The 57671-nt window shown below is 55.0% G+C and carries 44 protein-coding genes and 1 tRNA gene (2 of these 45 cut by a window edge); 24 read left to right on the top strand and 21 right to left on the bottom strand.

Annotated features, from left to right (window positions below):
• The 8 genes from BM373_RS01600 to yejF form a co-directional block, all read left to right on the top strand.
• Positions 1-671: the end of a mannitol dehydrogenase family protein gene (locus BM373_RS01600; RefSeq protein ID WP_090458685.1), read on the top strand. Its footprint begins 796 nt before the window's first position; the window shows 671 of its 1467 coding nt (coding positions 797-1467); the start codon falls outside the window, past its left edge; it ends in the stop codon at positions 669-671.
• A gap of 130 nt (positions 672-801) precedes the next feature.
• Complete coding sequence (locus tag BM373_RS01595; RefSeq protein ID WP_090458683.1) at positions 802-1788, top strand: CobW family GTP-binding protein; 987 nt, start codon at positions 802-804, stop codon at positions 1786-1788.
• A 34-nt stretch (positions 1789-1822) separates the two neighbouring features.
• Positions 1823-2539 carry a phosphatase PAP2 family protein gene (locus tag BM373_RS01590; protein WP_090458681.1) on the top strand — a complete coding sequence of 239 codons (717 nt, stop codon included), beginning with the start codon at positions 1823-1825 and terminating at the stop codon, positions 2537-2539.
• Between the two features lie 415 nt (positions 2540-2954).
• A complete protein-coding gene (gene mepS, locus BM373_RS01585; RefSeq protein ID WP_090458679.1) occupies positions 2955-3521 on the top strand; it encodes a bifunctional murein DD-endopeptidase/murein LD-carboxypeptidase in 567 nt (188 codons plus the stop codon).
• A 209-nt stretch (positions 3522-3730) separates the two neighbouring features.
• On the top strand, positions 3731-5536 hold the full coding sequence (locus BM373_RS01580) for an extracellular solute-binding protein (RefSeq protein WP_090459946.1): 1806 nt from the start codon (positions 3731-3733) through the stop codon (positions 5534-5536).
• Positions 5537-5545: 9 nt separating this feature from the next.
• Entirely contained in the window at positions 5546-6640 is a 1095-nt protein-coding gene (locus BM373_RS01575; RefSeq protein WP_090458677.1) for a microcin C ABC transporter permease YejB, read from the top strand.
• On the top strand, positions 6640-7665 hold the full coding sequence (locus BM373_RS01570) for a microcin C ABC transporter permease (protein WP_090458674.1): 1026 nt from the start codon (positions 6640-6642) through the stop codon (positions 7663-7665). The genes BM373_RS01575 and BM373_RS01570 overlap by 1 nt, the downstream gene beginning before the upstream one ends.
• A gap of 1 nt (position 7666) precedes the next feature.
• Positions 7667-9256: a microcin C ABC transporter ATP-binding protein YejF gene (gene yejF / locus BM373_RS01565; protein ID WP_090458672.1), complete on the top strand. Its 1590-nt coding sequence runs from the start codon at positions 7667-7669 to the stop codon at positions 9254-9256.
• Positions 9257-9259: 3 nt separating this feature from the next.
• Here the strand turns inward: yejF and BM373_RS01560 are convergent, their stop codons facing one another.
• From BM373_RS01560 to rsuA, 3 genes are all read right to left on the bottom strand, one after another.
• A complete protein-coding gene (locus BM373_RS01560) occupies positions 9260-9604 on the bottom strand; it encodes a YejG family protein (protein ID WP_090458669.1) in 345 nt (114 codons plus the stop codon).
• A 320-nt stretch (positions 9605-9924) separates the two neighbouring features.
• Positions 9925-11121 carry a Bcr/CflA family multidrug efflux MFS transporter gene (locus BM373_RS01555; protein WP_090458666.1) on the bottom strand — a complete coding sequence of 399 codons (1197 nt, stop codon included), beginning with the start codon at positions 11119-11121 and terminating at the stop codon, positions 9925-9927.
• Positions 11122-11136: 15 nt separating this feature from the next.
• Positions 11137-11844: a 16S rRNA pseudouridine(516) synthase RsuA gene (rsuA, locus tag BM373_RS01550; protein ID WP_090458664.1), complete on the bottom strand. Its 708-nt coding sequence runs from the start codon at positions 11842-11844 to the stop codon at positions 11137-11139.
• A 283-nt stretch (positions 11845-12127) separates the two neighbouring features.
• On the opposite strand from rsuA, the gene BM373_RS01545 reads away from it, so the two are divergent.
• Both BM373_RS01545 and rplY read left to right on the top strand, forming a co-directional pair.
• Positions 12128-13888, top strand: coding sequence for a DNA repair helicase RadD (locus BM373_RS01545; protein ID WP_090458662.1), 1761 nt, complete (start codon positions 12128-12130; stop codon positions 13886-13888).
• Between the two features lie 124 nt (positions 13889-14012).
• Positions 14013-14297: a 50S ribosomal protein L25 gene (gene rplY, locus BM373_RS01540; RefSeq protein ID WP_090458659.1), complete on the top strand. Its 285-nt coding sequence runs from the start codon at positions 14013-14015 to the stop codon at positions 14295-14297.
• Between the two features lie 44 nt (positions 14298-14341).
• Here the strand turns inward: rplY and yejK are convergent, their stop codons facing one another.
• Complete coding sequence (gene yejK / locus BM373_RS01535; protein ID WP_090458657.1) at positions 14342-15349, bottom strand: nucleoid-associated protein YejK; 1008 nt, start codon at positions 15347-15349, stop codon at positions 14342-14344.
• A 143-nt stretch (positions 15350-15492) separates the two neighbouring features.
• Here yejK and BM373_RS01530 point away from each other — a divergent pair, with 143 nt between their 5' ends.
• From BM373_RS01530 to BM373_RS01520, 3 genes are all read left to right on the top strand, one after another.
• On the top strand, positions 15493-15720 hold the full coding sequence (locus BM373_RS01530) for a YejL family protein (protein ID WP_090459944.1): 228 nt from the start codon (positions 15493-15495) through the stop codon (positions 15718-15720).
• An 18-nt stretch (positions 15721-15738) separates the two neighbouring features.
• Positions 15739-17499 (top strand): LPS biosynthesis-modulating metalloenzyme YejM, encoded by a 1761-nt coding sequence (gene yejM / locus BM373_RS01525; protein ID WP_090458654.1) that lies wholly within the window; start codon positions 15739-15741, stop codon positions 17497-17499.
• 76 nt (positions 17500-17575) lie between these two features.
• Positions 17576-17652: transfer RNA gene (locus tag BM373_RS01520), tRNA-Pro, on the top strand.
• 60 nt (positions 17653-17712) lie between these two features.
• On the opposite strand, the gene mqo is transcribed toward BM373_RS01520, so the two are convergent.
• Entirely contained in the window at positions 17713-19356 is a 1644-nt protein-coding gene (gene mqo / locus BM373_RS01515) for a malate dehydrogenase (quinone) (protein ID WP_090458651.1), read from the bottom strand.
• Between the two features lie 277 nt (positions 19357-19633).
• Between mqo and BM373_RS01510 the strand changes: the two genes are divergently transcribed.
• Positions 19634-20878 carry a SulP family inorganic anion transporter gene (locus BM373_RS01510; protein ID WP_090458648.1) on the top strand — a complete coding sequence of 415 codons (1245 nt, stop codon included), beginning with the start codon at positions 19634-19636 and terminating at the stop codon, positions 20876-20878.
• Here BM373_RS01510 and mgtE read toward each other — a convergent pair.
• The 6 genes from mgtE to BM373_RS01480 all read right to left on the bottom strand — a co-directional run bounded on the left by mgtE (position 20841) and on the right by BM373_RS01480 (position 28312).
• Positions 20841-22277 carry a magnesium transporter gene (gene mgtE, locus BM373_RS01505; RefSeq protein WP_090458646.1) on the bottom strand — a complete coding sequence of 479 codons (1437 nt, stop codon included), beginning with the start codon at positions 22275-22277 and terminating at the stop codon, positions 20841-20843. The two genes, BM373_RS01510 and mgtE, sit on opposite strands and share 38 nt — an antisense overlap.
• An 84-nt stretch (positions 22278-22361) precedes the next feature.
• Positions 22362-24005 carry a multidrug ABC transporter permease/ATP-binding protein gene (locus tag BM373_RS01500; RefSeq protein ID WP_090458643.1) on the bottom strand — a complete coding sequence of 548 codons (1644 nt, stop codon included), beginning with the start codon at positions 24003-24005 and terminating at the stop codon, positions 22362-22364.
• A gap of 242 nt (positions 24006-24247) precedes the next feature.
• Positions 24248-24889 (bottom strand): DNA oxidative demethylase AlkB, encoded by a 642-nt coding sequence (gene alkB, locus BM373_RS01495; RefSeq protein ID WP_090458641.1) that lies wholly within the window; start codon positions 24887-24889, stop codon positions 24248-24250.
• Positions 24889-25953, bottom strand: a complete 1065-nt coding sequence (gene ada / locus BM373_RS01490; RefSeq protein WP_090458639.1) for a bifunctional DNA-binding transcriptional regulator/O6-methylguanine-DNA methyltransferase Ada — start codon at positions 25951-25953, stop codon at positions 24889-24891. Before ada ends, alkB begins: the two co-directional genes overlap by 1 nt.
• Before the next feature lie 72 nt (positions 25954-26025).
• Entirely contained in the window at positions 26026-27078 is a 1053-nt protein-coding gene (apbE, locus tag BM373_RS01485; RefSeq protein ID WP_090458633.1) for an FAD:protein FMN transferase ApbE, read from the bottom strand.
• A 106-nt stretch (positions 27079-27184) separates the two neighbouring features.
• Positions 27185-28312: a porin OmpC gene (locus tag BM373_RS01480; RefSeq protein ID WP_090458631.1), complete on the bottom strand. Its 1128-nt coding sequence runs from the start codon at positions 28310-28312 to the stop codon at positions 27185-27187.
• A gap of 820 nt (positions 28313-29132) precedes the next feature.
• On the opposite strand from BM373_RS01480, the gene rcsD reads away from it, so the two are divergent.
• Both rcsD and rcsB read left to right on the top strand, forming a co-directional pair.
• Positions 29133-31799: a phosphotransferase RcsD gene (gene rcsD / locus BM373_RS01475; protein ID WP_090458629.1), complete on the top strand. Its 2667-nt coding sequence runs from the start codon at positions 29133-29135 to the stop codon at positions 31797-31799.
• Positions 31800-31816: 17 nt separating this feature from the next.
• Positions 31817-32470, top strand: a complete 654-nt coding sequence (gene rcsB, locus BM373_RS01470) for a response regulator transcription factor RcsB (RefSeq protein WP_090458626.1) — start codon at positions 31817-31819, stop codon at positions 32468-32470.
• Positions 32471-32516: 46 nt separating this feature from the next.
• On the opposite strand, the gene rcsC is transcribed toward rcsB, so the two are convergent.
• The 4 genes from rcsC to BM373_RS01450 all read right to left on the bottom strand — a co-directional run bounded on the left by rcsC (position 32517) and on the right by BM373_RS01450 (position 38764).
• Positions 32517-35363, bottom strand: a complete 2847-nt coding sequence (rcsC, locus tag BM373_RS01465) for a two-component system sensor histidine kinase RcsC (RefSeq protein WP_090458621.1) — start codon at positions 35361-35363, stop codon at positions 32517-32519.
• A 187-nt stretch (positions 35364-35550) separates the two neighbouring features.
• On the bottom strand, positions 35551-36531 hold the full coding sequence (locus tag BM373_RS01460) for an aldo/keto reductase (protein ID WP_090458618.1): 981 nt from the start codon (positions 36529-36531) through the stop codon (positions 35551-35553).
• Positions 36532-36545: 14 nt separating this feature from the next.
• Positions 36546-37880 (bottom strand): 6-phospho-alpha-glucosidase, encoded by a 1335-nt coding sequence (locus BM373_RS01455; RefSeq protein ID WP_090458615.1) that lies wholly within the window; start codon positions 37878-37880, stop codon positions 36546-36548.
• A 185-nt stretch (positions 37881-38065) separates the two neighbouring features.
• Positions 38066-38764, bottom strand: coding sequence for a GntR family transcriptional regulator (locus BM373_RS01450; RefSeq protein ID WP_090458612.1), 699 nt, complete (start codon positions 38762-38764; stop codon positions 38066-38068).
• Positions 38765-38934: 170 nt separating this feature from the next.
• Between BM373_RS01450 and BM373_RS01445 the strand changes: the two genes are divergently transcribed.
• Positions 38935-40521: a PTS transporter subunit EIIC gene (locus BM373_RS01445; protein WP_090458610.1), complete on the top strand. Its 1587-nt coding sequence runs from the start codon at positions 38935-38937 to the stop codon at positions 40519-40521.
• 71 nt (positions 40522-40592) lie between these two features.
• Here the strand turns inward: BM373_RS01445 and gyrA are convergent, their stop codons facing one another.
• Complete coding sequence (gyrA, locus tag BM373_RS01440; RefSeq protein WP_090458607.1) at positions 40593-43229, bottom strand: DNA topoisomerase (ATP-hydrolyzing) subunit A; 2637 nt, start codon at positions 43227-43229, stop codon at positions 40593-40595.
• A gap of 146 nt (positions 43230-43375) precedes the next feature.
• Here gyrA and ubiG point away from each other — a divergent pair, with 146 nt between their 5' ends.
• From ubiG to yfaE, 4 genes are all read left to right on the top strand, one after another.
• Entirely contained in the window at positions 43376-44104 is a 729-nt protein-coding gene (gene ubiG / locus BM373_RS01435) for a bifunctional 2-polyprenyl-6-hydroxyphenol methylase/3-demethylubiquinol 3-O-methyltransferase UbiG (protein ID WP_090458604.1), read from the top strand.
• Between the two features lie 335 nt (positions 44105-44439).
• Positions 44440-46725, top strand: coding sequence for a class 1a ribonucleoside-diphosphate reductase subunit alpha (nrdA, locus tag BM373_RS01425; protein WP_090458601.1), 2286 nt, complete (start codon positions 44440-44442; stop codon positions 46723-46725).
• A 115-nt stretch (positions 46726-46840) separates the two neighbouring features.
• A complete protein-coding gene (gene nrdB / locus BM373_RS01420) occupies positions 46841-47971 on the top strand; it encodes a class Ia ribonucleoside-diphosphate reductase subunit beta (RefSeq protein ID WP_090458599.1) in 1131 nt (376 codons plus the stop codon).
• The gene (gene yfaE / locus BM373_RS01415; protein WP_090458596.1) at positions 47971-48225 is read left to right on the top strand and encodes a class I ribonucleotide reductase maintenance protein YfaE; all 255 of its coding nucleotides are present in this window, start codon (positions 47971-47973) and stop codon (positions 48223-48225) included. Before nrdB ends, yfaE begins: the two co-directional genes overlap by 1 nt.
• A 192-nt stretch (positions 48226-48417) precedes the next feature.
• On the opposite strand, the gene BM373_RS01410 is transcribed toward yfaE, so the two are convergent.
• Positions 48418-48840 carry a winged helix-turn-helix domain-containing protein gene (locus BM373_RS01410; RefSeq protein ID WP_090458593.1) on the bottom strand — a complete coding sequence of 141 codons (423 nt, stop codon included), beginning with the start codon at positions 48838-48840 and terminating at the stop codon, positions 48418-48420.
• A 494-nt stretch (positions 48841-49334) separates the two neighbouring features.
• On the opposite strand from BM373_RS01410, the gene glpA reads away from it, so the two are divergent.
• The 3 genes from glpA to glpC are packed head-to-tail and all read left to right on the top strand — an operon-like array spanning position 49335 to position 53390.
• The gene (gene glpA / locus BM373_RS01405) at positions 49335-50957 is read left to right on the top strand and encodes an anaerobic glycerol-3-phosphate dehydrogenase subunit A (protein WP_090458590.1); all 1623 of its coding nucleotides are present in this window, start codon (positions 49335-49337) and stop codon (positions 50955-50957) included.
• A complete protein-coding gene (gene glpB / locus BM373_RS01400; protein WP_090458588.1) occupies positions 50947-52203 on the top strand; it encodes a glycerol-3-phosphate dehydrogenase subunit GlpB in 1257 nt (418 codons plus the stop codon). The genes glpA and glpB overlap by 11 nt, the downstream gene beginning before the upstream one ends.
• Positions 52200-53390 (top strand): anaerobic glycerol-3-phosphate dehydrogenase subunit GlpC, encoded by a 1191-nt coding sequence (gene glpC / locus BM373_RS01395; protein ID WP_090458585.1) that lies wholly within the window; start codon positions 52200-52202, stop codon positions 53388-53390. The genes glpB and glpC overlap by 4 nt, the downstream gene beginning before the upstream one ends.
• Positions 53391-53544: 154 nt before the next feature.
• Here glpC and BM373_RS01390 read toward each other — a convergent pair whose 3' ends face one another.
• From BM373_RS01390 to menC, 4 genes are all read right to left on the bottom strand, one after another.
• The gene (locus tag BM373_RS01390; RefSeq protein WP_090458583.1) at positions 53545-54744 is read right to left on the bottom strand and encodes a nicotinamide mononucleotide deamidase-related protein YfaY; all 1200 of its coding nucleotides are present in this window, start codon (positions 54742-54744) and stop codon (positions 53545-53547) included.
• 104 nt (positions 54745-54848) lie between these two features.
• Positions 54849-55382 carry a YfaZ family outer membrane protein gene (locus BM373_RS01385; RefSeq protein WP_090458581.1) on the bottom strand — a complete coding sequence of 178 codons (534 nt, stop codon included), beginning with the start codon at positions 55380-55382 and terminating at the stop codon, positions 54849-54851.
• A gap of 99 nt (positions 55383-55481) precedes the next feature.
• A complete protein-coding gene (menE, locus tag BM373_RS01380) occupies positions 55482-56849 on the bottom strand; it encodes an o-succinylbenzoate--CoA ligase (RefSeq protein WP_090458578.1) in 1368 nt (455 codons plus the stop codon).
• Positions 56849-57671, bottom strand: the 3' portion of a protein-coding gene (menC, locus tag BM373_RS01375; RefSeq protein ID WP_090458576.1) for an o-succinylbenzoate synthase. The gene runs 143 nt beyond the window's last position; 823 of the gene's 966 nt are visible here — the last part of the coding sequence; its start codon lies off the right edge, out of view; the stop codon is at positions 56849-56851. Before menC ends, menE begins: the two co-directional genes overlap by 1 nt.

Here is a 57671-nt window from a genome sequence, read left to right as displayed (position 1 = left end):
TTGTCGCGGGCCGCCCGGAGTGGGAAGTGGCGGGCGTACAAATGGTGCAGGACGTGCTGCCGTGGGAGCAGATGAAGCTGCGGATGCTGAACGGCAGCCATTCATTTTTAGCTTATCTCGGTTACCTGGCCGGGTTTGCCCACATCAGCGATTGCATGGAAGACACGCATTTTCGCACTGCCGCCCGCCGTTTAATGCTGGACGAGCAGGCCCCGACGCTGCGCATCACCGATGTGGATTTAACCGCCTATGCTGACAGCCTGATTGAACGCTTTGCTAATCCGGCGCTCAAACACCGCACCTGGCAAATCGCCATGGACGGCAGCCAGAAACTGCCCCAGCGTATGCTCGACGGGATTCGCGTGCACTTACAGCGTGGCACGCCGTGGCCGCTGCTGGCGCTTGGCGTTGCCGGATGGATGCGCTACGTGAGCGGCGTGGATGATGCCGGAGAGCCGATTGATGTACGCGATCCGCTGGCCGATAAATTCCGTGCCATTACCGATGCCAGTAACGAAAGCGAGCGCGTAGCCGCTCTGCTCGAACTGAAAGAAATCTTTGGTACCGATTTGCCACAGAACCCTGATTTTGTGAAAGCCATTACGTCTGCCTTTGCACTGATCGCCCGTAAAGGCGCGCATCAGGCGGTAATCGACTCCCTCAATAGTTAACAATTCCTGCCCTTATCGCGGACAGAAAATGCTTCTGTCCGCCCTTTCCCTTCTCTTTTCCCGTTTTTTTCGCCAGGATTATCTTTATTGTTACAGGATAACAACATCAAGAATAATTCACGGAGTAAATGTGACTAAAACCAACCTGATCACCGGTTTTCTCGGTAGCGGAAAAACGACCTCCATATTGCATTTGCTGGCGCAAAAAGATCCGGCTGAAAAGTGGGCTGTACTGGTCAATGAATTTGGCGAAGTGGGCATTGATGGTGCCCTGCTGGCCGACAGCGGCGCGCTGTTAAAAGAGATCCCCGGCGGCTGTATGTGTTGTGTGAATGGTTTGCCGATGCAGGTTGGATTAAACACGCTACTGCGCCAGGGGAAACCTGATCGTCTGCTGATTGAGCCGACCGGCCTCGGTCACCCGAAGCAAATCCTCGATATGCTGACCGCTCCCGTCTATGAACCCTGGATCGATTTGCAGGCGACACTGTGCCTGCTCGATCCCCGTCAGTTGCTGGACGAAAAAGCGGTTAACAATGAAAACTTCCGCGATCAACTGGCGGCGGCAGATATCATCATCGCTAATAAAGCCGACCGCGCGACGCCGGAAAGTGAAGCCGCGCTTACGCAATGGTGGCAGACCTTCGGCGGCGACCGTGAACTGATCCACGCCACCCAGGGCAATCTCTCCCCCGCTTTGCTGGATCAGCCGCGCCGTAATCATCGTGAGCTACCGGCCAGCGCCGCGCATCAGCATGGACATTCGCAGAACAAAGGCCTGGCGGCACTCAGTTTACCCACGAACCAGCGCTGGCGGCGCAGTCTGAACAGCGGCCAGGGGCATCAGGCCTGCGGCTGGATTTTTGATGCCGATACCTGCTTTGACACCATCGGACTGCTGGAGTGGGCACGTCTCGCGCCGGTCGATCGTGTAAAAGGCGTGATGCGCATTGCTGAAGGCCTGGTACGCATTAATCGCCAGGGGCATGATCTGCACATCGAAACGCAAAACGTGGCCCCGCCTGACAGTCGCATCGAGTTAATCACCGCTTCAGAGGCTGACTGGAACGCACTTCAGTCCGCTTTGTTGAAGCTTCGTTTAACCGACGGGAACTAACGTTACGGCTGATTTTTCTGGATTGATAAAAAATATGAAGACGCGACTTTCCCTGATTCTTTTGCTCAACGCCGCCGGACTGGCGCTCTTTTTATCCTGGTATTTACCCGTCAATCACGGAATATGGTTTGGCCTGGATGCCGCCATTTTTCACTTCTTTAACCATCAACTGGTTGAGAGCAATGCCTTTTTGTGGCTGGTGGCGATCACCAACAATCGCGCGTTTGACGGCTGTTCCCTGCTGGCGATGGGCGGTCTGATGCTGTGGTTCTGGTTAAAAGAAGACAAAACTGGTCGCCGTCGCATTCTCATCATCGGGCTGGTGATGCTGCTTACCGCTGTCATCATTAACCAGTTAGCGCAGGCGTTTTATCCGGTAAAACGCGCCAGCCCGACGTTGTTTTTTGATCATATTCACCGCGTCAGTGAATTACTGGATTTTATTCCGACTAAAGATGCGTCGAAAGACAGCTTCCCTGGCGATCACGGCATGATGCTGCTTATTTTTTCAGCAATTATGTTCCGCTATTTTGGCCGCGCGGCAGGATTTATTGCCCTCATTATATTTGTGGTTTTTGCTTTCCCACGCGTAATGATTGGCGCGCACTGGTTTACGGATATTGCCGTTGGATCGCTTTCCGCCGTGCTAATAGGATTGCCCTGGTTTCTGCTTACGCCGCTGAGTGATAAATTAATTTCACTATTTGATCATTATCTGCCTAATAAAAACAAACAACTTTTAAACAAATAAATAACAATATTTAACGCAAATCCGCAGGGGTCGCTTTCGATCCCTGCAAAAAAGTATTGCCTCTCACTGCTGCTGTCATCACGCCGTAATAAAATTCCTCTTGCAAATGAGTGATATGCCTGTTTTTTAACTCAAATTGCTTACATTTTGAGCAAAGTTAATTTGTGTCTGTCTGTATCACAATTTCTTATAAAAAATCACAGAAAAGCGCTCGCAATGCATAGGGTGATAGGGTAATCTCGGGGACGTTTCGCCTCACAGAGATAAAGTATTCAAGCGGTAAATTAATTTGTGCGTTTCGCCACAGATTTGACCAACAAGAATTGTCTCCTTGTGCGCAGGTAATTAATCTCGTCACGTTTGGCATTTATATAGCGATATTTATCGTTAAGGACTTCAAGGGAAAATAAACAACATGGTCAAATCTCAACCGTTTTTGAGATATCTCTTGCGGGCAATCCCCGCGTTAGCAGTCGCGGTACTGCTTTCAGCTTGTTCAACTAATACCGCAAAGAATATGCACCCTGAGACGCTTGATGTGGGTATTGAAGATGCCTCTTCACTGCAAGCCTCTCAGGATGAATTTGAAAGTATGGTTCGTAATCTTGATGTTAAATCACGCATTATGGATCAGTACGCGAGCTGGAAAGGCGTTCGTTATCGTCTTGGCGGCGAAACCAAAAAAGGTATCGACTGTTCTGGTTTCGTTCAGCGCACTTTCCGTGAGCAATTTGGTTTAGAATTGCCGCGTTCTACCTATGAACAACAAGAGATGGGTAAGTCCGTGTCACGCACCAGTTTGCGTACCGGCGATCTGGTATTGTTCCGCGCCGGTTCTACGGGCCGACACGTAGGTATCTACATCGGTAATAACCAGTTTGTTCACGCCTCCACCAGCAGTGGGGTAGTGATTTCGAGTATGGACGAGCCATACTGGAAAAAGCGCTATAACGAAGCGCGTCGCGTTTTAAGTCGTAGTTAAGCGATCTTTTGTCGGTTTTCCCTTGGCTGGCAAAAGATACAAAAAAGAAGCGCTGCTCCGGCAGTGCTTTTTTTTGCTTTTTTTTTAACGAATTCCTTTTATCTGCATTACTGCTCCCCTGCCTGCGCCGTGAAATATTTCCCAAGCGCCAGCGCGTCCATTATGATTCATTTGGCCCCTGCGTCTGGTAAAAGGATGATGACCTGATGATGTTAGTGCGCGTAGTGATGATGCTGTTGGCGTTATGGAGTCTGTCTTCTGCAGCGCAGACTATTAAAGAAAATTATGCTTTTGCAGTTATTGGCGAACCCAAATACGCCATTAACTTCACCCATTTTGATTATGTTAATCCGGCAGCGCCGAAAGGCGGCAATATTACTCTGGCGGTGATCGGCACCTTTGATAACTTCAACCGCTACGCCCTGCGCGGTAATGCCGCCGTTCGCACGGAAGATCTGTATGACGCGCTGTTTACCACCTCCGACGATGAGCCAGGCAGTTACTATCCGCTCATTGCTGAAATGACCCGCTACGCCGACGATTTCTCCTGGGCTGAAATCTCCCTCAATCCCAAAGCTACTTTTCATGATGGTTCCCCCATTACCGCGCGCGATGTGGCGTTTACGTTCAATAAATTTATGACCGAAGGGGTGCCGCAGTTTCGGCTGATTTATAAAGGCACCACGGTGAAAGCTATTGCGCCGCTGACCGTGCGCATTGCGCTGGCAAAGCCGGGGAAAGAGGATCTGTTAAGCCTGTTTACGCTACCGGTGATGCCGGAGAAATTCTGGAAAGATCATAAACTCAGCGATCCGCTGGGCAAGCCGCCGCTCGGCAGCGGTCCGTATCGCATCAGCCAGTGGCGCATGGGGCAATACATTACCTATACGCGAGTGAAAGATTACTGGGGCGCATCGCTGCCGGTAAACCGTGGCCGCTGGAATTTCGATAATATCCGTTACGATTACTATCTCGACGACAATGTCTCCTTTGAAGCCTTCAAAGCGGGCGCGTATGACTTCCGCCAGGAAGGAGACGCGAAAAACTGGGCCACCCGCTATCTCGGCAAGAATTTCGCCAGCCACTATATCGTTAAAGACGAACAGAAAAACGAGTCGGCGCAGAACACACGCTGGCTGGCCTTCAATAACCAGCGTCCGCTGTTTAAAGATCGCCGCGTGCGCGAAGCCTTAACGCTGGCGTTTGATTTTGAATGGATGAACAAGGCGCTGTTTTATAACGCCTACGCGCGCGCCAACAGTTATTTCCAGAATACGGAATACGCCGCGCGCAATTACCCGGATGCGGCTGAACTGATGCTGCTGGCTCCGATGAAAGCGCAACTGCCCCCCGAAGTCTTCACCGCGATTTATCAACCGCCCGTGTCGAAAGGCAACGGCTTTGATCGGGGTAATCTGCTGAAGGCCAGCCAGTTGCTGAAAGAGGCAGGCTGGGAGCTGAAAGACAAAAAGCTGGTTGACGCCAAAACCGGCAAGCCCTTCGCCTTTGAATTGCTGCTTCCGGCGGGCAGCAATAACCTGTGGGTGATGCCGTTTCAGCACAATCTGGAACGTCTCGGCATTACGCTTAACGTGCGTCAGGTGGATAACTCCCAGCTGACCAACCGCCTGCGTTCCCGCGACTTCGACATGATGCCGCGCACTGTGCAGACAACGCCCTGGCCTGGCACCGATCTGCAAATCTCCTGGGGTTCGGAATACATTGATTCCACCTATAACACCCCCGGCGTCACCAGTCCGGTTATCGATAATCTGATCGCGCAGATCATTGCCGCGCAAGGGAATAAAGAGAAGCTGGTCCCGCTGGGACGCGCGCTGGATCGGGTGCTGACCTGGAATTATTACATGTTACCGATGTGGTATATGCCCTCCGATCGCCTGGCGTACTGGGATAAATTCTCCATGCCCGCCCAGCGCCCCATCTATACCATCGGGTTTGATACCTGGTGGTACGACGTCAATAAAGCGGCAAAACTGCCCGCCGCCAGACGTTAAGGAGAGACAATGGGCGCATATTTACTCCGTCGTTTACTGTTGTTGATCCCGACGCTTTGGGCGATCATCACTATTAACTTTTTTATCGTGCAGATCGCCCCCGGCGGCCCGGTGGATCAGGCCATTGCCGCCATCGAGTTTGGTCAGCAGGGGACGTTACCGGGCGGCGGTGGCGACAATATGGGCGCTTCCCACGCACGCACCGGGGTGAGTAACGCCACCGACGGGCACTATCGCGGCGGGCGCGGGCTGGACCCGGAAGTGATCGCGGAGATCACCCAACGCTACGGCTTCGACAAGCCGATCCACGAGCGCTATTTCAAAATGCTGTGGGATTACGCCCGCTTCGATTTTGGCGACAGCCTGTTTCGCAGTGCCTCGGTGTTGCAACTGATCAAAGACAGTATGCCGGTTTCCATCACCCTCGGACTGTGGGGGACGCTGATTATCTATCTGGTGTCGATCCCGCTGGGTATTCGTAAAGCGGTGTACAACGGCAGCCGGTTCGATATCTGGAGCAGCGCCTTTATCATCATCGGCTACGCGATCCCGGCGTTTCTGTTTGCGGTGCTGCTGATTGTCTTTTTCGCAGGCGGCAGTTATTTCGATATATTCCCGCTGCGCGGACTGGTCTCAGCTAATTTCGACACCCTGCCGTGGTATCAGAAAATCACCGACTACCTCTGGCACATCACGCTGCCGGTGCTCGCTACCGTCATCGGCGGATTTGCTGCGCTGACGATGCTGACTAAAAACTCCTTCCTGGATGAGATCCGCAAACAGTACGTGGTCACCGCCCGCGCCAAAGGGGTGAGTGAGCGCAACATTCTGCACAAACATGTGTTTCGTAACGCCATGCTGCTGGTAATCGCGGGCTTTCCCGCCACCTTTATCAGCATGTTCTTTACCGGATCGCTGCTGATAGAAGTGATGTTTTCCTTAAACGGGCTGGGCCTGCTGGGGTACGAGGCCACCGTCTCGCGGGACTATCCGGTGATGTTCGGCACGCTCTATATTTTCACCCTGATCGGCCTGCTGCTGAATATTTTGAGCGATATCAGCTATACGCTGGTGGATCCCCGTATCGATTTTGAGGGCCGCTGATGCGTCAATTGAGCCATGTAAATCAGGCCCGCTGGGCACGTTTTCGTCATAACCGGCGCGGTTACTGGTCGCTGTGGATCTTCCTGGTGATTTTCGCTTTAAGCCTGTGCGCGGAGCTGGTCGCCAATGATAAACCGCTGCTGGTGCGCTACGACGGTCACTGGTATGCGCCGGTTTTAAAAGATTACAGCGAAACCACGTTTGGCGGTCAGTTCACCACCCCTGCGGATTATCAGGACCCCTGGCTGCAAAAACAGCTTGCCGACAAAGGCTGGGTTCTCTGGGCCCCCGTCCGCTTCGGTGCGCGCAGTATTAATTTCGCCACCGATACCCCCTTCCCTTCCCCGCCCTCTGCACAAAACTGGCTGGGCACGGACGCTAACGGCGGTGACGTGCTGGCGCGCATTTTGTACGGCACGCGGATTTCGGTGCTGTTTGGCCTGTTGCTCACCCTGTTTTCCAGCGTGATTGGCGTGACGGCAGGAGCCATTCAGGGCTATTACGGCGGCAAAATCGATCTCTTCGGGCAGCGCATCATTGAAGTCTGGGCAGGAATGCCGACGCTGTTTTTGATTATTCTGCTGTCCAGCGTGATCCAGCCGGGCTTCTGGTGGCTGCTGGCGGTGACCGTGGTGTTTGGCTGGATGAGTCTGGTGGGCGTGGTGCGGGCGGAGTTTTTACGCACGCGCAATTTTGACTATATCCGCGCGGCGCAGGCGCTCGGTGTGGGCGATCGCGGCATTATTTTCCGCCATATGCTGCCGAACGCCATGGTCGCCACCCTGACGTTTTTACCCTTTATTCTGTGCAGCTCGATCACCACGCTGACCTCGCTGGACTTCCTGGGCTTTGGTTTGCCGCAGGGATCGCCGTCGCTGGGCGAGTTGCTGTTACAGGGGAAAAACAATCTCCAGGCCCCGTGGCTTGGGATCGCGGCGTTTTTGTCGGTGGCAGTCCTGCTGTCGCTGCTTATTTTTATCGGCGAAGCGGTGCGCGACGCGTTTGATCCGAACAAGGCGGTTTAGCATGACCACTCCCCTGCTCAGCATTGATTCCCTGACCATTGCCTTTCGTCAGCAAAATGAACTGCGCACCGTGGTGCGCGATCTGTCGCTGCACATCCACGCCGGAGAAACGCTGGCGCTGGTCGGTGAATCCGGCTCCGGGAAAAGCGTCAGCGCCCTGTCGGTGCTGCGCCTGCTGCCCTCGCCACCCGTGGAATACCCAGGCGGCGATATTCTGTTTCATGGCGAAACCCTGCTGCATGCCAGTGAGCAGGTGCTGCGCGGCGTGCGGGGCAACAAAATTGCGATGATTTTCCAGGAACCGATGGTGTCGCTGAACCCGTTGCACACGCTGGAAAAACAGCTTTATGAAGTGCTGTCGCTGCATCGCGGAATGCGCCGTGAAGCCGCGCGCGGTGAAATGCTCGACTGTCTTGAGCGGGTCGGCATCCGCAATGCCCGCTCCCGGCTTGCTGATTTCCCCCACCAGCTTTCCGGCGGCGAACGCCAGCGCGTGATGATCGCGATGGCGCTGCTGACCCGCCCGGAGTTATTGATCGCCGACGAACCGACCACCGCGCTTGACGTCTCAGTACAGGCGCAAATTCTGCAACTGCTGCGCGAGTTACGCGACGAGCTGAACATGGGGCTGTTGTTTATCACCCATAACCTCAGCATTGTGAAAAAACTGGCCGACAACGTGGCGGTAATGCACAACGGTCAGTGCGTGGAGCAAAACCGCGCCTGTACCCTGCTTGCTCACCCGGCGCACCCTTACACTCAGCGCCTGCTCGACAGCGAGCCGTCCGGTCAGCCGGTCCCTTTACAGGCCGACGCGCCGCCGCTGCTGGAGGTGGACAATCTCGCCGTCGCCTTCCCGCTGCGTAAAGGGGTTTTCCGCCGCGTCGTGGGCAAAAAATCGGTGGTTAATAACGTCAGCTTCCGGCTGCGTCCTGGCGAAACGCTGGGGCTGGTCGGTGAATCCGGTTCGGGTAAAAGCACTACCGGCCTCGCCCTGCTGCGTCTTATCGCCTCTGAAGGGCGGATTATGTTTGACGGCAAGCCGTTGCACGCCTGGGATCGCAAAAAAATGCTGCCGGTTCGCCACCGCATTCAGGTGGTTTTTCAGGATCCCAACTCGTCCCTCAACCCGCGACTGGACGTGCAGCAAATCATTGAAGAGGGCTTGCGCGTGCATCAGCCTGCTCTTTCACCGCAGGCGCGTGAAGATCAGGTGAAAGCGGTGATGATGGAAGTGGGTCTGGATCCGGAGACGCGTCATCGCTACCCCGCAGAATTTTCCGGCGGGCAACGTCAGCGCATTGCGATTGCCCGCACGCTCATTCTGAAGCCTGAACTGATCATTCTTGATGAACTGACTTCATCGCTGGATCGCACGGTGCAGGCGCAGATCCTGGCGCTGTTAAAGTCGCTCCAGCAAAAGCACCGCCTGGCGTACATTTTCATCAGCCATGATTTGCATGTGGTGCGCGCGTTGTGCCATCAGGTCGTGGTGCTGCGGCAGGGAGAGGTGGTGGAACAGGGCGAGTGCGAACGCGTGTTTGCCGATCCGCAACAGCCCTATACGCGTCAGCTACTGGCGCTAAGCTGACGCTCAGAAAGGATTGTTATTAGAAAAAGGTTCCGCGATAGCAACGCCGAAGTTTTTCAGGCGACAGGTCGCCGCGAACTCGTCCTGACGGTTCACAAACAGGCACGGCTCGCCTTCGCATTCGAGTACCGAGCAGTGCACTTCAATGTCGCTCAGGGCCTGGCTGAGTTTATGCATCACTGGCCAGGCTTTGTCGCCGTCCGGACTCAGCAGCTTTAACGCAACCAGACAATTATCACCGCTCTGTCCATTCTGCGGAATCGGTTCAACTTTTGAACCTGCACATCCTGCCAGCCAGCGATAATTCTGCGGCAAGCGATGCACGATAGAGAGGTTTAATGAATTCACGTTCTTTCCCCGAAGCCTGGATACTTCACAATTATTTTACATCTATATTAACACATCATTGACAAGTCGTCCTGTCACGATGCAGTAACCGCTTACATCCAGTCACAATGCGGATTAGCAGCCTAATTATTAGGGTGTTAGCACTCTGCGTTACATCATATTTCGGGCTATATGTACCCGTTTATGCGATCTAACTCAACCTTTTTAACTACAAAGGTGTGACTTTTTACATAAATAGATTTTACATAAAATAAACAATTGTGCGGTTTTGGGGTTGATATACATCAACGAAAGGGGCATTTTTTGCCCCTCCGAAAGGATTACTGCGCGGATTTTTTACGGCGGCTGGCGTAGAGGTAAAACAGAATGGAACTGCTGGCGCAGAAAGCGATGGACCAGATCATCGGCCAGGCGCTGTTAAATGTCGCCAGTGACAGCAACGCGCCGACAATCGCCCCGATACCGAAACGAAACGTGCCAGCCAGCGATGACGCGGTGCCCGCCATATGCGGAAACTCATCGAGAATAACCGCCATCGCGTTTGAGGCCACCAGCGACACACAGCCGACAAATGCCGCCACACCAATCACCAGCGTCCAGAACGGCGCGCCGAACGCGGCGCAAAGCACCATCCACAACGCCATGACAAACTGGATCCACAGCCCCGTGCGGAACATATTCACCGCCCCCACCCGCCGTACAAAACGGCTGTTGATGATGGTCATGATGAACAGGAAGACAATATTCAGCGCGAAGTAGTAGCCAAAATCCTGCGGCGAGACGTGGTTGATCTCGATGTAGACAAACGGCCCGGCGCTGAGGAATGAGAACATCCCGGCGAAGCTAAAGCCGCTGGCGAGCATATAGCTCAGTACCCGCTTATGGCGAAACAGGGTGGCAAAATTCCCGATGGTGGTACGGATATGGAATTTCTGCCGCCGCTCGACCGGCAGCGTTTCATTGATGAAGAAGAAGATCATCAGCGAAGCCAGCAGCGCAGCAATGGCGAGGATCCAGAAAATCATATGCCAGCTAAACCACACCAGCACCGCCCCACCAATCATCGGCGCGAGCAGCGGCGCAATGGTAGTGACCAGCATGACGAACGACATCATGCGCGAAAACTCTTCTTTCGGGTAAATGTCGCGCATCAGGGCGTTGATCACCACGCTCGCGGCCGCTGCTGCCAGCCCGTGGAAGAAGCGCATGGTGATAAGCTGATCGATGCTTTGCGCCAGCGCACAGGCGACCGCCGCCGCCGCAAAAATCAACGTACCGCCAAGGATCACCGGTTTGCGCCCGATGCTGTCTGCCATCGGCCCGTACAGAAGCTGCCCCAGCGCAAAGCCCAGAATATAGGTACTGAGCGTCATCTGTGCGCTACCCGCCGGTACGCCAAATTGTTCAGCAATCACCGGCAGCGCGGGCAAGTACATATCAATGGAGAGCGGCATCAGCATGGCCAGCAGGCCAAGGATAAAGACGATACTGAATGAAGATTGCTGCCTGGTGGTCACGTAAAACTCCTGAGGTTAGCGAGAAGGCATCCCAACGCTGGCGATCTCTTCTTCCGTTAACGGGCGGTATTCCCCGGGGGCGAGATCGTCATCAAGCGCAATCGCGCCGATACGTTCACGATGCAGTTCCAGCACACGGTTACCGACGGCGGCAAACATGCGTTTAACCTGATGGTAGCGGCCTTCGCTGATGGTCAGACGCACCTGCGTCGGTGTGATGACCTCAAGCTGTGCCGGTTTGGTAAGATCTTTTTCGTTATGCAACTGAACGCCACGGGTAAACTGCTCTGCCGTGTCATCGCTGACCGGGGATTCAAGCGTCACCAGGTAGGTCTTTTCACAGTGATGGCGTGGAGAGGTAATGCGGTGCGACCACTGCCCGTCGTCGGTCATCAGCACCAGACCGGTGGTGTCGATATCCAGACGCCCGGCGGCGTGCAGCTTATGCGCCACAGGCTCATCAAGAAAATAGAGAACGGTCGGATGATCGGGATCGTCGGTTGAACAGACGTAGCCCTGGGGTTTATTCAGCATGAAATAGCGCGGGCCGTTCTGCTGCGCCAGGGGATTGCCATCAAACTCGACGTTGTGTTCAGGCAGGAGTTTAAACGCTGCGTTTCTTACAATTTCGCCGTCAACGGTGATACGGCTGCCACGGATTTCACGCCCGGCAATAGCCCGGCTTACGCCGAGTTGCAAAGCGATAAACTTATCAAGTCGCATGAATTCTTATTAGCCTGTAATGATGCTGGAGTCGGGCAGAGCGCCCAAAAAAGAAGTAATGTACAGTGTTACCGTTTAAGTATAACGGCGTCTGAGCATCGCTCAAGGGAAAAAGATCCGTGGCATACTATACCCTAAATAATTCGAGTTGCAGGAAGGCGGCAAGGGAGTGAATCCCCGGGAGCTTACAAAGGTAAGTGACTGGGGTGAGTGAGCGCTGCCAACGCCCATGCAACTTGAAGTATGACGGGTATATTAGCAAGCTGATGAACACTGAGATGCAATGACTTTTACACTTCGCCCCTATCAACGCGAAGCGGTGGATGCCACCCTCGCCCATTTTCGAAAACACCAACAACCTGCGGTGATTGTCCTGCCCACTGGGGCGGGCAAAAGTCTGGTGATCGCTGAACTGGCCCGCGTGGCGCGTGGGCGCGTGCTGGTCCTCGCCCACGTTAAAGAGCTGGTAGCGCAAAACCATGCAAAATATCAGGCGCTCGGTCTTGAGGCGGATATCTATGCCGCCGGACTTAAGCGCAAAGAGAGCCACGGTAAAGTGGTGTTTGGCAGCGTGCAGTCGGTGGCGCGTAACCTTGACCATTTTCAGGGGGAGTTTTCCCTGCTGATCGTCGATGAATGCCACCGCATCAGCGATGAAGACGAAAGCCAGTATCAGCAGATCCTCGCGCATCTGGCCACGGTTAATCCAAACATCCGCCTGCTTGGGCTGACCGCCACGCCCTTTCGTCTCGGTAAAGGCTGGATTTATCAGTTTCATTATCACGGCATGGTGCGCGGCAACGAAAAAGCGCTGTTCCGCGACTGCATTTATGAACTGCCGCTGCGCTATATGATCAAGCACGGCTATCTGACGCCGCCGGAACGCCTTGATATGCCCGTGGTGCAGTACGATTTCAGCCGCCTGAAGGTGCAAAACAACGGTCTGTTCAGCGAAGCGGACCTGAATGGCGAGCTGAAAAAGCAGCAGCGCATTACTCCGCATATCATCAGCCAGATTGAAGAGTTTGCCGCCACCCGCAAGGGCGTGATGATTTTCGCCGCCACGGTGGAACATGCCCGCGAGATCACCGGGTTATTACCTGCCGACGATGCCCGGCTTATTACCGGCGACACGCCGGGTAACGAGCGTGATGCGCTGATTGAGGCGTTTAAAGCCCAGCAGTTTCGCTATCTGGTGAACGTGTCGGTGCTGACCACCGGCTTTGACGCGCCGCATGTGGATTTGATTGCCATCCTGCGTCCGACCGAATCTGTCAGCCTTTATCAGCAGATTGTGGGCCGTGGGCTGCGACTGGCACCGGGCAAAACCGATTGCCTGATTCTGGATTATGCGGGCAACCCGCACGATCTCTACGCCCCGGAAGTCGGTGCGCCCAAAGGGAAAAGCGACAACGTGCCGGTGCAGGTGTTCTGCCCGGACTGCGGCTTTGCCAACACCTTCTGGGGCAAAACCACCGCTGACGGAACGCTTATCGAGCATTTTGGCCGCCGCTGTCAGGGCTGGTTTGAAGATGACGACGGCCACCGCGCCCAGTGTGACTACCGCTTTCGCTTCAAAAACTGCCCGCAGTGCAACGCGGAGAATGATATCGCCGCAAGACGTTGCCGCGAATGCGACACGGTGCTGGTCGACCCGGACGATATGCTCAAAGCGGCGCTGAAACTGAAAGACGCGCTGGTCCTGCGCTGTGGCGGCATGACGTTACAACACGGAGCAGACGAAAAAGGCGAATGGCTGAAAGTCACCTATTACGATGAAGACGGCGCGGATGTGAGCGAACGCTTTCGCCTGCAAACCCCTGCCCAGCGCACCGCGTTTGAGCAGTTGTTTATCCGCCCGCACACGCGCACGCCGGGCGTGCCGCTGCGCTGGATCGTGGCGGCAGATATCACGGCACAACAGGCGCTGCTGCGCCACCCGGATTTTGTGGTCGCCCGTAAAAAAGGGCAGTTCTGGCAGGTGCGTGAAAAGGTGTTTGATTACGAAGGACGTTACCGACGCGCCAATGAATTGCGCGGCTAGCGGCACTTTTCGTTGAAGTAGCGGGCTTTCGAGTATAGAATACCGCCCGCTTTACAACCGTAAAGCCGATCATCTGCCTGTTGCTGGGTCGCCTGTAACAGGAACTCATTGAAGAGAGATTCAAATGTTTACTATTGAAGCACAAGCACGTAAAGAGCAGGGTAAGGGTGCGAGCCGCCGCCTGCGTACCGCTAACAAGTTCCCGGCAATCGTTTATGGTGGCACTGAAGCCCCAATCGCGATTGAACTGGATCACGACAAAGTGATGAACATGCAAGCCAAAGAAGGTTTTTACGGCGAAGTTCTGACCCTGGTTGTTGACGGTACTGAAGTAAAAGTTAAAGTGCAGGCTGTACAGCGTCACGCGTTCAAGCCGAAACTGACTCACATCGACTTCGTTCGCGCGTAATCGCAACAGGTTGAAAAAAAACCCCGCTCCGGCGGGGTTTTTTATTATTTGCCGCCGCTCAGACGACGCTGTAGCTGGTCGCGCAAGTTTGGCGGAGTGCCTTTGATAGTCAGGGTGTCGGTTGCCGGATCCCAGAAAATACGTTCGCCAAGCAGCATGGCATCGAAGTTAATCGTCAAGCCGCCGCCGCTACCCGCGTATTTGGTGAGCTGACGCAGCGTACTGCGATCCGCCGGGAAGCTCTCTTCCAGCTCATAGCCCTTATCCGCGGTAAATTCCTGGAAGCTCACTTCACTCACACCGGCCAGCTCTTTTGACAGAGACTCCAGTTCGATCTCTTCCCCGGCCTGCAACTGCTCGTTGCAGTAGCTGTAGACCTGCTGACGCACATTTTGCCGCTCAGATTTATCCAGTTGGGCTTCGGCAGTAAAGTCATCCACTGCCTGTAACAGGCCACGGTTTTGCGCTTTGGCGTTCAGCCCTTCGCTCGCCCCGAGGAAATCCATAAAGAAGTCAGCGACTTTGCGCCCTACCCGCCCTTTTAAGAACGTCAGGTAACGCGTGGATTCCGGGTTGGTTTCCCACTCGGTTAAATCGATGCGCGCCACGATATCCGCGTGGTTGATATCCAGATAATGCGTGGAGCTGATGTCCAGTTGCTCGTTAACGCGCATACTGCTTAAGTTGTTCAGCACGCTGACCAGCAGGTATTCGACCGCCAGATAACGGTAATGGCAGAACAGCACGATGCCACCGTCGGCAAAGGGGTATTTTGCCAGCTCATCGCGCAGGCGTCCGGTTGCCGCCCGGCTAAAGGCCAGAAAGTCTTCCTCACCCTGACGTTGCAGACGCAGCGCCTGTGCCAGTTCGCTCTCTTCGCTAAACAGACCGTAGGCTTTATTTTTTGCGCTATAGACGCGATGCAACTCTGCGACCATATCGTTGACGGTTGCCGTCGGTTCCAGTAATGAATCGCGCAGCACCAGCTCAAGGGTTTGTTCATCGCGCTTGATAAGCTGGTGCAGGGCAATCTGGTTGATATCCAGACTCATGATAAACTCTCCTGTTAGACCGGGCGGTATTCAACCACTGCAGGGAGAACAGTGCAACAGTGCATTAGCGGATAAAAAAGCAGAAAAAAAGATGTCTCTACGGTAATATGTTGCCCTTTCATGAACAGACTGATTTCGATTTTATGCCACAAATCTCCCGCTACAGTGATGAACACGTTGAACAACTGCTGAGTGAACTGGCGAACGTGCTGGAAAAACATAAGACGCCAACCGATCTTTCCCTGATGGTTCTGGGAAATATGGTGACCAATCTTATCAATACCAGTATCGCTCCGGCTCAGCGTCAGGCCATTGCACGGTCTTTTGCTCAGGCGCTCCAGTCCTCGGTTAACGACGACCCCGCGCATTAAGGAACACGACGACATTTTATGGTGACTCATCGTCAGCGCTACCGTGAAAAAGTCTCCCAGATGGTTAGCTGGGGGCACTGGTTTGCCTTGTTCAACATTTTGTTGTCCATGGTATTCGGCAGCCGCTACCTGTTTGTCGCCGACTGGCCGACAACGCTTGTCGGGCGGATCTATTCGTACCTGAGCATTGTCGGGCATTTCAGCTTTTTAGTGTTCGCCACCTATCTGCTGATCCTGTTTCCGCTGACATTTATTATTATGTCGCAGCGTCTGATGCGTCTGCTGTCTGCCATTCTGGCGACGGTGGGCATGACGCTGCTGCTGATAGACAGCGAAGTCTTTACCCGCTTTCACCTGCACCTTAATCCCCTCGTCTGGGAACTGGTTATCAACCCCGATCAAAATGAGATGGCGCGCGACTGGCAACTGATGTTTATCAGCGTGCCGGTGGTGTTACTCATTGAGATGCTGTTTGCGACCTGGAGCTGGCAAAAACTGCGTAGCCTGACGCGCCGCCGCCATTATGCCAAGCCCGTCGCCGGATTTTTCTTTGTGGCGTTTATCGCTTCGCACGTCATGTATATCTGGGCTGACGCTAACTTTTACCGCCCGGTAACCATGCAGCGCGCGAATCTGCCGCTCTCCTACCCCATGACCGCTCGTCGTTTTCTGGAAAAACACGGCCTGCTTGATGCGCAGGAGTATCAGCGTCGGCTGGTGGAGCAAGGCAATCCGGAAGCGGTATCGGTGCAATATCCGCTGAGCGAATTGCGCTATCGCGATATGGGCCAGGGACAAAACGTCCTGCTGATTACCGTCGACGGGCTGAATTATTCCCGTTACGAGAAGCAGATGCCCGCGCTTGCCAGCTTCGCGGAACAGAACATTAGTTTTACGCAACATATGAGCACCGGTAATAACACCGACAGCGGCCTTTTCGGGCTGTTTTACGGCATTTCTCCGGCGTATATGGATGGTGTACTCTCTTCACGCACCCCGGCGGCGCTGATCACCGCGCTGAATCAGCAGGGCTATCAACTGGGCCTCTTCTCCTCCGATGGCTTTAGCAGCGCGCTGTATCGTCAGGCGTTGCTCTCTGACTTCTCGCTGCCTGCGGCAAAATCGCAGTCGGACAAGCAGACCGCCGATCAGTGGATCAACTGGCTGGGCCGCTACGCCGAAGAAGATAACCGCTGGTTCTCGTGGGTTGCGCTGAATGGGACGTCGCTTGAAGACACCAATCAGCAGGGCTTTGCCCGTCGTTATGCCCGCGCGGCGGGTAACGTAGACGACCAGATTGAACGCGTGCTGAGCGCGTTGCGTGACGCCGGTAAGCTCGATAAAACGGTGGTGATTATTACCGCAGGTCACGGCATGGCGATCGATAAATCCGAGCGCACTTTTGACTGGTCACGGCCAAATCTGCACGTGCCGCTGGTGATCCACTGGCCGGGCACACCGGCGCAGCACATCAATAAATTGACCGATCATAAAGATGTCATGACCACGCTGATGCAGCGCCTGTTACAGGTCAATACGCCAGCGAATGAATACTCTCAGGGTCAGGATCTGTTTAACGCCACGCGCCGTCATAACTGGGTTACAGCCGCCAACGCTACGGCGCTGGCCATCACCACTCCGCAGATGACGCTGGTTCTGGATCACAGCGGGAATTATCAGACCTGGAACGCCCAGGGCGAGAAGATCCGCGATCAGAAACCGCAGCTCAGTTTACTGCTTCAGGTTCTGACGGATGAAAAACGGTTCATCGCTAACTGATTGATTAATTATAAATCAATCAGGCTGACCCCGGCTTGCAATCACTCGCAAAACGGGTAGTATTACCGCCACAGTTCGGCACGTAGCGCAGCCTGGTAGCGCACCGTCATGGGGTGTCGGGGGTCGGAGGTTCAAATCCTCTCGTGCCGACCAAAAATTTCCCCAAAAAAAACCAACCTTAACGGTTGGTTTTTTTATGCGCGGAATTTCAGTTCAGGCAATTTCCGCCACACACTCTGGTTCATTTTGCACTTGGTCATTTGCGGCACTGGCAACATCCGCCGCCAGCAGATCGTACTTCAGACCCAGCACCTGGCTGGTGGAGTACAGCGCCTGCTCCGCCAGCGCCGGATGACGGCTTAACGCCACGCCGTAAGTTGGCACCATCGTTTTCAGCTTCTCCTGCCACGCTGCGGAATTGAGTTTCTCTTTAAACACCTTTTCCATCAGATGCAGCATGATCGGCGCGGCGGTCGACGCACCCGGCGATGCGCCCAGCAGCGCGGCAATCGTGCCCTGCTCATCGCACACCACTTCGGTACCGAGACGCAGCACGCCACCTTTACGGGCCACGCGCTCAATAATCTGTACGCGCTGTCCGGCCTGCCACAAACGCCAGTCCTCTTTCTTCGCCTGCGGATAATAGTCACGAAGCGCCGCGAGGCGGTTGTCTTCACTCTGCACCACCTGCCCGACCAGATATTTCACCAGGCCAAAGTTGCTCAGGCCGACGTTAACCATCGGCATAAAGTTGGCGGGTTTAGTGGAGCGAGGCAGATCCCAGAGGGAGCCGTTTTTCAGGAATTTCGTCGAGAACGTGGCGAAAGGTCCGAAGAGTAAAACGCGTTTACCGTCGATGATGCGGGTATCAATATGAGGGACCGACATCGGTGGCGCGCCGACCGATGCCTGACCGTAGACTTTGGCCTGATGCCGGTTAACCACCTCCGGGTTATCCGCCACCAGGAACTGACCACCCACCGGGAAGCCTGCATAATCCGCCGCTTCCGGGATACCCGATGCCTGCAACAGTTTTAACGCCGCGCCCCCTGCCCCAATAAACACAAACTTCGCGTTGATAGTCTGTTTGACCTGGCGGTTGTTGAGATCCACCACCGTCACCGTCCAGCTATTATCTGCATTGCGCGTGATCCCGCGCACTTCTGTATTCAGTTGCAGGGAAAAGTTATCGTGCTTTTGCATGGCAGCGACAAGCTGGCGGGTGACTTCGCCGAAGTTAACGTCGGTGCCCAGTTCGGTACGGGTGGCGGCGACTTTTTGCTGCGGATCGCGTCCTTCCATCACCAGCGGTGCCCAGGCTTTGATCTGCGCATAATCTTCGGAATAGCGGATGCCGCGGAACAGGTCGTTTTGCTGCATCGCGGCGTAGCGGGTGCGCAGGAATTTAACGTTGTCGTCGCCCCACACAAAGCTCATGTGCGGAACGGTATTAATAAATGAGCGGGGATTATTCAGGACTCCGGCTTTTACCTGATGCGCCCAAAACTGGCGGGAAATAAGAAAGGCTTCGTTAATTTCAACCGCTTTATCAATGCTGACTGAACCATCGGCATTTTTCGGCGTGTAGTTCAGCTCCATCAGTGCGGAGTGCCCCGTTCCGGCGTTATTCCAGCCGTCGGAACTCTCTTTTGCCACCGCATCCAGCCGCTCAACCAGGGTGATTGACCAGTCCGGCTCCAGCGCCTGGAGGTAGGTGCCAAGTGTTGCACTCATGATCCCGCCACCAATCAAAAGCACGTCCGTTTGCTGAGTAACCGTCACTGTCGTTTTCGCTGCTGCGGTTGCCGCACGCAGACGTGGTGCTTTAGCAAAGAGCCTGGCACGCATCTTTTTCATAATGATAATGCCTTACTTTTAGTGCCGCTTTAATGGATGTTAATGCGGTTGAAATTATTCACGGAACTAACGTAACACCATCGGCTGGTAAATTAAATATTGTTTAAATACTAAAAATTAAGTTGATTATTGTTAACTTAAAGTTAGGGATTTATAAGGTTAATGACAAAAAAACTGGTATCTCCTGCGCTCTGAGGCTACTATTTCGCGCTTTCTTACACTGCATGGATGCCTGTCAGCCCGCATTGCGCGTGGCGTTTACTATCTGCGAATCCTTATGCCTGACTCACATGCATCTATAACTTCAAAAAATAGTGGTAGCGTCAGCACCGTGCTGCGTTCGCCTTCGCTTTTACTGCGCGAATCCCTCGCAGGCGTGATCACCGCGCTGGCGCTGATCCCGGAAGTCATCTCTTTTTCCGTCATTGCGGGCGTCGATCCGAAGGTTAGCCTGGTCGCATCAGTAGTACTCTGTCTGGCGATGTCGTTTCTCGGCGGACGTCCGGCAATGGTCACCGCCGCAGCCGGTTCCGTGGCGCTGGTGATCGGCCCGATGGTGCATCAGCACGGGGTGGAATACATTCTTCCGGCAGTCTTACTGGCCGGGCTTATCCAGATTATTTTCGGCCTCGCGGGCATGGCGCGCCTGATGCGTTTTATTCCGCATACGGTCATGACCGGGTTTGTGAACGCGCTGGGTATTTTGATTTTCTTCGCTCAGGTGCCGCATTTCTGGACGCGCGATCCGCTGATCCTCGCCCTCTTCGCCCTGACGCTGCTGATTGTGCTGTGGCTGCCGCGCTGGGTGAAAAGTGTTCCCGCGCCGCTGGTCGCCATCGTCCTGCTGACCGTATTTACCGTCACCACCGGGCAGATCCTGCCAACCGTGGGGGATGAAGGCCCGATGTCCGGCGGCCTGCCGGGTCTGACCCAGTGGCTGGTGCCGTTTAATCTCAGCACGCTGGCGATCGTCTGGCCCTGCGCGCTCAGTATCGCGTTTGTCGGCTTAATGGAATCGCTACTGACCGCCAAACTGGTGGATGATTTAACCGATACGCCGTCGGGCAAGCGTCGGGAGAGCGTGGGACTCGGGATCGCAAATATTCTCTCCGGGTTTTACGGCGGTATCGCCGGGTGCGCAATGATTGGCCAGACCATCGTTAACGTTGAGATGGGCAAAGGCCGCAGCCGGGTGTCGACTATCGCGGCGGGCATTGTGCTGCTGCTGCTGGTGACGGCGCTCAGCGAGGTGATGGCTAAAATCCCGATGGCGGTGCTGGCGGGCATTATGGTGATTGTGGCGATTAAGACCTTCAACTGGCACAGCATTCAGCCCACGGCGCTAAAACACGCGCCGGTGAGCGAAACGCTGGTGATGCTGGTGACGGTGATCGCCACCGTCAGCACCGGGAATCTGGCCATTGGCGTCATCGCCGGTGTCGCGCTGATGGTTGTACTGCCGCGCACCTTCAGACGTAAACACGCTAAAGCAAAAACAGCGTCGCCAGACCAAGAAAAATAAAGAAGCCGCCGGTATCCGTTACCGCGGTGATAATCACACTGGAGCCGACCGCCGGGTCGCGCCCCAGTTTTAACATTACCATCGGGATAAGCACGCCCATCAGCGCGGCCACCAGCAGATTCAGCACCATCGCCAGCATCATGACCCCGCCGAGCGCCATGTCGCCATACAGCCCCCAGGTGACGCCGCCCATAATCCCGCCCCACACCACGCCGTTAATCAGCGCCACGCCCATTTCGCGGAAAATCAAAAAGCGAAAGTTACCCGGATGAATGTTTTGCAGCGCCAGCGCGCGAACAATCATGGTGATTGTCTGATTGCCGGTGTTGCCGCCGATCCCGGCGACAATTGGCATCAGTGAAGCCAGCGCCACCAGTTGCGAGATGGTGTTTTCAAAACCGTCGATCACCCGCGAGGCGATAAAGGCGGTACAGAGGTTCAGCGCCAGCCACGCCCAGCGTGTTTTCACCGCTTTGCCGACCGGAGCAAAAACGTCTTCCTCCGCGCTCAGGCCCCCCATCAGGCGCATGTCGTTATCGGTTTCTTCGTACACGACGTTGACGATCTCATCGATGGTCAGGCGGCCCATGAGCATGCCGCGATCGTCGATAACCGCCGCACTGAGCAGGTTGTCACGTTCAAAGGTACGGGCGACTTTTTCCGCATTGTCCTCCGGTAAGAAAGTGACCGGATCGGGGGTCATCACCTCGCTGACAAGCGCCTCTGGCGGGTGCAGCAAAATGGTTTGCAGGGTCAGTTCACCGTAAAGGGCGTTGTCGCGACTGGTGACAAAAAGTTTGTCGGTGTTGTCGGGCATCGTCCCGCGCCGCCGGAGAAAACGCTGCACGGTGGCAAGCGTGATATCCGCGCGGATGGTGATCACCTCAAACGCCATGATCGCCCCGACACTGTTCTGCTCGTAATTCAGCACCTGGCGTACGCGGGCGCGTTCATTGGCGGGCAGCGAGGCGACCAGACGCCCGGTGAGATTACGCGGCAGGCGCGACACCAGGTAAATCTGCTCGTCAATGTCGAGCATTTGCAGCGCCTCAAGCAGCGCTTTGTCGCTCATGTCCTCGATCACGTCGTCCCAGACGTTCCTCGATGCCTCCAGCAGCACTTCGCCCTGCTTGAGTTTGTCCACCAGCCGCCACAGGGCGCGCCGTTCCTCTGAGGGCAACGCCTCCAGCGTATCGGCGAGATCGGGCGGCGGCAAATGGGCGACCAGCACTTCCACTTCCGCCATGTCTTCAGCCAGTGTGCCCACGTCATACTGTTCGGCGAGGGTCAGTTTACCCGTCAGGCTGGAGGTAATGGCTTTATCGGTGGTCAGAAGCCAAATCAGTCGCGCGCGTTCTTCATCGCGAAGTCGGGCGCTGTTTTTAGGGGATGAATGCATCGGTGCGTCCTGGCAAAAATAACAGGGTTAAGCATAGCGGCAGAAAAGAGGAATTGCCCGGCAGGTGATGCCGGGCAGTGCGCATTACGCGGTGCGTGAGACAGCGTCGCGGGAAGCGAGCGCGCGTTCTTCACCGGTAAGCTCAGAAAGCTGACCGTTGCGCATTTCCAGCAGCCGGTCGGCGTGGATAAAGTAGTGATCGTCGTGGCTGATGGCGAAAATGGTTTTGCCCATCTCCTGCATCAGCGGCAGCAGCACCTGATAAAACTCGCGGCGGAAATGCGGGTCCTGATCGGCGGCCCACTCATCCAGCAGAATAATGTCGCGATCTTCTGCCAGCGCCAGCAGCAGCGCCACGCGCTTTTTCTGCCCTTTGGAGAGCTTAAGATCGAGGATTTTGCCCTCTTTTAGCTCCAGCTTGTGCGCCATTTGTAGCTGGTTGATCCATTTCTCAACCAGCAGCGGATCGGCGGCCTTCCCTTCCGGGCCAAGCAGTTGATCAAAGAGCCAGACGTCGGTAAAGACCGCGGAGAACAGTTTGCGGTAATCCTCCGGTTTGCCGGCCGCCACCGCGTTACCGTCAATCAAAATCTCGCCCGACACCGGTTGATACAGCCCGGTCAGCAGCATGGCCAGCGTCGATTTCCCGCTGCCGTTGCCGCCAATCAGGAATACCAGCTCGCCGCGCTTAAGCGTCATATTCAGCGGGCCGACGGTAAAATCGTTGTCCTGATATTTGAATACCACGTCGCGCATCTCCAGCGTGTGCCAATTTTGCATCGGCGTCGGACGCGGGAAGTCGGCGCTGTACGGCGCGAGGTCAAACTGTTTGAGTTTGTTAAACGCCACCTGCGCGCTTAACAGCGTGGGCAGCGCACCCACGGCAGAGAGCAGCGGTGTGCGCAGGAACAGCACGGTGAGAGAAAAGATCGCCGCGACGTTGGTATCGGCCCAGCCCAGACTGTTTGCCATCCAGAACACCAGGCCAATCGCGCCCAGCATCATGATGTTGGACCAGTTCACCGCGCTCAGATGAAAGGTGTCGGCGCGAATAATATGCTGGCGGTATTCGCGGGCATCGGGCTTATAAAGCTCGTTAAAGATATGCTCCGCGCGCTCGCTGTTGAGGGTCAGTTCTTTGCGCCCTTCGAGCACCATCTGGTAATCGTTATGCAGCTTGTCTTCGGTTTCACGCAGGATCGCAATGTGTTTATACACCCGCGCCACCAGCACGAAGCCAATCCAGATGGTGATGGCCAGCCACAGGGCGGTCACCAGCAGCATCTTACCGGACAGCCACGCCATATAAGCCGCCGAGCCGACGGTGAGGATGATCCCCTGCACCAGTTCCGGCAGGCGCACAAAGGCGATAGTGATGTTGCGCACATCGCTGGTGAGCCCGGCCAGCAGTGACGCGCTGCCCAACTGTTCGATGCGCTCGACGTGGGTGTCGAGGATACGTTTGATAAATTCGCTGCGCAGACGGTAGACAAAGTGGTGGCCGAGGGTGGTCAATGCCAGTTGCGAGGCGAGAGTCACGGCCATCAGCAGGATAAGCAGTCCGAGAAATTCCGGCAGGACGGATAAGGACACGTCCACATTCTCAATCAGACGCGTATTAATGAAGGCAATCAGCCCGATGCCGAGCGCTGCGCTGGCAAGGCTTAACGCGATGACGGCAATAAAAGGCCAGCGATATTGTCGCCAGACAAGAAGAAGAAGTTGCATAAATGATCCGGGCAGAGAAAAACAGCCAGCAGTGTAAACTGCTCCTGTTGTGGATCAAGAATAATTCTTATTTATCTTCTTGTTGGGGGACCCTCACCCTGGCCCTCTCCCTCAGGGAGAGGGGACAGACTGTGCGCAGACTTGCCTTTCTCCCCCTTACTTTGGGAGAGGGGAAAAATTGTGCACCGACTCGCCTTTCTCCCTCTCCCTTTGGGAGAGGGTCGGGGTGAGGGGCAAAACGATCACCCCGCCTGACGAAACGTTAAGTTGTACCTGAACTCCCCCGTCAGCGAATGCTCCCCAGGCTTAAGCGGCTGAATACCGTGGTAAAAGAGGCGCGACTCGCCGCCCCACACCACCACATCACCGTGCTCCAGCATCAACCGCGTCAGGGGATCGCTACGCTTGCGCCCGCCAAACTGAAATACTGCGGGCAGGCCAAGGGAAACGGAGACAATCGGCGCACGCAGATCCGGCTCGTCTTTGTCCTGATGCAGCGACAGCTTAGCGCCAGGGGCATAGCGGTTAATCAGGCAGGCGTCCGGGGTAAAGTCCGGGTAGCCCGCCGCCGCGGATGCCCGATCGCACAGCGACCGGAAGACTTCCGGCATTGCAGGCCAGGGGGACTGCGTTTGCGGATCGACAGGTGAATAGAGGTAGCCGCGCGCGTTGGTGGTCCAGCCAAGTTGACCGCAGTTGGTCATCGCCACCGACATGGTGTAGCCGCCGGGCGTGACCATCTGACGAAACGGCGACTGGCTCGCCACCTGCTCTATTGCCGTCATCAGCGCTCCGGCACCGTCAACGGCAAAGCGGCGCAGGATCACCGCGCCGGGGGCAAGCGGTTCCAGCCAGGGATGTTCATCGGCAAACAGATCCAGCATTACTCCTCCTCAATGACAGACTCACGCCCCAGTAACAGGGCTTTGCGCGCCACGCCCCAGCGATAACCGGAGAGCGCGCCGTCGCCGCGTAATACGCGGTGACAGGGAATGACAATCGCCAGTTTATTCGCGGCACAGGCGCTCGCCACCGCCCGGACCGCGCGCGGCTTGCCGATCGCCTCGGCCACGCGCTGATAGCTGAGCGTTTCACCCGGCTGGATCTGGCGCAGCGCCTGCCAGACCTGCATCTGAAAGGCGGTGCCGCGAATATCCAGCGGCAGACGCAAGGTAGCACGCGGATCGTCGAGGCAGGCGATCACCTCGTTAACCCGCGCACGAAATTCAGCATCAGCCTGCTCACGCCGGGCGCGGGGAAACAACTGTGTCAGTTCGGCGATGAGTTGATCGTTATTGTCGGCCAGCAAAATGGCGCAAATTCCGCGCGCGCTTTCGGCGACCAGACAGCGCCCCAGCGAGCAGTGATCCAGCGCGTAACGCACCACCGTCTGCTCGCCGCCGTTGCGGTATTGCCGCGCGGTCATTCCCAGCGTTTCATCGGCTTTACGGTAATAGCTGCCGCTGTCAGGAAAACCGGCGGCCAGCACCGCATCGGTTACGGTGCCGCTTTGCGCCAGGGTTTGTCGCAGGCGGCGGGCGCGAAAAGCCTGCTGCCAGGCTTTTGGCATCAGCCCGGTTTCAGCTTTAAACAGACGATGAAAATGATACGGACTCATGGCTACCTGCTGCGCCAGCGATTCAAGCGTAACGGGCGTGTCCTGCTCAAGAATGCGACAGGCACGGGCGATACTCTCAAGACGATGCTCATCGGCGTTCGCGGCATCCGGATGGCAGCGTTTGCAGGGACGAAAACCCGCCGCCCGCGCACCTGATGCATCCGGGTAAAACTGCACATTTTGTCGCAGGGCGTGCCGCGCCCGGCATGACGGGCGGCAATAGATACCGGTGGTGATGACCGCAAAAACAAACTGGTCATCGGCGGCGGGATTACGATCGAGCACTGCCTGCCAGCGGTGCTCGTCGTTAAGCAAAGTGAGTGTCGGCATGATCGGCTCCTTACGTCAGTGTAGTCTGAGGATGCCTACATGCCGCAAGGGATAAACTGGCAATCTTGCTTTTTAATTTTTATCATGGACAAGGAAGGCGGCAAACTGCGGTGACATCCACGGAACGAAACGGTCGCCCTCTTTGACGATCATATACACCGCCAGCCCCTCGCGACGGACCACTTCCTGCGCTTTCTTCGGGCCAAGCACCATCAGGCCGGTATCCCAGCCGTCCGCTTCCAGCGCGGTCGGGGAAATAACCGTTACCGACACCAGATTGTGGGTAATTGGCTGCCCGGTTTGCGGGTCGATCACGTGCGAAATACGTTTGCCGTCCAGCTCATAATAATTACGGTAGCTGCCGGAGGTGCTGATGCCGTGACCGTTGATATCCACAATCGCCTGCACAGCATTTTCCTGGTCAGTGGGCTTTTGGATCGCCACCCGCCAGGGTTTGTCTTCGCCGTTCATGCCCCGGCTGGCAAGCGCGCCACCGACGGAAACCAGATAACGGACGATCCCTTCCTGCTCCATTAATCGCGCCAGATGGTCGGCAGCGTACCCCTCCCCGACCGTGGAGAGGTCGACGAACAGATCGGGCAGATCTTTTTGCAGGTATTGCCGTCCGGCCTCCTGCGTCACCGTCAAATGTTGCAGGCCCGTGCGCGCTTTGGCGGCGGCAATTTGCTCATCCGTGGGCGTCGTCACCGGCTGGTTTTGAGGGCCAAAGCCCCACAAATTCACCAGCGGCCCAACGGTGATATCCATTGCGCCGTCGGTTTTCGTGCCGATGCGCATGGCACCGGTAATGATGTCGGCCATCGCCTCGCTCACCGGCCACGGCGAGAGGCTTTCTGAGGCGTTAAACCGCATCAGCGCTGAATCTTTTTTCCAGGTGGAGAGAAGCTGATCGTCCGCATCTAATTGCGACTGAATTTTTTGTTGTAGCGCCGTCGCCTGCGTCTGATCGAGGCCGATGACGCTGACGCGCCAGGAGGTGCCCATGGTTTTGCCCGATAATACCGTCGCGGCAGGCACCGCCGGTGCAGGGCTGGATGCGGCATCGCAGCCGGTCAAAATGACAGCAATGACCAGCATCGCTGCACGTAAATATTTCAGTCCCATGTCTACTCTCTCCTTGCTGAACAGGCGCAAGGGTACACCAAAAGTCCGGGTTTGTGACCCATAAAAAAGGGGCCATTCGGCCCCTGATGCTTTTTATATTAAGCGATTAGAACTGGTAAACCACACCCAGCGCGACGACGTCATCAGTGCTGATGCCCGCCTGGTCGGTAAAGGTGTTGTCATCCAGCAGGTTGATTTTGTAATCAACGTAGGTGGACATGTTTTTGTTGAAGTAGTAAGTCGCGCCCACATCAACGTATTTCAGCAGATCCTGGTCGCCGAAGTTGGTCGCACCGTTGGAGATGTCTTTACCACGGGATTGCAGATAAGCGATGGACGGACGCAGGCCGAAGTCGAACTGGTACTGAGCAACCACTTCAAAGTTCTGTGCTTTGTCAGCAAAACCAAACGCGGTGGTCGGGTTGGAACCGTTGGAGGTACCGAAGCGCGTCGCGTTATAGGTCTGGGAATATTGTGCCGCGAGGTAGATGTTGTTCGCGTCGTATTTCAGGCCGCCGCTGTAAACGTCAGCGTGATCGCCTTCGCCGTATACGCCTGCTGCATTCTGGTCAGCGGAACGTTTGGAGGTAGACATTGCGCCGCCAATGCCAAAGCCTTCGCCCAGATCGTAAGTCACAGATGCGCCGTAACCGTCGCCGTTCTGTTTCAGCAGGCTGCGTCCACCGACGTTTTCGCCGCTGACGCTGCCGTTTTTACCCTGGTACTGCAGGGCAAAGTTCAGACCGTCAACCAGACCGAAGAAATCGGTGTTGCGGTAAGTCGCCACGCCGTTTGCGCGGGACTGCATGAAGTTGTCTGCACCGTAAGTATCGCCGCCGAACTCTGGCAGTACGTCGGTCCAGGAAGTGACGTCATAAATCACGCCATAGTTACGACCGTAATCGAAAGAGCCTGCATCACCTACGCGTAAACCGGCGAATGCCAGACGGGTCCAGGCCTGATCGCTGGCGCTTTCAGAGTCGTTAGCCTGAACGTTGTATTCCCACTGGCCGTAACCGGTGATTTGATCGTTAACCTGTGTTTCGCCTTTGAAACCCATACGCACATAGGTCTGGTCGCCGTCTGCGCTGCTGTCATCAGAAAAATAATGCAGACCGTCTACTTTACCGTACAGATCTAATTTGTTGCCGTCTTTATTATAAATTTCAGCCGCATTTGCTGCGCCCGCTACCAGCAGAGCCGGTACCAGGAGGGACAGTACTTTGACTTTCATATTATTAACCCTCTGTTATATGCTTTTTTTTATATGCCACTGCTTTCTGATTGATGGTATGAATCAGTCTGCAAGTTCATTCTCCTCAAAAATACAGAATAATCCAATAAGAATATGATACGAAAACTTTAAAGATGTTTCAAAGTACTACCATCGCGTTTCAGTTTGTAAATATAACGGAACTTTATTTAGCACAAAGCGGTAAAGAATAAAGCATAAATAAACAATAAATTATTTTTTATAAATAAAATCAATCAGTTAAATAAGTTTAATTTTACAGCACTGAATGATAAAAAACTTTGCCAATGCACGACTAAAATAAATACCGCTATCATCATTAACTTTATTTATTACCGTCATTCAGTTTTGAATGTCTGTTTACCCCCCTATTAGGACCGAATGCTCTGCATTCGGTTTTTTTTTGCCGCTTTTCTGGAAATTACTAATAATGTGGTAACTCCACTAAATTATAATGACTATTAATTAAACAATATGATTGGCGAATTCTTTTTACCGCTACGTTTTAATTTATAATTTCTTGTTATTTCGTGCTTTTAACATACCCATTCCGGCGCATATTTATACAAGCGCGCGTTGATTGTCCATCTTTTGCCCTTCGCTAACGTTTATCCTTTTTTATCCCTGCATCCGTGCAAACACATGCACATGAATCTGGAAATTCATTCATTACCCTTTATACTGCCTGCTGTATACTGCCGCGTAACATAATGACTACACGCGTCCATCGCCTGTTTTCGTCGCACATTAAGCGCGCAAAGACCTTATCTTCAAGTGTTGTTATAACGGGTTACACACACGAATGAGTCGATCTGACACAATGATCCCTGGCAAGTTTTCCCTGATACCGGGCAGCATTACCCGTTTCTTTCTTTTATTGATTATTGTTCTGCTGGTGACCATGGGCGTCATGGTACAAAGCGCCGTCAATACCTGGCTGAAAGATAAAAGCTATCAGATTGTCGATATCACCCATGCCATGCATAAGCGCATTGATACCTGGCGCTACGCGACCTGGCAGATTTATGACAACATCGCCGCGGCACCCGCCTCGTCCGCTGAAGGGCTACAGGAAACGCGCTTAAAACAGGATGTGTATTACCTGGAAAAACCGCGCCGCAAAACCGAAGCGCTGATTTTCGGCTCGCACGATGGCACCACGCTTGAAATGACTCAGCGGATCTCCGCGTATCTGGACACCCTGTGGGGCGCGGAAACCATTCCCTGGTCGATGTATTACCTTAACGGCCAGGACAACAGTATGATCCTGGTGTCCACACTGCCGTTGAAAGATCTCTCATCCGGCTTTAAAGATTCAGCAGTAGGTAATGTGGTGGACGCCCGCCGCGCCGAGATGCTGCAACAGGCGAACGCGCTGGATGAGCGGGAAAGTTTCTCTCCATTACGCCGTCTGACCTGGCAAAATGGCTACTATTTCACCCTGCGCACCACCTTCAATCAGCCGGGACACCTGGCGACGGTGGTGGCGTTTGACTTGCCCATTAATGATTTAATCCCGCCGGGCATGGGACTGGACAGCTTCCGTCTTGAGCAGGACGCTTCGCAGGCCACGCTGCGCACGCAGGATAAAGAGATGGCGGACAGCGCACTGGTGAATTTCAACAGTTCGCAGATTGAAATCTCGTCATCGCTGAATTCCACCGGGATGCGCCTGGTGTGGCAGGTGCCGTTTGGTACGCTGCTGCTCGACACGCTGCAAAACATTTTGCTGCCGCTGCTGCTGAACATCGGTCTGCTGGCACTGGCGCTGTTTGGTTACACTACCTTTCGCCACCAGCCGGGCCGTCTGGCTGAAAGCACCGCTTCGCCGGGCGCGAATAATGAATTGCGCGTGCTGCGGGCGCTCAATGAAGAAATCGTCTCGCTGCTGCCGCTGGGCCTGCTGGTGCACGATCAGGAAGCCAACCGCACGGTGATCAGCAATAAGATCGCCGATCACCTGCTGCCTCACCTGAATTTACAGAACATCACCAGCATGGCTGACCAGCACCAGGGGGTGATCCAGGCGACGGTGAATAACGAACTCTATGAGATCCGCCAGTTCCGCAGCCAGGTCGTGCCGCGTACGCAGATTTTTGTGATCCGCGATCAGGACCGTGAAGTGCTGGTAAATAAAAAGCTCAAGCAGGCGCAGCGTCTGTATGAGAAAAATCAGCAGGGTCGTACCGCCTTTATGCAGCATATTGGCGATGCGCTGAAGCGTCCTGTGAAAACGCTGGCCGCCAGTGCCGCTGCGCTCAGTTCGGATGAAAGCCAAAAGCTCGCGCTTCAGGCAGATGAACTGGTGCGGGTAGTGGATGAAATTCAGCTGGCGAACATGCTGGAGAGCGATAGCTGGAAAGGCTCTCCGACCATGTTCTCCATTCAGGATCTGATTGACGAAGTGGTGCCAGAGATCCTGCCGGTGGTGAAGCGTAAGGGCCTGCAATTACTGATTAACAATAATTTGCCTGCCAATGAAGAGCGCCACGGCGATCGTGAAGCGCTGTCGCGCATTCTGACCATGCTTATCCAGTATGCGGTCACCACCACGCAAATCGGCAAGATTACCCTCGAAGTGGACGCTGACGAATCGGCTGATGACCGTCTGACCTTCCGCATTCTGGATACCGGTGAAGGGGTAACCTCAAGCGAAGTGGATAACCTGCACTTCCCGTTCCTGCACGACACCCAGAGTGACAGCTACGGTAAAGCCAACGCCCTCACCTTCTGGCTGTGTAATCAACTGGCGCGCAAACTCGGTGGTCACCTGAATATTAAAGCGCGTGAAAGCCTGGGTACGCGCTACTCTTTACATGTGAAGATGGCCGCTCTTCCGCAGGAAGGCGAATCTGAAGAAAGGCTGTTGGATGATGTTGTCGCCATGATTGATATTACCTCCAGCGACATCCGGCATATTGTTGTTCGTCAGCTGGAAAACTGGGGGGCGAGCTGTATCACGCCGGACGAAAGACTTATCAGTCAAGAATATGATCTCTTTTTAACAGATAATCCGTCTAATCTTACTGCCTCGGGCTTGCTTTTAAGCGATGATGAGCCCGGCGCGCGCAAAATTGGCCCCGGCCTTTGGCGTGTTAATTTCAATATGAGCAATGCCATGCAGGAAGCGATATTGCAGGTTATTGAAGAGCAACTGGCGCAGGGCGACGTTTCCGAATCACCATTAGGGGGAGACGAGAACGCCGAACTGCATGCCAGCGGCTATTATGCGTTGTTTGTTGATACAGTACCCGACGATGTTAAGAGGTTGTATACTGAATCCGCGACAAGCGACTACGCTGCGCTGGCACAGACAGCACACCGACTGAAAGGGGTGTTTGCCATGCTAAATCTGGTACCCGGCAAGCAGTTATGTGAAACGCTGGAACATTTAATTCATGAGAATGATGCTCCAGGCATAGAAAAATACATCAGCGACATTGACGCTTACGTCAAGAGCTTGCTGTAAGCAAGGTAGCCTAATACATGAACAATATGAACGTAATTATTGCCGATGACCATCCGATTGTACTGTTCGGTATTCGCAAATCACTTGAACAAATCGAGTGGGTGAATGTAGTCGGTGAATTTGAAGACTCAACACAGCTGATCAATAACCTCCCTAAACTTGACGCTCACGTATTGATTACCGATCTTTCAATGCCTGGCGACAAATATGGCGATGGCATTACGTTGATCAAATATATCAAACGTCATTTCCCTCACCTGTCCGTGATTGTTCTGACCATGAACAACAACCCGGCCATCTTAAGTGCCGTGCTGGAACTGGATATCGAAGGGATTGTCCTGAAACAGGGTGCACCAACCGACCTGCCGAAAGCCCTGGCGGCGCTGCAGAAAGGGAAGAAGTTTACCCCGGAAAGCGTCTCCCGCCTGCTGGAGAAAATCAGCGCGGGCGGTTACGGTGACAAACGTTTGTCACCGAAAGAGAGCGAAGTATTGCGTCTGTTTGCAGAAGGTTTCCTGGTGACGGAGATCGCCAAGAAGCTGAACCGCAGCATCAAAACCATCAGTAGCCAGAAGAAGTCGGCCATGATGAAACTGGGCGTGGATAACGATATCGCCCTGCTTAATTACCTTTCGTCCGTTACGCTGAGCGCGGCAGACACCAAAGAGTAATGTAGCCCGTCCCCGGCGCGGTAACGCAGCCGGGGCGCTTTCCACCTTATCCCCGCGCCTTTCTGACCCTTTCCGCATAGATCGCCAGCGTTTGCTCCAGCACATCCAGCGTCACCGGCTTCGATAAACAACTGTCCATACCAGACTCCAGACAACGCTGCTTCTCTTCTGCCAGCGCGTTGGCCGTTACGCCCACCACAGGCAGCGTCAGGCCGAGCTGACGAATACGCTGCGTCAGGCGGTAACCGTCCATATTCGGCATGTTTACATCGCTGAGAATAATATCGATGTGGTTTTTACTCAGCACATTGAGCGCATCCACGCCGTCGTTCGCGGTCTTGCACTGATAGCCCAGCGATCCAAGCTGATCGGCCAGCAGGCGGCGGTTAATCGGATGATCGTCCACCACCAGAATCATCATGTCGTCATTACGCGAATCCGGCGAATCGGCATTTTGCTGCGTCGGCGAAGGATCGTTACTCTCCACCTGAATGCTGTAAATACGAGCCAGCAGCAGCACCAGTTCATGCGGCGAAGCCACGCCATGTACCCACTGCCCCGGCGTACGCTCCAGCGGCATACCGATGTGCCGACGGCAGAACGTGATAACCGCCCTGCCCGGCCAGCTTTCACTGAGTTCATCGTCTGCGATCAGCGTATCGTTCGCATCGGGCGTCTGGCCCTCATAGCGTAACGCGCGGATCCCGTTACGCTTAAGCAGCGATTCAACGAAGCTGTACAGGGACGCATTGCGTACGGCCAGCCAGCAGGTCGTTTCCGAAAGCCCATCAACGTCGAGCTTTTGCGGTTCCTGCGCGCCGTAGAGCGGAATACGCACGGTAAACTGACTGCCCATGCCCGGCTCGGTATCCACCGAGATATCGCCGTCCATCATGCTGACCAGCTTCTCGCAAATAGCCAGCCCAAGCCCGGTGCCCTGGAAATTGCGCTGCACGCCTGTCCCCACCTGGAAGAACGGATCGAACAGCCGCAACACTTCTTTAGACGGAATGCCAACGCCGGTGTCACGCACCCGGATACACAGATAATCCCCGGCACGCTGCACATGCAGAATGATGCAGCCGACATCGGTGAACTTGATGGCGTTACTGAGCAGGTTTGAAATCACCTGTTGCAGACGCATCGGATCGCCATTCAGCGCCACCGGCACGTCCGGTTCAATAAAGCAGTACAGCCCAAGCTGTTTGCGCACCACCAGCGGCAAATAGTTGGCGGTGATATGGTTCATCACCTCACGCGGGGAAAACTCACGCGGCTCAATTTTGAGCTGTTCCGATTCAATTTTTGAGAAATCGAGAATATCGCTGATGATCTTAAGCAGCAGGCTCGACGAGTTATTCATCGCCGTCACCAGACGATCAACCCCTTTGGGCAGCTCTTTGGTTTGCAGCAGATCCAGGTTGCCGATGATCCCGTACAGCGGGGTACGCAGTTCGTGACTGACGGTTGCCAGGAACATCGATTTTGACTGACTGGCCTGCTCCGCCGCCTGCGCCATATCCTGCAACGACTCTTCCATTTTGACGCGGGCGGAGACGTCCACCAGCACGCAAATCGCTACGTTTTCGTTGCGGTAGCGCGAATGCACAAAGCTGATTTGCAGATTGGTATTGTTGCTGGTCAGGACATCGACAAAGTTAACCTGCTGACCGCAAATAATCTGCGTCAGCCGTTGCCGGTCCTCGTGGGTCAGCATGTTGAGATAGTTATGCGCCAGCTCATTACTGAGGATATTAATCCCGTCGAGGGTACGCAGAATGCAGATCCCCACGGGGGCGGAGGCGACAATTTTGCGGTTGAATTGCTCGTGCTCTTCGAGGCGCTGGGCGTCCGTTTCGGCCGGAATAAAAATACGCCGCTCGTACATCCGCGCCAGGGTAAAGAGCGCAATCCCCACCAGCACGTTAAGCAGTACGGCATTGAGGATCAGCATCCGGATGCGTTCCAGCACCAGATCCACCGGCACGGAATAGACAATATTCAGCGATGAAGGCGGCAGGCTTTTCTTCAGCACCAGTTCGTGGAAGCCGGAGGTGTAGCCAAACCAGGTGCGCTCCTGCATCCAGCGCGGATCCACTTCAAAGCGCTTCTCCGGCCCGGTAAGGGAAATCAGCGTATGGCCGTTTTCATCAATAATGGTGACGCCGACCGGTAAACTGCCCGGCGTATAGAAGTTATCCATACGGATGGTTTGCTCGATGCCGAGCAGTGCCTGAAGGCGGTTAGCCAGATACACCGGCGTGAGCGCGTAAAAATAGCCCATGCCCGGACGCGAACCCTGGCTCATCCAGAAAATGTTGTTGCCGCGCTCTTCCTGCGGAGCGTTACGGTATTTGAGGATGCGCTCATGCAGGCTTTTCAGCGCCGTTTCACGCTCTGCGGGCACATCACGCAGGCTAAAATCAGCCATGCAGAGATTTTCACTGCCGATAAGGAATACGCGGTTCAGATCATACGCCGCCGAGAAATTATCCCGCCAGAAACGCATAAACCACGCCAGCGATTCGAGGGACCCGCGCCAGGTATTACCCATCGCGGAACAGTCAGAGTCCGGGAACAGCGGCTGGAAGTCCGGCACCTCACTGGCGACGCTCTGTCCGCGCGGCGTCAGAACGCCGCCTTCCGCCGTCAGGCGGTTTTCCGCAATGTACTTTAGCTCTTTCATCACGTCAGAAGTGCGCTGGACGTAGCGCTGCGCCTGCTCTGCACTGAGCGTTAACTCTTTGCGGATTTCAGATTCTTTTTGTTGCAGGGCGTTCAGGATGTAAAACACCGAACATAAGGCAATTAATAGCCAAAGTAATAACGCCAGCGCCCGGAAAAGGTAGCGAGAGACTTTCAGCGTGGTGCGAAAAGAGACGAGGTATTTCAAGGGGGCGAAGCTCCGCCGCAGAATGTTAAAACAGTGTGGATAAAGTAGCGGTAAAAGCCCCGCGTCGCAATGTTCTCTCTGTTCCGGAGCACGTTATCGTGCCGAAAAACGCGCTTTGCCTGAAAAAAAGCTCTCCGACGGAGAAATCCCAACGCCAGTCCATTGGGATTTCTTCACGCAAGCGCGTTTATTGCAGATGCCACCGTGCAACGATAGCTTCGGCACGACTGAGCAGTTCCGTGCTGAAAGAGGTCTGCACAGAGGCTGCGTTGTCTCGCACTTGCTCAACCGTGTGCGCCCCTGCGATGACAGGCCCGATTTCGTCCTGAGCAACCAGCCATTGAATGGCCAGATGCGTCAGTGACACCCCGGCTTGCGCTGCCAGCGCTTTGAGCTCTTCCACACAGTTAAAGTAAGGTTCAAACGCCTCGCCATTGAGCTTGGGGTTATTCCGGCGGTCATCGTTTTCATCCCAGTTACCCGCGCGACCTAACGTTCCTGTGAGCAGACCCTGCATCAACGGTGAGTAAGGCAAGTACTTGATATCGTGCTCCTGGCAAAATGGCAGCGCCTCGTCACGCGCGCGATATTGCAAAGGAATAGTATGGTAATGCTCAGGATTCTGCTCCAGCAGGTTATACAGCCCCTGAAAAGTCGCAACCTCAGTACCTGCCATCATGTCGCGCGTCATTTCCAGCGAGTAGTTGGACACCCCAACGTGGCGGATTTTACCCTGTGCCTTAAGTTCAGCGAGGGCGGCAGCCGTTTCAGAAACAGGCGTATTCGGATCGGGCCAGTGTACCTGGTACAAATCAATGTAATCTGTCTTCAGGCGCATCAGGGAGTCGTCGATCTCTTTGAATATGCTCGCCCTGCTCAAATCCTTACGCGTTTTTTTGCGCTCATCCTGTGACCATGGCAGACCACACTTGGTGGCGATGATGATCTCATGGCGCTTTTCATGTTGCAGCGCCTTGCCCAGCACCGTTTCAGCATGACCTTTGCCATAGACCGGAGCCACATCAAAGAAGTTAATACCCGCATCAATGGCGGCTCTGATGGCGCGAACCGATTCATCGTCCGTGACGTTATTCCATGTCCCACCGATAGCCCAGCAGCCAAACCCTACTGCGGAGGCGCTGAGATCTTTGATTTGCTTAAATTTCATGGCGTCATTTCCTGTTATTTAAGCTCAGGCCAGTAGCCTTTATTTGCCTCGATCATTTCATCAAGGATTTGCCGCGCCACGCTCGCAGAGGGAATGGTTTTGTTCAGAGTGAACGCCTGGAGCGCTTTTTCATAAGAGCCTTCAAGGGCCGCATCCACCAGGCATTTCTCGGACATCAGTTGCTGCTGAAGCATTCCCTGGTAGAAGTGCGAAACGTTTCCCACCTGAATGGGATACACTTTATCGCGGCCCAGTAGCGCAGGCACTTCAACCATCGCGTCGTCCGGCAGTCCTTTTATCAGCCCGTTGTTCGGGATAATCACCAGCCATTTTTGCCGCAGGTCGTAAGCCATTGACATCGCCACGTCAGCAATAAATTCACCGTGCACGCCAACGTGGAATTTATCTTCGACCTTGCCGTCGGAGAGGCGAATTTGCTCGATCATATCGAACATTTTCTTCTCCCGGTTTTCCATCACCTCGTTGGCGCGGGTGCGATCCGGGTTGGAGTGCGCCACGATTTCATCGGCCATCAGGTAGTACTGCAGGTAGGTGTTAGGAATGTACTCCGGGAACATTTGCATCAAAGGCTGCGTATTGCTGAAGGTTTTGATCCACGAAGGCTCTGAGTGGCACGCATTTTCAACTTCCTTCTCGGTCAACATCCCAAATTTCTGGATATGCTCACGAAGCTGCGGGATTTTCTCTTCGCCATCGACCTTAACAGAGGTGAACCAGCCGTAGTGGTTAAGACCAAAGTATTCCACGTCAAGCGCGTAGCGGTTTACGCCCAGAATGTTGGCCAGGTTACGCTGAATCGCAACCGGCATGTCACAGATATTCAGTACGCGCGCGTTCGGGCGCAGACGGTTGACGGCGTCCGCAACGATTGCGGCCGGATTTGAGTAGTTGAGCATCCAGCAGGTGGCTTTCGCATAGCGTTCCATAAAATCGATTAATGCGATCATAGGGAAGATGGTGCGCATTCCGTAAGCAAGCCCCCCTGCCCCGCAGGTTTCCTGGCCCACGCATCCATGGCGAAGCGGGATTTTTTCGTCGGATTCGCGCATTTTGTACTGACCCACACGGATCTGGGCGAAAACAAAATCGGCCTGTGAGAAAGCAACCTCGGGTTCGGTCGTGACAATTAATTTCACCTGAGGGGCGTGGGTTTTGACCACGTAATCGACCAGAATCGCCACTTTATCCTGGCGCGCTTTATCAATGTCATACAGCCGAATTTCCGCCACGGGAAAATCTTCGCCTTTCATCAGAAGTGCTTTCACAATACCTGCGGTATAAGTTGATCCGCCGCCCGCGATTGCAATGATTTGTGCCTGTTTGTTCATGACCGTCCTCAATTCATTCCAGATAAACCAGCAATATAAAAAGGTTATCTTTCTTATAACCTTTGTTGAATTGGCTGCATCGTATCGTTACAGGACGGCATGACAAATATTCAAAATAGATTATGTGATCCTTCACTAATTATTTTTACGATAGGTTATATTTCCCATAAATAAATAAGACCACTTTAGCGAGGAAGATAAATAGCTAATTTATGGGCGTCAGGATGAAACCAGGCTTCGGTAAAGTCAAAGCGACGGCCATCCATCAGATTAGAGACCGAGCGTAAATTCATAACGGGATAACTCTTTTCCATCTCCAGCATTTGCATAATCGCTTTATCGGGTTCTACAGCGGTAAATTCCTGCCGGCTGCCCTGGATCTGCATCCCTTTATCGCGCTCAACATAATCAAATTTGGATTTCTCCAGCGTTGAAATGTTTAAGTCGGTGAATAACGAGACCGGCATGTAGCTGTCTTCAACAATATGGGGCTTGTCATCAATATATTTTACCCGGCGGATGTAGTAGAGCGGCTCGCCTTCCGGCAGTTCCAGCAGCTTGTGAACCGAGACATTGTTTGTAATCAAGCTGAACTGAAAGACTTTGTATTTCACGGTTTTGTTACAGCCAACAAGGATTTCAGTGGTGCCCGCCAGACCGCGCATTTCGTGGGAATACTGCTTACCCAGCACATAGGTACCAGAGCCGCGGCGCTTCTCCACCAGATTGAGTTTTACAAGTCCCTCGACGGCTTTTCGGATGGTAATCCGGCTGACGTTATATTCTCCAATGAGCTTTTTTTCTGTAGGCAGCGCCGCGCCAATCTCATAAACACCTGTATTAATTTTTTCTTTAAGATCGTCCAGGATTTTTATATATAACATGCTCGCCTCAATTAATTGGTACTATTTTTATTATAATAACATGACGTATTTGGTTAAAATAAGTCATACATCACAAAACACATCCCTTAAAGTTGTCATACAAAGATAAAGGAATAAAGTGACCAAATAAATCCAATAATATTCACTGATTATTTTTATGGAACAAAGATATGAATAAACAAGCTATAACCGCTTACCTGAGTGACTTATCCAGGGCGATGCTGGCACCCATTTATGTTCTCCCCATGGTCGGTCTGGCCATTGCTATCGGCGCGGCGGTCACAAATCCCTCCATTGTGAGTGCCATTCCCTTTCTGGATAACGCGTTTTTTGCCGGCACAGGAAAGGTTTTAAAATGGGGCACGCTCTCTGTTTTGATTAATTTGCATATTATTTTTGCGGTCGGCCTGTCGATGGGGCTGGCAAAAAAAGATAAGCATTTAGCCGGTTTTAACGCGCTGATTTTGTATTTTGTTTATCTGTACGCAATGAACACTTATATGGGTCTTAACGGCCTGTTAATTCAGGGGGAACTGAAAGGCACCGGGCAAAGTAATGTGCTGGGTTTGCAGGTCGTCGATACGGGGATTTTCGTCGGTATGCTGGTCGGCATCCTCAACGCTGCGGTTCACAATAAATACAGCCAAAAAGTTATTCAGGGGGCTTTTGCGCTATACGGTGAATCCCGTCTCGTTTTATTGATCATGATCCCGGTTGCCATGTTCCTGGGCATTGCTTTCACGCATATCTGGCCTCCCGTGCAGCACGCCATTCAGGGCGCAGGCTCGCACATTATGGAATCAGGGCACATCGGCGTGGGGATCTACGGCTTTATGGAGCGCATTCTTATTCCTACCGGCCTTCACCATTTACTGTGGATCCCGCTTCATTTCACGGAAGTCGGCAGCTGTGCTCACGTCTCGGGCCAGACGTACTGTGGTATTGAGAACATATTCCTGGCAGAAATGACGGACCCCACCATTACGCGTCTTTCCAGCACGGTGGTTTATGATGCCCGCTCGCTGGTTAAAATCTTCGGCCTGACGGGGGCGGCGCTGGCAATGTATCACTGCGCGGATGAGTCGAAAAAATCCCATGTCAAAGCTATCCTGGTGCCTGCCGTTGCTTCTTCAATCCTCGTTGGGGTAACGGAACCTATCGAATTTTCTTTCCTGTTCGTTGCGCCGATCCTTTTTGTTGTGCACGCCATTCTCTGCGGTGCGTTCATGATACTGGTCTCTGTCTTTGACATTGTGACTATCGGGAAAGGCGGCCTGATTGACCTGATTATGTACAATGTCCCGCTGGGCGTGGCGAAGACCGACTGGCCTTACTATCTGCTGCTCGGCGTCGTGCAATGTGCGACGTACTACATTGTCTTCCGGGTTCTGATCACGAAGCTGAACCTGAAAACGCTCGGTCGCGGTGACGCTGAAATGAAACTGCACACCAAAGCCGATTACAAAGCGAAAAAAACGAGTGGTTCCGTCGCCACGATTGATAACGCCGTGGGCAAATACAACTCAGCCGCCATTATTCAGGGCCTGGGTGGGAAAGAGAACATCGTTGATGTGCAGAACTGCTATACCCGCCTGCGGGTAGAAATTCGTCATCCAGAGCGGGTGGATGAATCCATCATCCAGGAGGCGAATCCGATGGGTATCGTGCGCAATGGTCAGAACATACAAATCATTTTCGGAAGCCATGTGGCATTAGTACGGCAGGAGGTCAATGAGGCACTGGCGATGTCGAATTAACCATCGTGCAATAAAAAGGGAGGCTAAGCCTCCCTTTTGCACTGTTTAAATACGGCTGTTATAACAGCGTATTATTCTTCAGCATCATCCGCGACATCATCGTCAGCATCGGTTTCCGGGGCGATTTCATCATCGCCTTCAGCTACCGTACCATCGATTGCATCGAGTTCTTCTTCATCAACCGGTTCGGCAACGCGTTGCAGACCGACGACGTTTTCATCTTCCGCCGTGCGGATGAGGATCACGCCCTGAGTATTACGACCGACGACGCTCACTTCTGACACGCGGGTACGCACCAGGGTGCCCGCATCGGTGATCATCATGATCTGATCGCAATCGTCTACCTGCACCGCACCCACCACAGAGCCATTACGCTCGGTGACCTTGATGGAGATAACGCCCTGCGTGGCACGGGATTTGGTCGGGTATTCCGCCGCTGCGGTACGTTTACCGTAGCCGTTCTGGGTTACCGTCAGGATCGCCCCTTCGCCGCGCGGAACAATCAGAGAAACGACTTTATCTTCGCCTGCCAGTTTGATCCCGCGTACGCCGGTCGCCGTACGGCCCATTGCGCGCACCGCGTTCTCTTTGAAGCGCACCACTTTACCGGCGGCAGAGAACAGCATGACTTCATCGTTACCGGCGGTCAGATCGACGCCAATCAGTTCGTCACCGTCGTTCAGGTTCACCGCAATGATCCCGGCAGAACGCGGACGGCTGAACTCGGTCAGCGCGGTTTTCTTCACCGTACCGCTGGCGGTCGCCATAAAGACGTTAACGCCCTCTTCGTACTCACGTACCGGCAGGATCGCCGTAATACGTTCGTTCGCTTCCAGCGGCAGCAGGTTGACGATAGGACGCCCACGCGCACCACGGCTCGCTTCCGGCAACTGGTAAACCTTCATCCAGTAGAGACGGCCACGGCTGGAGAAGAGCAGGATCGTATCGTGGGTGTTCGCCACCAGCAGACGGTCGATAAAGTCTTCTTCTTTAATGCGGGCGGCGGACTTGCCTTTACCACCACGGCGTTGCGCTTCGTAATCCGTCAGCGGCTGATACTTCACATAGCCCTGATGCGACAGGGTGACAACGACGTCTTCCTGGCTAATCAGATCTTCAATGTTGATATCCGCGGTGTTGGCGGTAATTTCAGTGCGACGCTCATCACCGAACTGATCGCGAACCAGTTCCAGCTCTTCGCGGATCACTTCCATCAGGCGTTCCGCGCTGCCCAGAATGCGCAGCAGTTCAGCAATCTGATCCAACAGCTCTTTGTATTCGTCGAGCAGTTTTTCATGCTCAAGGCCGGTCAGTTTCTGCAAACGCAGATCCAGAATCGCCTGTGCCTGCTGCTCAGTCAGGTAGTACTGACCGTCGCGCACGCCAAACTCAGGTTCCAGCCACTCCGGACGCGCTGCATCGCCGCCAGCACGTTCCAGCATTGCAGATACGTTGCCCAGATCCCATGAACGCGCCACGAGGCCCGCTTTAGCTTCCGCAGGAGTCGGCGCTCGACGAATCAACTCGATAATCGGGTCGATGTTGGCCAGTGCTACCGCCAGCGCTTCAAGGATGTGCGCACGATCGCGCGCTTTACGCAGTTCGAAAATGGTCCGACGCGTCACCACTTCACGACGATGGCGCACAAACGCAGAAAGAATATCTTTCAGGTTCATGATCTTCGGCTGACCAAGGTGCAACGCCACCATGTTGATACCGAAGGAGACCTGCATCTGCGTCTGGGAATAAAGGTTGTTCAGCACCACTTCGCCGACCGCATCGCGTTTAATTTCAATCACGATGCGCATACCGTCTTTGTCAGACTCATCGCGCAGCGCGCTGATGCCTTCCAGACGTTTTTCTTTCACCAGCTCGGCGATTTTCTCGATCAGGCGCGCTTTGTTCACCTGATACGGAATTTCGTGCACGATGATGGTTTCGCGGCCCGTCTTCGCGTCAGCTTCAACTTCTGCGCGGGCGCGGATGTAGATTTTACCGCGACCGGTGCGGTACGCCTCTTCAATGCCGCGACGGCCATTGATGATCGCCGCCGTCGGGAAGTCCGGCCCCGGGATGTGCTCCATCAGCCCTTCAACGCTGATGTCTTCATCATCGATGTAAGCCAGACAGCCGTTGATGACCTCGGTGAGGTTATGTGGCGGAATGTTAGTTGCCATCCCGACTGCGATGCCCGACGAACCGTTTACCAGAAGGTTCGGGATCTTGGTCGGCATGACCTCAGGGATTTTTTCCGTTCCGTCGTAGTTATCGACGAAATCAACCGTCTCTTTTTCCAGATCGGCCATCAGCTCGTGGGCGATTTTCGACATACGGATTTCCGTATAACGCATCGCCGCCGCGGAGTCGCCGTCTACCGAGCCGAAGTTACCCTGGCCGTCGACCAGCATATAACGTAAGGAAAATGGCTGCGCCATACGAACGATGGTGTCATAAACCGCGCTATCGCCATGAGGGTGGTATTTACCGATAACGTCACCCACGACACGGGCAGATTTTTTGTAGGCTTTATTCCAGTCGTTGCCCAATACATTCATGGCGTATAGTACGCGACGGTGAACCGGTTTTAAGCCATCGCGGACATCCGGCAGCGCACGGCCAACAATGACCGACATCGCATAGTCCAGATAGGAGCTCTTCAGCTCTTCCTCGATGTTAACCGGTGTAATTTCTCTCGCAAGGTCGCTCATCTAACCGCTATCCCTCTACTGTATCCCGGATTCAAAGGTCGCAAATTATAACACAGCCGCGGTGTTAGGGGTAAACCAATACCGTTTATTCACGCTCACGGCCTGATATACTCAACGGTCTTGTTGATAAAGGAGTAAAAGCGCCCATGAATGCCGAAAAACCGTCGATGGCTCAGAATGTTGACCATGAAGAGATCGCGAAATTTGAAGCCGTGGCGTCTCGCTGGTGGGATACCGAAGGCGAGTTTAAACCGCTGCACCGTATTAACCCGTTGCGCCTCGGTTATATCACCGAACGCGCCGAAGGATTATTTGGCAAAAAGGTGCTGGACGTGGGCTGCGGAGGCGGCATCCTGGCAGAAAGCATGGCGCGTGAAGGCGCACTCGTCACCGGGCTGGACATGGGGGCTGAGCCCTTGCAGGTTGCGCGCCTGCACGCACTGGAGTCCGGCATTGCGGTGGATTATGTTCTGCAAACCGTTGAAGAACATGCCGACAACAACCCGCAGCAGTACGATGTAGTGACCTGCATGGAGATGCTGGAGCACGTTCCCGATCCGCAGTCCGTGGTTAACGCCTGTGCGAAGCTGGTCAAACCCGGCGGACATGTTTTCTTTTCCACGCTCAACCGCAACGCGAAATCGTGGCTGATGGCGGTAGTCGGGGCCGAATACGTGCTGCGCATGGTGCCGAAAGGCACGCACGATGTGAAAAAGTTTATTAAGCCTGCCGAACTGCTGGGCTGGATTGACGCCACCCCGCTCACAGAGCGCCACATCACCGGCCTGCATTACAATCCGCTCACCAACACTTTTAAACTCGCGCCGGGCGTTGATGTTAACTATATGTTGCATACAACAGCGAAAAAAGAGTGACGTTAATTTATAAAGATTGCGCAATATTGCGTTGCGCAATTTCCCCCGCCGTCGAAGAAATCAGCACTCGATCAAATTTTGATTTTTTTTTACTGAATATTGACTTCCCCTGTAGGCCTTATGGTTCGGGGACTTAGCGATTCTTACCTTTTCGCAACCTCAATTTAACCTCAAAATCAACTCTTGTGCTGAAAAGAATCCCTACTAGAATACTCACCATATAGCGTTTCTCTTATCGCAAACCCCCTACATATAGTATTTATCCACAGGTTTAGCCACAGCGCGGATCTGTGGATAAACGGGGGGATATTTTTTTATTTCACGGACAGGTAAATATGAATCAGAGTCTGCTGGTGACAAAGCGTGATGGTCGTACTGAGCGCATCAATCTTGATAAAATCCATCGTGTACTGGATTGGGCGGCAGAAGGACTGAATAACGTCTCTATCTCTCAGGTTGAGCTGCGCTCACATATCCAGTTTTACGACGGGATTAAAACCTCCGATATTCACGAGACCATCATTAAAGCGGCGGCAGATTTGATCTCCCGTGAAGCGCCTGACTACCAGTATCTGGCTGCCCGTCTGGCCATTTTCCATCTGCGTAAAAAAGCCTACGGCCAGTTTGAACCGCCGGCTCTGTTTAACCACGTGCTGAAAATGGTTGAGCTTGGCAAGTACGACAATCATCTGCTGGAAGACTACACGGAAGAAGAGTTCAAGCAGATGGATTCGTTCATCGTCCACGATCGCGACCTGACCTTCTCGTATGCCGCAGTGAAGCAGCTCGAAGGCAAATATCTGGTGCAGAACCGTGTGACCGGTGAGATCTACGAGAGCGCGCAGTTCCTCTATATTCTCGTGGCGGCCTGCCTGTTCTCTAACTACCCGCGTGAAACCCGCCTGGACTACGTGAAGCGTTTCTATGACGCCGTTTCTACGTTCAAGATTTCACTGCCGACGCCGATCATGTCTGGCGTGCGTACCCCGACCCGTCAGTTCAGTTCCTGCGTACTGATCGAGTGCGGCGACAGCCTGGACTCCATCAACGCCACCTCCAGCGCGATTGTGAAATACGTTTCCCAGCGTGCCGGTATCGGTATCAACGCGGGCCGCATCCGTGCGCTCGGCAGCCCGATCCGTGGCGGCGAAGCCTTCCACACCGGCTGTATCCCGTTCTACAAGCACTTCCAGACCGCGGTAAAATCCTGCTCTCAGGGCGGCGTGCGCGGCGGTGCAGCAACGCTGTTCTACCCGATGTGGCATCTGGAAGTGGAAAGCCTGCTGGTGCTGAAAAACAACCGTGGCGTGGAAGGCAACCGCGTCCGCCACATGGACTACGGCGTACAAATCAACAAACTGATGTATACCCGTCTGCTGAAAGGTGAAGATATTACCCTGTTCAGCCCGTCCGACGTGCCGGGCCTGTATGACGCCTTCTTCGCCGACCAGGACGAATTCGAGCGCCTGTACACCCAATACGAAAAAGATGACAGCATCCGCAAACAGCGTATCAAAGCGGTTGAACTGTTCTCACTGATGATGCAGGAACGCGCCTCAACGGGCCGTATCTACATCCAGAACGTTGACCACTGCAACACCCACAGCCCGTTCGATCCGGCCGTTGCTCCGGTGCGCCAGTCCAACCTGTGCCTGGAAATCGCCCTGCCGACCAAACCGCTGATGGATGTTAACGACGAAAACGGCGAAATCGCTCTGTGTACGCTCTCCGCGTTTAACCTGGGTGCGATTAAGAACCTGGACGAGCTGGAAGAGCTGGCGGTCCTCGCGGTCCGTGCGCTGGATGCTCTGCTGGATTATCAGGACTACCCGATCCCTGCGGCCAAACGCGGTGCAATGGGCCGTCGTACGCTGGGTATTGGCGTGATCAACTTCGCTTACTGGCTGGCGAAAAACGGCAAACGCTACTCCGATGGCAGCGCTAACGTGCTGACGCACAACACCTTCGAAGCCATTCAGTACTACTTGCTGAAAGCCTCGAACGAGCTGGCCAAAGAGCAAGGCGCGTGCCCGTGGTTCAACGAAACCACCTACGCGCAGGGCATTCTGCCGATCGACACCTACAAAAAAGATCTCGACGCGATTGTCAGCGGCGAACTGCATTACGACTGGGAAACCCTGCGCGAGTCGATTAAAACGCACGGCCTGCGTAACTCCACGCTCTCTGCCCTGATGCCGTCTGAGACCTCTTCGCAGATCTCCAACGCCACCAACGGTATCGAGCCGCCGCGCGGTCACGTGAGCATTAAAGCGTCGAAAGACGGCATCCTGCGTCAGGTGGTGCCGGACTACGAACTGCTGAAAAACAACTATGAACTGCTGTGGGAAATGCCGAATAACGACGGCTACCTGCAACTGGTTGGCATCATGCAGAAGTTTATCGACCAGTCGATCTCTGCCAATACCAACTACGATCCGACGCGCTTCCCGTCCGGTAAAGTACCGATGCAGCAGTTGTTGAAAGACCTGCTCACCGCTTACAAATTCGGCGTGAAAACCCTGTACTATCAGAACACCCGCGACGGTGCTGAAGATGCGCAGGACGATCTGGTACCGTCTATTCAGGACGACGGCTGCGAAAGCGGCGCGTGTAAGATCTGATTATATTGCCCCCTCACCCCGGCCCTCTCCCCAAAGGAGAGGGAGAAAACCGAACGTTCCCTCTCCCCGCGGGAGAGGGTTAGGGTGAGGGGAAATTCATCCTACAGGACCTAAAATGGCATACACCACTTTTTCACAGACGAAAAACGACCAGTTACTGGAACCGATGTTCTTCGGTCAGTCGGTTAACGTGGCGCGCTACGATCAGCAAAAATATGACATCTTCGAAAAGCTGATTGAGAAACAGCTCTCCTTCTTCTGGCGTCCGGAAGAAGTTGACGTTTCCCGCGACCGCATTGACTTCCAGGCGCTGCCGGAGCATGAAAAACACATCTTCCTGAGCAACCTGAAATACCAGACGCTGCTGGATTCCATTCAGGGCCGTAGCCCGAACGTGGCGCTGCTGCCGCTGATCTCCATCCCGGAACTGGAAACCTGGGTTGAAACCTGGGCGTTCTCAGAGACGATCCACTCCCGCTCTTACACCCATATCATTCGCAATATCGTGAACGATCCGGCGGTAGTGTTTGACGATATCGTCACCAATGAGCAAATCCTCAAGCGCGCGGAAGGCATTTCGCACTTCTATGACGATCTGATTGAGCTGACCAGCTACTGGCATCTTTTAGGCGAAGGCACTCACACGGTGAACGGTAAAACGCTGACCGTAAGCCTGCGCGAGCTGAAAAAGAAACTTTACCTGTGCCTGATGAGCGTTAACGCGCTGGAAGCGATCCGCTTCTACGTCAGCTTTGCCTGTTCATTCGCTTTCGCCGAGCGCGAACTGATGGAAGGTAACGCCAAAATTATTCGCCTGATCGCCCGCGATGAAGCTCTGCACCTGACCGGCACCCAGCATATGCTGAACCTGCTGCGCAGCGGTGTGGACGATCCGGAAATGGCGGAGATCGCTGAAGAGTGCAAACAGGAATCTTACGATCTGTTTGTGCTGGCGGCGGAGCAGGAAAAAGAGTGGGCTGAATACCTCTTCGAAGGCGGCTCCATGATCGGCCTGAACAAAGATATTCTGTGCCAGTACATTGAGTACATCACCAATATCCGTATGCAGGCGGTTGGCCTGGATCTGCCGTTCCAGACCCGCTCTAACCCGATTCCGTGGATCAATACCTGGCTGGTCTCTGACAACGTCCAGGTGGCTCCGCAGGAAGTGGAAGTCAGCTCTTACCTGGTTGGTCAGATCGACTCTGAAGTCAATACTGACGACCTGAGCGACTTCCAGCTCTGATGAGTCGCGTAACCCTGCGCATCACTGGCACAGACCTTCTGTGCCAGGATGACCACCCTTCCCTGCTTATCGCGCTCGAACATCATCAGGTTAACGTTGAGTACCAGTGCCGCGAAGGCTATTGCGGTTCCTGTCGCACCCGACTGGTTACCGGTCAGGTCGACTGGCTGACTGAACCGCTGGCTTTTATTTTACCGGATGAAATATTGCCCTGTTGCTGTCGGGCGAAAGGCGATATTGAGATTGAACTGTAGCGCTTTTATTTCTCTGCTTAATTAAAAGCGTCACGTTCAATATTTTATATCCTGAATTACCTGGGTTACAGGCAGCGACGCCACGAAAACCAGCGCATCTGCAACCTGACGTATCCCCATATATAAAAAGACCCCGAGCACACAGACATGCTCGGGGTAAAATCCTGGTTGACATCACTCACTCAGGAATAGTCAGTTCTCCGTTATTTCCTCAGGGTGATGATGGAGTTCACTTTCCCTGTAATAAATTGGCGTAATGTCGATATAGTTTATGATATAGCCACTGCCCTTCACATTGACGATAAAATCTTCAGGCAGGCCCAGCAGACTTAGTCGCCGGTTAAGGTTTTTCAGCACCTGCCAGAGGCGCTGGGTCGAGGGAACCAGATCGTTTTCCTCCCAGACAACCCGCAATAATTCTTCTCTGGTCACAATGTTCTGGCGACCATGCTGGAGTAAATAAACAAAGAGTTGCAACATCGTGTGATTAAATAAAACCGAGCCAAACAGGAAATATTTCTCAGAACTTCCTTGTGGCAGCCGATAAAGTCTTCGGTTTTCAATCTCGAAGTGAATTTCTTTACCTATTACATACCCGTACAGCCGATATCCCATCGTTTTTTAGCCCATGTGTCCTGAAGCTTTCCATCGAAAGCTTATTTAACCTCTGGTGATCAGCCATACTATTAATAAGGTCGATTATATGGCTGCCTTGAATTCTTACAACATACAATTGGCCGCTTATTTTTACACGCGATATCATGATCAAACAAACCAATTTACTTACCTAAAGCAAATATTGAGTATTTACTCATACTCTAAGACCAATATATAGCGAACACCCGCTCTGATCCGTCGCATTGAGAATCATTAACGTAATCTGTTAATTTTTCAGGCAATGGCAGCATTTAATCCTGAAAAGCTTTTTCACTCCGCACTGCAACCCCTGACGCTCATCATCACAAAAGTATGACAAAACGCGCATTTAACGGCTGAAATGTTCTTTTACTTTCGTTTGTTGTTCGAATATGCGCGATATCAAACAAACCACAGCCTGAATGTGGCTAAATGCGTCGTAAAGGTTCACTGAATCAAATAAGGACAGGAGAATGCGCAACGCAGAGGAGTACGACGTCATTATCATTGGCGGCGGCGCAACCGGAGCAGGCGTCGCCCGCGACTGTGCCCTGCGCGGGCTACGGGTGATATTGCTTGAGCGCCACGACATCGCCACCGGCGCGACGGGCCGCAACCACGGTTTACTGCACAGCGGCGCGCGCTATGCCGTCACCGACGAAGAATCCGCCCGCGAGTGCATCAGCGAAAACCAAATCCTGCGCCGCATCGCCCGCCACTGCATTGAACCCACCGGCGGCCTGTTCATTACTCTCCCGGAAGACGATCTCAGCTGGCAGCAGCAGTTTATCGCCGCCTGCACCCGCGCCGGAATCGATGCAAAAGCGCTTGCCCCCGATGAGGCCCGGCGCATTGAGCCCTGCGTTAATCCGGCGCTCATCGGCGCGGTACAGGTACCGGACGGCACCGTCGATCCTTTTCGTCTGACTGCCGCGAATATGCTGGATGCGCGCGAGCACGGTGCCGTGATACTCACCGGGCACGAAGTCTGCGGGCTGGTGCGTACGGGCGATCGGGTCAGCGGCGTGCAAATCCGCCATCCCTCTACTCACGTCGTGCAAACGCTTCACGCCCCGGTGGTGGTCAACGCCGCCGGGATTTGGGGCCAGCGCATCGCAGAATATGCCGATCTCAGTATCCGCATGTTCCCGGCGAAAGGCGCGCTGTTGATCCTCGATCATCGCATCAACCAGCAGGTGATCAACCGCTGCCGCAAACCTGCCGATGCCGACATTCTGGTGCCCGGCGATACCATCTCGCTGATCGGCACCACCTCCACTCACCTCAACTATCGCGATATTGACGACACCCGCGTTACGCCGGAAGAGGTGGATGTGCTGTTGCGTGAGGGCGAAAAGCTCGCCCCGGTGATGGCGAAATCACGCATTCTGCGCGCCTATGCAGGCGTCCGACCGCTGGTAGCGAGCGACGACGATCCCACCGGGCGTAACGTCAGCCGGGGGATCGTGCTGATGGATCATGCTCAGCGCGATGGGCTGGAAGGGTTTATTACCATCACCGGCGGCAAACTGATGACCTACCGGCTGATGGCGGAATGGGCCACCGATGCGGTGTGTCGCAAGCTCAATAATCACGTTACCTGCCGCACCGCCAGCGATCCGCTGCCCGGCTCGCGTCAGCCTGCTGAAGCCACGCTGCAAAAAATTATCTCACTGCCCGCGCCGCTGCGCGGTTCTGCCGTCTGGCGTCATGGCGATCGCACCCCGGAATGGCTGGGCAACGAGCGCCTGCACCGCAGTCTGGTCTGCGAGTGTGAAGCGGTCACGGCGGGCGAAGTGCAGTACGCGGTCGATAATCTCAACGTGCAAACGCTGCTCGATTTGCGCCGCCGCACCCGCGTCGGCATGGGCACCTGTCAGGGCGAACTGTGCGCCTGCCGGGCGGCAGGCTTGCTCAATCGCCTGAACATCACCAGCGAAGCGCAGTCCATCAGCCAGCTTTCGGCGTTTCTCAACGAACGCTGGAAAGGTATCCGGCCTGTCGCCTGGGGCGATGCGCTGCGCGAAAGCGAATTTACCCGCTGGGTTTATCAGGGGTTATGCGGGCTGGAAAAGGAGAGTACCGATGAATTTTGATACGGTGATTATCGGCGGGGGCCTTGCCGGTTTGCTGTGTGGCATCCGCTTAAACCAGGCCGGGCAGCGCTGCGCCATCGTCAGCCGGGGACAAAGCGCACTGAACTTTTCGTCGGGATCGCTGGATCTGCTCTCGCATCTGCCGACGGGCGAGCCGGTCACCGACACCCGCGCGGGGCTGGCGTCACTGGCCACACTCGCCCCGCAACACCCCTATTCGTTAATCGGCGCGGAGCATGTTTACCGTTACGCACATGAGGCGCAAACGCTGCTCGCAGCGTGCGGGCTGGATTTTTATGGCAATGCCGACGCGCCGCACTACCGCATCACGCCGCTCGGAACGCAGCGCCTGGCGTGGCTAAGCCCGCCGGAAGTGCCTGTTTCCCCCAACGCCGGGCTGCGCGTGGGCGTGGTCGGCATCAGCGGTTTTCTCGACTTTCAGCCGCAGCTTGCGGCACAGGCGCTGCGTAAGCGCGGGATTGATGCGACGGCGACCGACATTGAACTACCGCTGCTGGATACGCTTCGCGATAACCCGAGCGAGTTTCGCGCCGTAAACATTGCCCGCGTGCTGGATCAGGAGGCGAATTTCACCGCGCTGTGCGATGCGCTCGCGCCTCTGAGCGAACAGCACGATGTGCTTTACCTCCCCGCCTGCATCGGGCTGACCGACAATCAGGTTTATACCCGGCTTAATCACACCCTCGCCTGCGAAGTGCGGCTGCTGCCCACCCTGCCCCCTTCGGTGCCGGGGATGCGCATGCAAACGCGGCTTTCACAGCAGTTTATTCGCAGTGGCGGCACCTGGATGCCGGGCGATGAGGTGATCCGGGGCCGCATTGATAACGGCGTGGTCACCCATCTCTGGACGCGTAAGCATGAAGATATTCCGCTGCGCGCGCGTAATGTGGTGCTGGCCAGCGGCAGCTTTTTCAGCAACGGGCTGATTGCCGGGCGCGACGGCGTGCGCGAAGCGGTGTTTGGCCTCGATGTGATCCAGTGCGCCGACCGCACCGACTGGTATCGTGACGATGTATTTGACGCCCAGCCCTGGCAGCAGTTTGGCGTGCGTACCGATGCCTCGCTACGCGGACAGCAAAACGGCGAGACGCTGGCGAATCTGTATGCGATTGGCTCCGTTCTCGGCGGCTTTGATGCCATCGCGCAGGGCTGTGGCGGCGGCGTTTGTGCCGTCACCGCATTACACGCCGCGCAGCACATTTGCACTCAGGGAGGCACATCATGAGCACCACCGGCTTTGAAAGCTGCATTAAATGCACCGTGTGCACCACGGTGTGCCCGGTCAGCCGCGTCAATCCGGCGTACCCCGGCCCGAAACAGGCCGGGCCGGACGGCGAACGCCTGCGCCTGAAAGATGCCGCGCTGTATGATGAGGCGCTGAAGTATTGCACCAACTGCAAACGCTGTGAAACCGCCTGCCCGTCAGGGGTAAAAATTGGTGATATTATTCAGCGCGCGCGGGCGCAACATGCTCCGCACACTGCCTCGTTACGCAATGCCATTTTAAGTCACACCGATCTGATGGGGACGCTATCCACCCCCGTCGCCCCACTGGTGAATGCCGCGACCGGGCTAAAACCGGTGCGTGCACTGCTGGATAAAGCGCTGAAAATCGATCACCGTCGCACATTGCCCAAATATTCCGCGGGCACGTTTCGTCAGTGGTACCGCAGCCAGGCCTCGCGTCAGGCGGTGTTTGCTGAACAGGTGGCGTTTTTCCACGGCTGTTTTGTCAATTACAACCATCCACAATTGGGTAAGGATCTGGTGAAGGTGGCGAACGCGCTGGGGATAGGCGTGCAATTGCTGCATAACGAGAAATGCTGCGGCGTGCCGCTGATTGCCAACGGTTTTTTCGACAAAGCCAAAAAGCAGGCGGCCTCAAATATGACTGCGTTAAACCGGGCTATTACCGACGACGGCCTGGCGGTCATCGCCACCTCATCGACCTGCACTTTTACCCTGCGCGACGAGTACCCGCATCTGCTGGATATCGACAACCAGCCTGTGCGTTCGCATATCGATTTAGCCACCCGCTGGCTGTGGCGCAAGCTGGACGAAGGCCGCACGCTTGCGTTAAAGCCGCTGCCGCTGAAAGTGGTGTATCACACACCCTGTCACCTGGAGAAAATGGGCTGGACGCATTACACCCTGGAATTGTTGCGTAAAATCCCCGGTCTGGAGCTGATCGTGCTGGATTCGCAGTGCTGCGGGATTGCCGGAACCTATGGGTTTAAAGCGGAGAATTACGCCACCTCGCAGGCCATCGGCGCACCGCTGTTTGCGCAGATAGATGCGAGCGGCGCTGACCTCGCCATTACCGATTGCGAAACCTGTAAATGGCAGATTGAGATGTCGACAAATTTACGCTGCGAGCACCCTGTTTCTCTCCTGGCGCGGGCGCTGGGTTAATTCCTTTTCCCCCCCTCACCCTAGCCCTCTCCCCAGGGAGAGGGGATCGATCGTGCCGATTTTGACTTTCTCCCTCTCCCCACGGGAGAGGGTCGGGGTGAGGGCCCCGGTTTCTCCCTCTCCCCGCGGGAGAGGGCCGGGGTGAGGGGGGAAACTACGCAAAAAACTGCGACTCCACCACATTGATCCAGCCGTGCTCAGACGTCACCTCTTTATCCAGCAGCCAGCGGCGCAGCATGTTAAGCGCCATCATCGCACACACTTCCTGCCGCACCACCACACTGTGACGGCTGGTGTTGAACTTCACGCGCAGCGCGTGCGTTCCCTGCGGTGTCGCCAGCGCGAAGTTGAGATGCTCATCGTCCATGCCACCCACGGTTAACGCCAGCCCGGCGAGATGACGGCTGCGTAACTCGGCTGCCCAGCGGGCCGACTGCTCAAGGGTTTCGGGTTGTGACGGCAGCACTTCGCTGACCAGCAATGGCGCGTCGGCGCGGGAAAGCTGGAGCGCCACCAGACCGCTGGTGAACTGCTCGCTGAGCGTCAGACTGATCTGTTTTTCCCGCAGATGACGCACCAGCAGCGCCGGAAGCCCTTCGGTGCCTTCAAAAATCAGGCTTTCGCCCGCCACGCGCTGCACTTCAGGCCACAGGGCGAGCATCGCGTCACGCTGCGTGGCCGGTCCGGTCAGTTTCAGTTCAATAATCGGCATTGACGAGCGGTAGCCCATCACCACGCCATCGGGCAGCGGCAGATGATCGAGGCTTTGCGCCAGATCGCTTTCGGAGCGACCAAAGGTGGTGAGACGCAGGCACACCGGCGGCGACGGCAGCGTAAAACGCTCGCGCAGACGCGGCAGAATTTCCCGCTCGACCATCACTTTAAATTCAGAGGGAACGCCCGGCGTGAAAAACATCAGGCAGCGGTTGAGCTTCAGGGCAAACCCGCAGGCGGTGCCAACCGGGTTATCGACCAGTTCGGCGCTGGCGGGGATTTCCGCCTGCTTGCGGTTGCTTGGGGCCATCACCCTGCCGCGCTCGCTAAAAAATTGTTCCATGTGCGTAAGCCAGTCTTCGTGCAGCACCAGCTCTTCTCCCGCGGCGGTGGCGGCAGCCAGCGCGCTGAGATCGTCGCTGGTCGGGCCCAGACCGCCGTTAACGATCAGCACATCGGCGTGTTCACTGCGCTCACGCAGAATAGCGACCAGGCTTTCGAGACTGTCGCCGACGGTATTACGGCGCGTTAAGGGTAATCCCTGATTAAAGAAAAAATCCGCCAGCCAGGCGGCATTGGTATCCGTAATTTGTCCATGCAGCACTTCATCGCCAGTGGACAACATTTCCACGTTAATCATCGTGTTCTCCCGAAAATTTGGTGAAAACACTATAGCGCAATCAGCGGTGAGAAAGAGATGAGAAGAAGAAACAAACTGGCGCGGCAGAACGCCGCGCCGGAGGATCAGAAACCTGCGCTGACGCCCACGTACGGGCCGTCAGCCACCGCGTTGTCGCGGTTACCGTCTTTACCGGCCAGATTCAGGTAACGATAACCCGCTTCCACGGTGATCGGACGCATGATGGTCCAGCGCGCACCGGCACTGGCTTCTTCGTAGCTGTCGATGCCGCTGGAGAGAGAATCCGGGGAGTAGTAGTAATCACCGAAAATGCCGAAGCTGTTAGCGAAGTTCCACTGCAAACCACCGCCCACTGCGGCTGCGTAGCCTTCGTCGCCGTAATTTGGGTTGGTGTAGATCCCTTTGCCGCCAACGGTTGCCAGCATCGGGCCGACCGGAATGTTCAGACCTAACCCCAAACTTGCCGCATCGCCATCATCGTCGTTATGCGTCCAGCCACCGTTCATCGCCAGACCCGAGGTTTCTGTGCCGATACCGACGCCGATATGGGTGTAATCTTTACCCGCCTGACCGCTGATGCTGATTGCATTTGCACTACCGCATACCAGCAGTAAGCCCACCATTGCTATTTTTTTCATGTTCCGATCTTCCGCGCAAAAAATTAAACGTCCCAAAAACGGGCCGTAGTGTACAACCCTTGCCATGGGATCGCTGCACGAAAAGTGGTGTGACCAGCCTTATTGCGCCCGCAGCGTCTGGAAAACCCAGTCGCCCAGCGATTTACGGGAGATTTTTATGCCGCCTGTTTTCAGGCTGTCGGGCAAAATCAGCCAGTGTACCGGCTGCTGAAAGCGGGCCAGCTTGCCCTTAACCCAGTCGGCGAGCGCGCCAGTGTTGACGCCGCTTTCGCACTCCACCACCGCCACGGGGCGCTGGCCGAACTCATTATCCTCCAGCGGCACAATAAATACCTGCTGGACATGCGGGTGCGCGACGATCACCCGCTCGACTTCTTCCGGCTGAACACCTTCGCCGCCGCAGAAAAACAGGTTGTCCATCCGGCCTGCAATCGACAGTCTGCCGTCGGTCATTACACCGCGATCGCGGGTAGCAAACCAGCCTTCTTCGTTGACCAGCGGCACCAGCACGCCGTTGCGCCAGTATCCGGCGGCCATGCTTTCCGCGCGCAGCCACACTTCGCCATTCACGATACGCACTTCCCGGCCCGGCAACGCGTAACCGACATCGGGCGCGCCGTCGGCGGGCTTGGCGCACACCGTCGAGGCAAATTCCGTCAGACCGTAGCCACACCAGGTTTGAATCCCCCGTTGCAGGGCGCGGGTGGTGAGCTCCACCGGAATGGCTGCGCCGCCCAGCAGCACGGCCTGTAGATCGACGGGCGAATCATCCGCCAGTAAGCGCCAGAGCTGCGTGGGCACCAGCGAGGCGTGCGTACACCCCTGCAATGCCTGCGCCAACGGCTGTTTTTCCCGCACTGTCAGTCTGGCTCCGGCAAGCAGCCAGCGCCAGATAATCCCCTGCCCGGAGACGTGGAACAGCGGCAGCGAAAGCAGCCAGTCGTCTTCCGGGCCAAAGGGCATCAGTGATAAGACGCCTTTCGCGCTAGCCAGGTGCGCGGCAAAAGTGTGTACTGCGGCTTTAGGTAAACCGGTCGAGCCGGAAGTCAGCGTCAGGGAGGCCAGGCGCTCAGGCTGCCAGGGCTCCGCCCACTGCCCTTCTGCCTGACGCAAAGAAAGCGCGTTCAGCACAGGCGTGAGTTTTTCGCCTTCCGGGCAATAAGTATGTTGTAACGACAGTTGCGGGATCAGCACATCCACCAGCGCACCGGGCAGTTGCGGGTTGACGTGCAGCACCCGCGCTCCGCACTGCCACAGCGCCAGCCAGACGAGCAGCGTGTTGGGATGATTACTGGCGCGCAGCATCACCGCCTGATCCGGCTGTACATTTTGTTCTCTGAAACCCGCTGCCAGCGTATCGATGCGCGCGCACAGTTCGCGCCAGCTTAAGGTTTCATCACCGAGGCGAATGGCCTGCGCATCACCGCGCACCTCACGCCAGTGCCGCCACGGCCAGTCGTTGAACATCACAATAAAGACTCCAGATCGTCCCGCGTCAGACACGGCAGCGTGCTGTCAGGCCAGCGGCGAACAAGCTGCCCGCGCATCAGGCTTAATGTGTCGAGGCCGGGGATGGTGCCCGGCGTCAGCCAGGCGGCGACGCGGGCAAGTTGTGTCAGGCCAAGGCTCGATTCAATCGATGAGCTGATCACCGCCGTCAGCCCCAGCTCGTGAGCCGCATCGACCTGGGCGCGTACCGCGTCAAGGCTGCCGGTCAGCGTTGGCTTAATCACCACCGCGCGCAGGCCGGGCTCGGCGGCAAACTGAAAATCTGCTTCGCGCAGGCTTTCATCCCAGGCGATGGCGATCCCGGTTTCGCGGGCAAAAGCGCGCGAGTCGTCGCGGGTTTTACACGGCTCTTCGAGAAAAGCGATGCGCGGGCGGTTTTCTGGTTTGATGTATTTAGCAAACTGCTGTGCTTTTAGCGGCGTCCAGGCGCGGTTGGCGTCAAGCCGGAGCTGCAAATCAGGGATCGCCTCAAGCAGCAAATTGACCACCATGCCGTCGCGCACCGCTTCGTAAAGGCCGACTTTTACCTTCGCCACTTTCTCGCCGGGCAGAGCGGCGAGGGCCGGGATCAGTTCATCCGGGTCGCCGGTGCACAACAGGGCGGCGCGAAAATCCGCCGCCTCGGGCAGTTCACCCTGCACTTCAGCCAGCGCACAACTGGTGCCAAACGCCACCGACGGCAAGGCGCTGAACGGCGGATTGTCACCCGTCTGCCAGGCCGATGCCCACGCCAACAGCGCGGCTTGCGCGTCAGCCAGGGATTCCCGGCTGAAACCCGGC

Origin of the sequence: Enterobacter sp. kpr-6 (genome assembly GCF_900116015.1) — a bacterium.
In the GTDB taxonomy this organism is placed as follows: Bacteria; Pseudomonadota; Gammaproteobacteria; order Enterobacterales; family Enterobacteriaceae; genus Enterobacter_D.
Note: the sequence above shows the minus strand (reverse complement) of the source record. Positions and strands in the feature narration are given on the sequence as shown.

Bases quoted from the DNA above. Each gene is read 5' to 3' on its own strand.
- mgtE (WP_090458646.1), bottom strand. From the start codon at position 22,277: ATGCATTCATCCCCTAAAAACAGCGCCCGACTTCGCGATGAAGAACGC.
- yejF (WP_090458672.1), top strand. From the start codon at position 7,667: ATGACCACTCCCCTGCTCAGCATTGATTCCCTGACCATTGCCTTTCGT.
- mepS (WP_090458679.1), top strand. From the start codon at position 2,955: ATGGTCAAATCTCAACCGTTTTTGAGATATCTCTTGCGGGCAATCCCC.
- nrdA (WP_090458601.1), top strand. From the start codon at position 44,440: ATGAATCAGAGTCTGCTGGTGACAAAGCGTGATGGTCGTACTGAGCGC.
- glpA (WP_090458590.1), top strand. From the start codon at position 49,335: ATGCGCAACGCAGAGGAGTACGACGTCATTATCATTGGCGGCGGCGCA.
- BM373_RS01580 (WP_090459946.1), top strand. From the start codon at position 3,731: ATGTTAGTGCGCGTAGTGATGATGCTGTTGGCGTTATGGAGTCTGTCT.
- BM373_RS01460 (WP_090458618.1), bottom strand. From the start codon at position 36,531: ATGAAATTTAAGCAAATCAAAGATCTCAGCGCCTCCGCAGTAGGGTTT.
- glpB (WP_090458588.1), top strand. From the start codon at position 50,947: ATGAATTTTGATACGGTGATTATCGGCGGGGGCCTTGCCGGTTTGCTG.
- rcsD (WP_090458629.1), top strand. From the start codon at position 29,133: ATGAGTCGATCTGACACAATGATCCCTGGCAAGTTTTCCCTGATACCG.
- ubiG (WP_090458604.1), top strand. From the start codon at position 43,376: ATGAATGCCGAAAAACCGTCGATGGCTCAGAATGTTGACCATGAAGAG.
- alkB (WP_090458641.1), bottom strand. From the start codon at position 24,889: ATGCTGGATCTGTTTGCCGATGAACATCCCTGGCTGGAACCGCTTGCC.
- rcsB (WP_090458626.1), top strand. From the start codon at position 31,817: ATGAACAATATGAACGTAATTATTGCCGATGACCATCCGATTGTACTG.
- nrdB (WP_090458599.1), top strand. From the start codon at position 46,841: ATGGCATACACCACTTTTTCACAGACGAAAAACGACCAGTTACTGGAA.
- BM373_RS01570 (WP_090458674.1), top strand. From the start codon at position 6,640: ATGCGTCAATTGAGCCATGTAAATCAGGCCCGCTGGGCACGTTTTCGT.
- BM373_RS01450 (WP_090458612.1), bottom strand. From the start codon at position 38,764: ATGTTATATATAAAAATCCTGGACGATCTTAAAGAAAAAATTAATACA.
- BM373_RS01500 (WP_090458643.1), bottom strand. From the start codon at position 24,005: ATGCAACTTCTTCTTCTTGTCTGGCGACAATATCGCTGGCCTTTTATT.
- BM373_RS01530 (WP_090459944.1), top strand. From the start codon at position 15,493: ATGCCACAAATCTCCCGCTACAGTGATGAACACGTTGAACAACTGCTG.
- BM373_RS01410 (WP_090458593.1), bottom strand. From the start codon at position 48,840: ATGGGATATCGGCTGTACGGGTATGTAATAGGTAAAGAAATTCACTTC.
- ada (WP_090458639.1), bottom strand. From the start codon at position 25,953: ATGCCGACACTCACTTTGCTTAACGACGAGCACCGCTGGCAGGCAGTG.
- yfaE (WP_090458596.1), top strand. From the start codon at position 47,971: ATGAGTCGCGTAACCCTGCGCATCACTGGCACAGACCTTCTGTGCCAG.
- yejM (WP_090458654.1), top strand. From the start codon at position 15,739: ATGGTGACTCATCGTCAGCGCTACCGTGAAAAAGTCTCCCAGATGGTT.
- BM373_RS01390 (WP_090458583.1), bottom strand. From the start codon at position 54,744: ATGATTAACGTGGAAATGTTGTCCACTGGCGATGAAGTGCTGCATGGA.
- apbE (WP_090458633.1), bottom strand. From the start codon at position 27,078: ATGGGACTGAAATATTTACGTGCAGCGATGCTGGTCATTGCTGTCATT.
- glpC (WP_090458585.1), top strand. From the start codon at position 52,200: ATGAGCACCACCGGCTTTGAAAGCTGCATTAAATGCACCGTGTGCACC.
- rplY (WP_090458659.1), top strand. From the start codon at position 14,013: ATGTTTACTATTGAAGCACAAGCACGTAAAGAGCAGGGTAAGGGTGCG.
- BM373_RS01590 (WP_090458681.1), top strand. From the start codon at position 1,823: ATGAAGACGCGACTTTCCCTGATTCTTTTGCTCAACGCCGCCGGACTG.
- BM373_RS01455 (WP_090458615.1), bottom strand. From the start codon at position 37,880: ATGAACAAACAGGCACAAATCATTGCAATCGCGGGCGGCGGATCAACT.
- gyrA (WP_090458607.1), bottom strand. From the start codon at position 43,229: ATGAGCGACCTTGCGAGAGAAATTACACCGGTTAACATCGAGGAAGAG.
- BM373_RS01385 (WP_090458581.1), bottom strand. From the start codon at position 55,382: ATGAAAAAAATAGCAATGGTGGGCTTACTGCTGGTATGCGGTAGTGCA.
- mqo (WP_090458651.1), bottom strand. From the start codon at position 19,356: ATGAAAAAGATGCGTGCCAGGCTCTTTGCTAAAGCACCACGTCTGCGT.
- rsuA (WP_090458664.1), bottom strand. From the start codon at position 11,844: ATGCGACTTGATAAGTTTATCGCTTTGCAACTCGGCGTAAGCCGGGCT.
- menE (WP_090458578.1), bottom strand. From the start codon at position 56,849: ATGTTCAACGACTGGCCGTGGCGGCACTGGCGTGAGGTGCGCGGTGAT.
- BM373_RS01445 (WP_090458610.1), top strand. From the start codon at position 38,935: ATGAATAAACAAGCTATAACCGCTTACCTGAGTGACTTATCCAGGGCG.
- yejK (WP_090458657.1), bottom strand. From the start codon at position 15,349: ATGAGTCTGGATATCAACCAGATTGCCCTGCACCAGCTTATCAAGCGC.
- BM373_RS01480 (WP_090458631.1), bottom strand. From the start codon at position 28,312: ATGAAAGTCAAAGTACTGTCCCTCCTGGTACCGGCTCTGCTGGTAGCG.
- BM373_RS01545 (WP_090458662.1), top strand. From the start codon at position 12,128: ATGACTTTTACACTTCGCCCCTATCAACGCGAAGCGGTGGATGCCACC.
- BM373_RS01510 (WP_090458648.1), top strand. From the start codon at position 19,634: ATGCCTGACTCACATGCATCTATAACTTCAAAAAATAGTGGTAGCGTC.
- BM373_RS01575 (WP_090458677.1), top strand. From the start codon at position 5,546: ATGGGCGCATATTTACTCCGTCGTTTACTGTTGTTGATCCCGACGCTT.